Origin of the sequence: Aeromonas sp. S13(2024) (genome assembly GCF_041402405.1) — a bacterium.
Lineage (GTDB): Bacteria > Pseudomonadota > Gammaproteobacteria > Enterobacterales > Aeromonadaceae > Aeromonas > Aeromonas veronii.
Genome location: NZ_JBGLRA010000004.1, coordinates 286,389 through 328,785 on the forward strand (window position 1 = coordinate 286,389; position 42,397 = coordinate 328,785).

Sequence of the window (42,397 nt, forward strand, 5' to 3'; positions counted from 1 at the left end):
ACCTTCTCGCCGACCGGCTTGTGATCCCGCAATACATCGAGGTAGTTCAATACCTTGGGATGCTCGATCCCCGGGATATTGGGGGTGCGCGGACGGATACCGGTGGCGAGGATCACCTCGTCAAAACCGCCGCTGAGCAGGCTCTCGGCGCTCTGGCGCTGGCCGAGATAGAGCTCGACGCCACACTTCTCCAGCCGTTTGGCGAAATAGCGCAGGGTTTCGTAAAACTCCTCCTTGCCCGGGATCTGCTTGGCGAAGTTGAACTGGCCGCCGATTTCGCTGGCTTGATCGAACAGGCTCACCTGATGACCGCGCTCGGCAGCGTAGCAGGCAAACGCCAGCCCGGCCGGGCCCGCCCCCACCACCGCCAGCTTCTTGGGCTGGGGCACGCGGCCAAACGTCAATTCGGTCTCGAAACAGGCGCGAGGATTGACCAGACAGGAGGCCCGCTTCTGCTTGAACACATGGTCAAGGCAAGCTTGATTGCAGGCGATGCAGGTGTTGATCTCGTCCGCCCGATTTTCGGCCGCCTTGATGACAAATTCGGGATCAGCCAGGAAGGGGCGCGCCATGGAGACCATATCCGCCTCCCCCCCCGCCAGAATCCGCTCTGCCACCTCTGGGGTGTTAATCCGGTTGGTAGTGATAAGCGGCACCTTGAGATGCTTTTTCAGCTCGGCGGTCACCCAGCTGAAGGCGCCGCGCGGCACGCTGGTGGCGATGGTGGGAATACGCGCTTCGTGCCAACCGATACCGGTGTTGATCAGGGTCACCCCCACCGCTTCCAGCGCTTTGCCAAGGGCAATCACCTCTTCCAGGGTCGAGCCCTGCTCCACCAGATCCAGCATGGAGAGGCGGAAGATAATGATGAAGTCGGTGCCGACCCGCTCGCGGATGGCGCGGACAATCTCCACCGGGAAGCGCATCCGGTTTTCGCTGCTGCCACCCCAGCCGTCCGTGCGTTTGTTGGTGCGCTCGCAGATGAACTGGTTGATGAGATAACCTTCCGAGCCCATCACCTCGACGCCGTCATAACCGGCCGCCTTGGCCAACGCTGCTGTCGCCGCGAAGTCGCGAATAGTGCCGCGGATCTGCCGCTCGCTCATGGCGCGTGGCTTGAACGGGGAGATGGGGGCCTTGAGGGCGCTCGGCGCCAGACTCAACGGATGATAGGCATAACGACCGGCATGGAGGATCTGCAGCGCAATCTTGCCCCCCTCCTGATGCACGGCGCTGGTCACCTTCTTGTGCTTGCTCACCTGCCAGGGGAAGCTCAGCTGCGAGCCGTGAGGTACCAGCCGACCGCGCAGGTTGGGGGCAATGCCGCCGGTGACGATAAGGCCAACACCACCACGGGCGCGCTCGGCATAAAAGGCGGCCAGCTTGTCAAAACCGCCCTTCTCCTCTTCGAGGCCGGTATGCATGGAGCCCATCAACACGCGGTTGCGCAGCTGGGTAAAACCGAGGTCAAGGGACGTCAGCAGATGGGGATAGCGACTCATGATGCCTTCCTCTTTAAGGCCATGGTGCATGGAACAACGCCCAACACCCGGTTGCACAGCTGGGTAAAACCAAGGTCGAGCGGGGTCAGCAGGGTCGGATAGCGGCTCACGATGCCTCCAGTTAATTTTTTGTTATCAAACTGAGGCTAGAGTAAAGAATCGAAAATTCTTTTTCAAACAAATGTTTGGACAATTTTTCAGCGAACAGCCGTGCCCTGAACGAAGATAGGCGGGATCCGCCAGTCGGAAATGGCAATTTCGCCCGCAACTGGTTAATAATGGCTCTTCTCTACCCATTAACAGGGCGATAACGCGACTATGTCTATTTTCAAAGGTCTGGGTTGGTTGTTCCGCAGCCTGTGGCGCCTGCTCAATTTCACCCGGCTGATGCTGGTCAATCTGCTGTTTCTCATCGTAGTGCTGGTCATCGTCTTCAGCGTCAGCCAGAAAGAGGCTCCCAAGGCGCCCATCGAAGGGGCGCTGACCCTCAATCTCAAGGGCGTGCTGGTGGAGCAACGTTCCCAGACAGATCCCACCGTACAACTGCTGCGCCAGATGGACAGCAGCGACGAGCAGCCGAGCGAGATCGTTCTCTCCGACCTGCTGTGGGCCATCAAGAGTGCCAAGGATGACGAGCGCATCAAGGCGCTGGTGATCAAGCCGCAAGGGCTGCAGGGTGCCAACTTCACCAAACTGCAGGAGGTGGCGAGCGCCATCGACTCCTTCCGGGAGAGCGGCAAACCGGTGATCGCCATGGCCGACTTCTACACTCAAGGCCAGTACCTGCTGGCGGCCCACGCCGATCACGTGCTGCTCAACCAGAGTGGCGCCGTGGTGATCGAGGGGCTTGGGGTCTACCAGACCTACTTCAAGTCGGCGTTGGAGAAGCTCAACATCACCCCGCACGTGTTCAAGGTCGGCACCTACAAATCCTTCGTCGAACCCTATACCCGCGACGAGATGTCCCCCGAGAGCAAGGAGGCGAACCAGCGCTGGCTGGATCAGCTGTGGCAATCCTATGTGGCTGACGTAGCCGAGCAACGGGAGATCGAACCCGATGCGGTCGCGCCGGGCAAGGATCGCTTCCTCGAGCTGTTGCGCAAGGCCGGTGGCAATGCCGCCAACTACGCCCTCGACAACGGGCTGGTGGATCAGCTGGCCACCCGTGACGAGATGACCCAGGCGGTCATTAAAGAGGTGGGTGAAGCGGACGATCACGGCTGGAAAGGGGTCGGCCTGAAAGAGTATCTGGCTGCCATTCCGGAACAATATCCCCAGAGCGGCAAGGATGAGGTGGGTCTGGTGGTCGCCAGCGGCGCCATCATGGATGGCGTGCAGCCTGCCGGCACCATCGGCGGTGATAGCCTCTCCGACCTGCTGGCCGATGCCCGCCGCGATGACAAGGTCAAAGCCGTGGTCCTGCGGGTCGACAGCCCGGGCGGCAGCGCCTTCGCCGCCGAGCAGATCCGCGCCGAGCTGCTGGCCCTGAAACAGGCTGGCAAGCCGGTAGTGGTCTCCATGGGCAGCTATGCCGCCTCCGGTGGCTACTGGATCTCCGCCGATGCGGACAAGATCTTCGCCTCCCCCACCACCCTCACCGGCTCCATCGGGGTATTCGGCATGTTCGCCACCATCGACAAGGCGTTGGCTCAGTTCGGTGTGCATACCGACGGGGTCGGCACCACAGATTACGTTGGCGTCGGCCCGACCCGCGCCCTGCCGGATCACGTCGGTCAGGCCATCCAGCTGAGCGTGGAAGATACCTACCAGCGCTTCATCGGTCTGGTCAGCAAGGGCCGTGGTCTGAGCCCGGAAGAGGCCGAGAAAGCGGCCGAAGGTCGGGTCTGGACCGGCGAAGATGCCAAGGCCCTGGGGCTGGTGGACGAGTTCGGCAATCTGGATGACGCCATCAAGGCCGCCGCCGAACTGGCCAACCTCAAGGAGTGGCAGGTGACCCCCATCGAGCAGGAGGAGTCCACCAAGGACAAGTTCCTGCGCCAGCTGTTTGACAGCAGTGCCCAAGTGCTGGCCCCTCAGTTGCAAAGCTGGCTGCCAGCCGGCTTTGGCAAGGCTCTGGTGGAAGTGAACCGCAGTCTCGACCCGCTCACCCGCTTCAACGATCCGCAAGGCACCTACGCCTTCTGCCCGGTCTGCGTGCTGTAGCGGATAACTGAAAATCACAATGTAAGAAGGTTGAACAGAAAAATCTGAGCCCACGACAGGTTCAGATCTTTTCAACTAATTTGAACGACTCACCCCCCAGTGCACGGCACCGGGGGTTTTGTTTTCCTGGGCCCATATTGCGGACTATTTATCAAAAAAACTCGGCGTTAAGTGCTTAATACAGCAAGAGTTATTGGCCAGTATGAAAACTAGAGAGACATTAAAAAAATCGACTCCAACAATACCCGGCACTTTTCCAGATATCACATGACAAAAAGCCCGCACCATATGGTGCGGGCCTTGGGTAGGCCGAGATGCTTCCAGCCCGGCTGCGTGTGTTGTCTTTTTAGAATACGTATTTGACCCGTGCACTCAGGTTGCGGCCAGGTTCGGTCATCATGCTGTTATCGGAGCCCTCGGCACGACCGGCGATGCGCTCGTAGCTGGTGTACTCCTTGTCAAACAGGTTGAAGACCCCGACGTTGAGCTGCAGGTCGGTCATCGGGTTGAACTGGGCGTACATATCCACCACACCCCAACCGGCGCTCTTCACGTAATCGTTGCCTTTGCTGTCTTTACGGACTTTGTCCATGTTGTCAGCAAAGCGCAGCGCGGTGTTGAAGTTCCACTGGGACTGTTCCAGACGCACACCGACGGAGCCGTTCAGCGGGCTCAGGCTGTTGATGTAGTTGCCATCCCCATCCTTGCCTTCGATGTAGGCGAGGTTGCCCCAGACATTAACGATATCGTTGAGCCAGTAATCCGCCTTGGCTTCGACCCCTTTGGTGGTCGCCTTGCTCAGGTTCTGGTACTGGTAGACGGCGGTGCGCCCCTCTTTGCCCACTTCCACCATCTCGATGAAGTCTTCGAACTTGTTGTAGAAGCTGGCTACTTCATAGCTGAAGCCGTTGCTGCTGCCACGTACGCCAAGATCGATGCCGTCGCTGCTCTCCGGATTGAGGTTCGGGTTGGGCTCGATGCGATAGCCGTACGCCTGATGGTTCAGGGTGGAGAAGGCGCTGTCATACATGGGGGCCTTGAAACCGTGGCTGTACTGGGCGAACAGGTTAGCCGCCTCGTGGGCCTTGAACACCAGACCCAGCTTGGGTGACAACTCCCCTTCCGAGAACTTGTGCAGCTTGTCGCCTGTGTAGGCCGGATCGTTGTCCGGGGTCATCCGGTAGTAGTCATAACGGGCCCCTGGGGTCAGCACCCAGCGCTCGCCAAACTTGATCTCGTCAAAGGCCCACAGGGCGCTGCGCTCACTGGTGGTAGCCGGGAAACTCAGCTCGTTGTAGCCGACAAAATCACCGGGGGTCGTCGGCCCCTTGTAACGGGTACGTTCGTTGTCGGTGTGCTCGTATTCAGCCCCCCAGGCCAGACGGTGGTTGGCGACCGCCTTGTGGAACTGCAGCTGGGCGCCGATGTTCTTCTGATCGAACACGTTGTGATCCAGCGAGTTTTTGGTCACATAGGGGTTGCCGGGGCTGACCGGATACTTGGATGAGGCGTACTGATCCAGTGTCTGCTTGGTGCGAGCGAAGTAGACCTTGCTATCCATCCGATCGGCCCAGCCTTGGTTCAGCGCGATGCCGTGATCCAGCACCACAGAGAGGTTGTCGGTCTGCTTGTCGGTGATGGGCTGATCAAAGACACGGGCAGTGCCGGTACCGACCTTGTTGAGCTTGACCGCATCCGGCTCCTCGCCATCGGTCAGGTAGTCGACGGTCAGCTTGAGGAACTGCTCATCGGAGAGGTTCCACTTGCTCTTGAGCAGCAAGGCGTGGGTACCGATATCGAAGTCGTTCTTGGTGGAGTCGAAATTCTGGGTCACACCGCCATCGCGCCAGGTGTAGCGCAGCAGGTTCTCCACTTCACCAGTGCGCAGGGCGCCGGTAAAGCCCGCCATCTTCTGGTGGCTGCTGGAGGCGTAACCGCTGGTCACGTCCAGATAACTATCCTTGCCCTTGAGGAAATCGCTGGCATCCTTGGTGGTGATGGCAATCACGCCACCCAGCGCATCGGAGCCGTAGGCGGCAGACGCCGGCCCCTTTGCCACTTCTACCTGCTTGATCATGTCGGTATCAAAGTAGCTCTGGCCAACACCGCCCTTGCTGTAGGCATCGTTCTGGCGCACACCGTCGCGCACCACCTTGACTCGGTTTTCCCCCATGCCGCGGATGATAAAGGTCTGCGCATCCCCCTGACCGCCCAGAACGGTCACACCGGGTTCGTAGCGGAACAGGTCGGCGACGTTGGTGACGACCTGCTCTTCAATCTGCTTGGCGGTGATCACCGAGATGGGGCCGGAGACATCTTCCAGTTTTTGCTCCATCCGTGAGCCGCTGACGACCACGACTTCATCCGCCTTCTGGGTGGCAGCAAAGACCTGGGAGGAGAGACCGGCCGCCACGGCGAGGGCAACCAGAGAGAGTGCGTTATGATGGGTCACAGCGAATCCTTATTGAGAACTGTTATCAAACAGGCCGCATATTACCCGGCTCTCGACAAAGATCAACAAGAAACGAAATCATTCTCATTTGTTTTGAACCAAATTGGTTTTACACTGTCGCCCTGTGTTGCCCTTATTCTCTATTAGCCCCCCGAGATGCACCGGCATCCGGGCATATCAGCCGTGAGATCCCATGATTAGACGACTTCCCCTGCTCGCCCTGCCGCTGCTGCTAGCAGCCTGTGCCACCCCCACCCAACCGACCCTGTCATCACAGTTGCAGACGCTCTATGACTACCGGCTAAGCAGCGAGGGAGACGCAGACCTGACGCTGGAGCAAGCAATCGCGCGCATTGCCGACGCCGACATCATTCTGGTGGGTGAGCTGCACAGCCATCCCGCCGTGCATCTGTTGCAATCGAGCCTGCTGAGCGGGCTCTACACCGCTGGCCAGCAGCACGGGCGGCCATTGGCCCTCTCCATGGAGCAGTTCAGCCGCGCCGATCAGAAGACGCTGGATGCCTATCTGGCGAACCAGATTGGTGAAGCGGCCTTGATCCGCGAAGGCAACGCCTGGCCCAACTACCCGAGCGACTATCGCCCGCTGGTGGAGTTTGCCAAAGCGCACCAGATGCCGGTGATCGCCGCCAACGCCCCCAAGCCCCTGGTGAGCTGTGTCGGTCAGGAGGGGGCTGAGTGGCTCGACAAACTGCCAGCCACACGTCGCAGCCAGCTGGCCCGCCAACTGACGCTGGGGGATGATCCCTATCGCCAGAAATTTATGGCCTCCATGCACCACGGCGATGCCGACAGCAACGCCCGCCGCTTCGCCGCCCAGACCAGTTGGGATGACACCATGGCCGAGAGCATGGTGGATTATCTCGCCAAGCACCCGGGCCAGCAGATCATGCATATCGCCGGCAATTTCCACGTCGAGGGGGGGCTTGGGCTCGCCAGTCGCATCGCCAGCCGCAATCCGGCCCTCAAGGTAACGCTGGTAGTCCCCCGTACAGATGAGACCTCTGTTGCAGATCCCGCAGCCGATGTGCAGGTAACCATCATGCCGCTGCCTAAGCGCTGGCAAAACAGTGACGAGATGAAGCAAGATATGGGCGCGCTGCATCAATCCCGCAGTCGTGACTGCAGCCAGTGGCTGCAACCCTAATCTTCCAGGAAACGGCGGGTAAAATATGGATGTGTTACTGATCATCGATGTGCAGCAAGGCTTGTTCAACGAGCCCCGTTACCGCCAGGAGCAGGTGCTGGCCAATATCAATCGGGCTGCGGCCCATGTCAGACAGCAACAGGGACGGGTCATCTATATCCAGCATGACTCGCCCCCCGGTACCGAACTGGAACCGGGCACCCCGGGTTGGCAGTTGCACAGTGCGCTGCAACCGGCCAAAGGAGATAGCCGGGTACGCAAGACAGCATGTGACAGCTTTCTCGATACCGAACTTGCCTTCCTGCTGGCCGAGCAGCCGGTCGATCGACTCATTCTCTGTGGCTGCGCCACCGATTTTTGCGTCGATACCACGGTGCGCAGTGCCGCCTCCCATGGGTACGAGGTGCTGGTGTTGAGCGATGGTCACACCACCGCCGATCGCCCCCATCTGAGCGCGGCCCAGATCACCGAGCACCATCACTGGATGTGGCGCCACCTTAGCCTGCCGGAGGGGCGCAGTGTCACCCTGCTCACCACCGACGAACTGCTGGCAGTAACACCCGCCCTGCAGCCGTGCTAATCTGCGAGCCTCGCTTCGTTTCTCACTGGAGTCTGTCGTGCGCCTGTTGTCTGCCACCCTGTTGTTGATTGTTCCCCTGCTGTCGGCCTGCTCCAGCTTGCCCGGACAGAAGTATGACGGGCCGGAACCTCTGTTTCTGACCCACATCAACGAGGAGGGGAGCAAGCGCTTCACCTTTGAAGCCGCGCCCAACGACACCTTGCCGCGCGGCCTCTCGGCGGCCCAGAGCCAGCGCCTGCTGGAGCAGCGGGAGGCGTTGCAGGAGAACCTGCTGACCGAGACCCTGGCGACCAAGCAGTATTGCCGCCAGGGCTACATCGTGCTGAGCCAGACCTCCTGGAAGGTGCGGGGGGAGTGCAACGAAACGGCCACCGATGCCGATCGTCGCGCTTTTCCCAACAAGGCCAGCTGGCAGGATTGAACTGGCGGATGAGATAACGCAATAAAAACGGGCAGCCAATTGGCTGCCCGTTTTGTTATGACGGCTGTCGTAGTTGGCAGGGATCGTCAGACCGGCGCATCGGCCGGGCTGGTGAGCTCGGCACCGTTGTCGATGCGCTTGTGCCCTTCCACCAGATGGACGAAATCCACCAGCTCGTCACCGGATACCGCGAACGCCTGGCCGAAGCCCTTGACGAACAGCCCCTGCTCCGGCTTGAGGCGGAACAGTTTGAAATCCTTGAGGTTGGAGAGACCCTTGATGATCTCGCCAAAACGCCCCTCCAGCGCCGCCACCGCCTTGCTCCAGCGAGCGTCGTCACGGGCCACCACTTCAGCCACCGCATCGAAGGTCAAACGCTTGCGGGCAAACAGCTCGCGGGCACCGCTCTCATCCTCGATCAGCATCAGGGATACCCGCGGCACCTGTTGCAGGTTGCGGGCGTGGCGGGCGATCTCGGAGATCAGCACATAGTAGCCATCTTCCTGTAGCACGAACGGGGCATAGCTGGCGTTGGGATTGCCTTCACCATCGACGGTGGCGAGCTGCAGGGTACGGCAGCTGTCACGAAACTCGCGGATCTCCGGTTGCAGGCGGTTCTGCAGACGCTCCTGACGTTCACTCATGCTTTGACTTCCTCTTGAGAGTTGTGGCGCAGCGCCATAAAACGGGTGACCTGATCGGCCAGCAACTGGCGTTTCTCGTCGCGACCCAGATAGACCTTGAAAATGCAGCGGCCGGAGTGACCGAAGAACTGGAAGGAGTGCCCCTCCTTGCCCATGAACAGCTTGCTGACCAGCGCAATCCCCGCCACGTTGTCGAGCTTGAGGTGACCATGCAGCTCACCGTCGCGGCCCATCAGGTTGTAGTAACCGCGTGCGTCCTTGCCTTTCGGGAAGGGGGCTTTTACCTCGAAGATGGAGCCTTCAGATTCGACGATGGTGGTCACCGGGCCCCAGTCGGCCAGATCTTCCAGCAGACCTTGTGCGCGATCGGCGGGTAGCAGGGTCACCAGCTCGGCGGGCAGATGGCGAACCACCTCCCATTCACTGATAGCAAGCTGGGCCGCCAGGGTGGACGGATGAGCGCCGGGATCCTGCTCCAGCAGCGCGTGAATGCGTTGTGCAATGCTCATGTTTTCTCCCTCTGCGGGACCAGATCGTCCCGCTGTTTATCATGGCGGCTACTCTAATAAAGCACCGAAACCAATGCAATTGATAATTGCTATCATTATCAGTGCATTTTTTCCAAAGCCTTGATATTCTCGGCGGCACACCCGTTTCATTCACCCCTTCGGAGGTTAGCATGGGCCGTCGTCTTGCCCTCGCCATCACCCTGCTCTGCAGTTCACTCTCTCCCTTCTCTGCCGTTGCCGCCGACGGACAGAAAGAGCGTATCGTCAGTATCGGCCCCGCCACCACAGAACTCATTCTGGCCCTTGGCGGTGAATCGAGCCTGATCGCCACCGATGTCAGCAGTCCCTTGCCAAAAGGGCTGCCCAAGGTGGGTTATCACCGGGCGCTGGCCGCCGAAGGGATCCTGAGCCTCTCCCCCACCCGACTGGTGGGCAGCGACGAGATGGGCCCGGCCCCGACCCTGGATCAGCTGCGTCGTGCCGGGGTCAAGGTGGAGGTGCTGGATACCGCGCCGACTCTCGCCAACCTCAACCAGCGCATCGACACCCTCTCCAGCCTGCTGGGCGATAAAGCAGCTGGCGATCGCCTGAAGGCAGAGATCCAGGCTCAGACCGATCAGCTGGCGGCGCAAGCCAAACAGAACAAACCGCTCAAGGTCGCCTTCCTGCTGCTGCACAAGGGGCAACCCACCAGCATCGCCGGGGGGGACACCACCGCCAGCGCGCTGATTTCGCTGGCAGGCGGCATCAATCCGGTCGCCGAGTTGCGCAACTACAAGCCGGTATCCGCCGAAGCCCTCATCGAGATGCAGCCCGATCTGGTGCTGGTCAGCGGTCGTGACTGGCAGCAATATGCCGATCCGGCCAAGGTGCTGGCGGAAGTGCCCGCCCTGGCCGCCACCCCGGCTGGCAAGCGTAACGCCATTCACGCCATCGACGGCCACGCCCTGCAAGGGGGCCTGAGCCTCAACTCCCTGCAACAGGCGAACCAGATCGCCCAGTGGATCAAGCAGGGGTCATGATGCGGTTACCCCTCTCCTGGCTGCTGGCCTTTACCACGGCCGCACTGGCGCTGTTGCTGCTCGGTTCGCTGGCAACCGGCCCCATGACCCTCACCCTGGGCGAGAGTCTGCGGGCGCTGTTTGCCGGGCAGGAGAGCGGGATAGAGTCACACAAGCTGCTGATCGTGCAGGAAATTCGCCTGCCGAGAACCCTGCTCTGCATCGCCGTGGGGGGGATCCTCGGGCTCTGTGGCGCCGTGATGCAGGGGCTGTTTCGCAACCCCCTGGCTGACCCCGGCATCATAGGTGTCTCCGGCGGTGCGGCGCTCGGCGCGGCGCTCGCCATCGTGCTGCTGGCCCCCCTCGGCCAGCAGCTGCAAGCCACCATAGGGGTTGGTCTGCTGCCGCTGCTCGCCTTTCTCGGCGGCGCGCTCACCACCACTCTGGTCTATCTGCTCGGCACCCGTGAGGGGGGCACCTCGGTCACCGTCATGCTACTGGCCGGGGTCGCCATCACGGCGCTCTCCGGTGCAGTGATCGGCCTGCTCACCTATCTGGCGGACGATCAGATGCTCCGCAATCTGAGCCTGTGGCAGATGGGCACGCTGGCGGCAGGCAAACCGGCCGATGTGGCGCTGGCCCTGCTCACCCTGGCGGCCCTGCTGTGGCTCTTTATGCGCGATGCCAATCCCCTCAACGCCCTGCTGCTGGGTGAAGGAGAGGCTCGTCATCTGGGAGTCAATGTGCAATCCCTCAAGCGCCGCCTGATTCTGCTCACCGCCGCAGGCGTCGGGGTGGCGGTAGCGGTATCGGGGATGATCGGCTTCGTCGGGCTGGTAGTGCCCCATCTGGTGCGCCTGCTGGCAGGCCCCAACCACGTCAGGTTGCTGCCGCTCTCGGCCCTGCTTGGCGCCGCCCTGCTGCTGGCTGCCGATATGCTGGCACGCACCCTGCTGGCCCCGGCCGAGCTGCCGGTGGGCATCATCACCGCCCTGCTCGGCGCCCCCTTCTTCATCTGGCTGCTGGTAAAAGGCCGCCGCGCCCTGTGATACGGACTGTTATGCAACCACTCTCATCCTCACTCTCCGCCCCCCTGTTGAGCTGCACCCGACTCAGCCTGCGCCGTGGCCAGCGCCAGATCCTGGATGGGCTCAATCTCGACCTCGAGAGCGGCACCCTCACCGCGCTGCTCGGCCCCAACGGGGCGGGCAAAAGCTCGTTGCTCAAGTGTCTGACCGGCGAGCTGGAATATGAGGGTTCCATCACCCTGTTTGGCGCAGATCGCCGGCAGTGGGACAGCAGCCAGCTGGCCCACCGGCTCGGGGTATTGCCGCAAAGCTCCTCCCTCAACTTCCCCTTTCTCTGCGAGGAAGTGGTCGCCATGGGGCGCTTGCCCCACAGTGAACCGGCGGCACGGCGTGACGAGATTGTGGCAGCGGCCATGACCCATGCCGGGGTCGAGCATCTGGCCAAGCGGCTCTATCCCGGGCTCTCCGGCGGCGAGCGACAGCGGGTGCAGTTTGCCCGGGTGCTGGCGCAGATCTGGCAGGCCCCCTCCCCGACCGAGCAAGCCGAGCAACCCCGCCTGCTGCTGCTCGACGAACCCACCTCGGCGCTGGACCTGAAATACCAGCATCAGCTGCTCACCATGGCGCGCGCCCTGGCCAGCCGCAATACTGCGGTACTGGTGGTGCTGCACGACCTCAATCTGGCGGCACGCTATGCCGATCGGCTGGTGATGCTGGAGCGGGGCAAGCTGATGGCCGATGGCACACCTGCCGAGGTGCTGACCCCCGAGCTGATTGCCCGTCTCTATGACTATCCAGCACAGGTGATCCACCACCCCGAAAGCGGCCTGCCGATGGTGGTGTGACAAATTCAGAGTGCGGTAACGGCTGGAAGCGCGCCATTCATCCCGGAAACTGCAGCTTATAAACCGGTTTTTCACACCCCATATCGCCCTGCTAACATTCATCATCGCCAGATATGTGGTGTGAATATCCTCACACTTTGCTCAGGCAAAATCCCCGCAGCATCACCGTCTCCTTATAATGGCGCCGCCTCACAGAAGGCATAACTCATTGATGCTACGGAATAATTAAAATGAAGAATATCAACAAGACCCTACTGGCTGCCGCCATCTCCCTCGGGATGCTGGCTGGCTGCAACAGTGACAACGACTCAAAGGCAGCTGATCCCATGGTTCGTTTTGCCACCTTCAACCTCTCTTTTGACCGCACGGCCGCCGGTATGCTGACCGGTGAGCTGGCGCTGACCCGCAACGAGCAGGATGCCCTGCTGGCCCGCCTCGCCGAAGGGAGCCTGAGCGGTGCCACGGAAACCAAAGCCAAGAACGTGCAGCAGATCCGCAACGTGGCGGAGATCATCCAGCGCACCCGCCCGGATGTGTTCCTGCTCAACGAGTTCGACAACGACGGCAAAGGCGAGAGCACCGCCGATCTGAAAGCCTTCAACGACAACTATCTGGCCCACGCCCAGCACGCCGAAGTTACGGCTATCAGCTATCCGGTGATGCAGAACTTCGCCACCAACACCGGCCTGATGAGCGGTTATGACCTCAATCTGGATGGCAAGGTCAACAGCGGCCCCGACGATGCCTGGGGCTTTGGCAACTACCACGGCCAGTACGCCTTTGCGGTGATGTCCAAATACCCCATCGACACCAAGCAGATCCGCACCTTCCAGCACTTCAAGTGGAAGGATATGCCGGGCGAGCAGAATCCCATCATCGATGACTGCAACAATCCCAAGGTCAAGATCCCGGCCAGCCGCCAGTGTGGCGATGCCTGGTATGAAGACGCGGCCTGGCAGCAGTACCCGCTCTCCTCCAAGAACCACGCCGATGTGCCGGTACGGATCAAGACCGAGAAAGGGGAAGAGGTGATCCACTTCCTGATCTCCCACCCGACCCCGCCGATCTTTGCCAACGCGGCGCGTCACACCGTCAAGCACAACCGCGCCGAGATCGCCTTCTGGAATGATTACGTCAAGGGTCTCAACTACATGACCGATGACAAGGGCACCAAGGGTGGGCTGGCCAAAAACGCCAAGTTCGTTATCGCGGGTGATCTCAACGCCGATCCGCTCACCGGTGACGGTGACCTGACCGCCATTCAGGATCTGCTAAACAACCCGCTGATGAATCAGGCCATCACCAATGGCACCCTGATCCCGGTCAGCGAAGGGGGCCCGGAGTGTGTCAGCAAGGGGGCCGACTGCAAACGCAACCTCACTCGCCCCAACCCGGAACGCATCACCAACTCCAGCGTGCTGCAGCTGGATCACGTCATCCCCTCCGCCAACCTCAACGCGGTCAAGAGCGGCGTCTTCTGGCCTGCCAGCTTCGAGGCCGGTTATCACCTGGTCTATGATGCGAAACTCGGCATCGCCAAGGGAGTCAGCTCGGATCACCGCATGGTGTGGGTCGATCTCAAACTCGACTAACTCTGCCATGACCCCGCTGCGGCGGGGTCTTTTATTGGCGATGGGCGGCGAGCTGACCACTGCTCGTTAATCCACCACTTGGTATTGGGTTATCAATTCATAACTCATCCATAGCCGTTGAATGGGCCTCGCGATCACAGAACCACCTCGCCAATGGTGGTAGCATGCCTCCTCTTGCCATCCGGCCGCGCGGCGGATCCGGTGGCCCTCCCTCCTCCGCTTTCACTTTTTGAGGAACGATTTGATGGAACTGCTTCTGCTTAGCAACGGTAAAGCCAACGAATTTCCGGGTCTGCTCGGCTGGGCCCGCGACCGGGTTCAAAGTCTGCTGGCTCGCAAACAGGTCAAGCGCATCCTGCTCATCCCCTACGCGGTGATCCGCAGCGACTGGGATGCCCGCGCCAACGAACTTACCGAGAGCCTCGGGATCGAGACCATCAGCATTCATCACTTCGATGATCCGGTCGATGCCGTCAATCAGGCCGACGCCATCTTTATCAGCGGCGGCAACACCTGGCGCCTGAATCAGCTGCTGCATGAAAATGGCCTGATCGTGCCGATCCAGCGTGCCGTGCGCGAGCGGGGCGTCCCCTATGTAGGCTGGAGCGCCGGTTGCAACGTGGCGACCCCGAGCATTCGCACCACCAACGACATGCCGGTCTGCAACGCCGCCGTGCTGCCCGCGCTGGGCCTGTTCCCGCTGCAGATCAACCCGCACTATCTGGATGCCAGCATCAGCGGCCACATGGGCGAAACTCGCGACGAGCGTCTGGCCGAGTTCTGCGCCATCAACCCGAGCGAATATGTGGTGGCTCTGCGCGAAGCGAGCCTGCTGCAAATCACCGGAGAAAACGGCAGCGAGCGTCTGGAGTACTGGAGCGCCCGCGATCAGGACTTCAAGATCTTCAAACACGGCCAGGAGCTGCAAGCCTTTATGGACGCCGCCCCGCTGGCCGAGCTGACCCCCTTCAAGGTCGGCTAAGCCACGAAGAGCGCCGAACCACTGGCAGGCAGATGGCTCACAGCAACGTAGAAAAAAAAGAGGGATGGCTAAGCGCCATCCCTCTTTTTTATCCTTTTATTTCAGCTGGTTGCAGTCTGATTACTCACCCTGCAGGGTTACCAGCACCTTGCGGGCGCCACCATCAATGCGATGTTCGCCAAGCCAGATCCCCTGCCAGGTGCCGAGCGCCAGCTGACCGTTGCGAACTGGCAGCAGCAGGCTCACCCCGAGCAGGGAGGATTTAATATGGGCGGGCATGTCATCCGCCCCCTCATAGGTGTGGCGATAGTAGGGGGCATCTTCCGGCGCCAGCCGGTGCAGATGGGCCTCCATATCGCTGCGCACACTGGGGTCGCAATTCTCGTTGAGGGTGAGCGAGGCGGAGGTGTGTTGCAGCAGCAGGTGCGCCATGCCAATCCGGTAATCCGCCAGCATTGGCAGCTTGGCCACCAGCTCGTCCGTCACCAGATGAAAGCCCCGCGAACGGGGCTTCAACGTCAGCAGGCACTGCTGCCACATCAGACGTACTCCATAAAGACGCGGGAGGTGAGCTTGGTGATGAGCTCGTAGGGGATGGTGCCAATCTCGTCGGCCACCCGCTCCACCGGCAGCCCCTCGCCCCATAGCACTGCCTCGTCACCGGCCTTGTCGGTGGCGCCGGGCCCAAGATCCACCGTGCTCATATCCATGGAGACACGCCCCACCAGCGGCACGATGCGGCCGTTGATCAGCACGGATGTGCCGTTGGGCGCCATGCGCGGATAACCGTCACCGTAGCCGATGGCGATCACCCCGAGCCGAGTATCGCGCTCTGACACCCAGTTGGCGCCATAGCCCACCGGCTCGCCCGCCTTGTGATCCCGCACTGCAATCAGCTGGGTCTTCAAGGTCATCACCGGCTGCAGGTCGTAATCAGCCGCCACCGTGTTGGGGAAGGGCGACACGCCATAGAGGATGACGCCGGGGCGAACCCAGTCGCAGTGGGAGTCCGGCCAGGCAAGAATGCCCGCCGAGTTGGCCATGGCCCGCTCGCCCGCCAACGGTGCGGTCAACTTGCTGAACAAGTCGATCTGCTCGCGGGTAGTGGGCTGCTCCAGCTCATCGGAACGGCTGAAGTGGGTCATGATGTTGAACGGCTGCACCACGTTCTTGCACTTGCCGAGTCGTTCGATAAAAGCGGGCATCTCGTCGGCACGCACCCCGAGGCGGTGCATGCCAGTGTCGAGCTTGAGCCAGGCCACCACGGGGGCTGGCAGCTCGACCTGCTCCAGCGCTTCGAGCTGCTCCCAGGTGTGAACCGCCGTCTGCAGATTGTTGGCCGCCAGCACCGGCAGGTCGTCGGCGGAGAAGAAGCCCTCCAGCAGCACGATGGGTTTGACCACGGCGCAGGAGCGCAGCATCAGCGCCTCTTCGATGCGGGCCACCGCGTAGGCATCCGCATCCACCAGGGTGCGGGCGACCGGCAGCAGTCCGTGGCCATAGGCGTTGGCCTTGACCACAGCGATGATCTTGCAAGCGGGAGCGTGGCGCTTGACCACAGCGAGGTTGTGGCGCAAGGCCGCAGTGTTGATTTGGGCAGTAGCCGCTTTCATGGTTTTCCCTTACGAGGGCACAAATGGTCTCCCCCTCATCGGGCCGAAGACCGCCACTCACTTATCGTCGTCGAAGGCCGGACCGGCATAATTGTCGAACCGGGAAAACAGGCTCTGACGGGCTGCCTTGCAGTGAATGGCAAGCGGGTCAGAGCGGTGGTGGCAATCCTGACCACAGGATTGCCATGATTGTTACTTATCAATAATCGTCGTCAAACGCCGGACCAGCGTAGTTGTCGAACCGGGAGAACTGACCCTGGAAGGTGAGGCGCACTCTTCCGATAGGGCCGTTACGCTGCTTGCCGATAATGATCTCGGCAATCCCCTTGTCCGGGCTGTCATCGTGATAAACCTCATCACGATAGATAAACATGATCAAATCCGCATCCTGCTCGATGGAGCCCGATTCACGAAGATCCGAGTTGACCGGGCGCTTGTCGGCCCGCTGTTCCAGACTTCGGTTCAGCTGGGAGAGCGCCACCACCGGGCACTGCAGCTCTTTCGCCAAGGCCTTGAGGGAGCGGGAGATCTCGCCGATCTCCAGGGTACGGTTGTCAGAGAGCGCCGGGACCCGCATCAGCTGTAGGTAGTCCACCATGATCATCGAGAGGCCGCCGTGCTCGCGCGCCACCCGACGGGCACGGGAGCGCACATCGGTCGGGGTGAGGCCGGAGGCGTCATCGATATACATCTTGCCCTTCTCCAGCAGCAATCCCATGGTGGAGGAGAGGCGCGCCCAATCCTCGTCGTCGAGCTGACCGGTACGCACCTTGGTCTGATCGATGCGACCGACCGAGGCGAGCATACGCATGATGATCTGCTCGGAGGGCATCTCCAGCGAGAAGATAAGCACCGGCTTGTCGGCAGTGAGGGCCGCATGCTCGCAGAGGTTCATGGCAAAGGTGGTCTTGCCCATTGAGGGACGGGCCGCCACGATGATCAAGTCCGAACGCTGCAAACCGGCGGTCATCTTGTCGAGATCGTTGTAACCGCTCGATACCCCGGTCACCCCGTTGTGCGGGGTCTTGAACAGCTCTTCAATCTTGTCGACGGTCTGCTCGAGGATGAGCTTCAGGGGCTGGGGCCCCTCGTTGGCGCTGGTGCGCTGCTCGGCAATCTTGAATACCTTGCTCTCGGCAAGATCCAGCAGATCGCCGGAGGTACGGCCTTGCGGCTCGTAGCCCGCTTCGACTATCTCGTTGGCGACCGAGATCATCTCCCGTACCACCGCCCGCTCGCGCACGATTTCGGCGTAGGCGTTGATGTTGGCGGCACTCGGGGTGTTCTTGGCGATCTCCACCAGATAGGCGAAGCCGCCCGCCTCTTCCAGCTGTTCGGAGCGTTCCAGCTCCTCCTGCAGGGTGATGAGGTCAATGGGGTTGCCCGCGTTGGAGAGACGGGTCATGGCCTGGAAGATCAACCGGTGCGGACGGCTGTAGAAATCCTGATCGATCACCCGTTCGGCAACCCGATCCCAGGCATCGTTATCCAGCATCAGGCCGCCCAGTACGGACTGTTCGGCCTCAAAAGAGTGGGGAGGAACTTTCAGCTGTTGTGTCTTGGCGTCTTTTTTCGCCGTCACTTGCTCTGCCATACACATAAAAACCGCAGCGGGAAGGGGACGGGAATTTTACAAAAGAAAGCCAACTACGGCGAGCCCTATCTGGCGGCTCATACCATCATAAAGGGCCAAACCAGAGTCTGCTCTACCTTGACCATTTTGATTTTGCTTCGCATTTTGCGCTCCTTGCGACTCAATCTTCTGCTTTTCATCCGGTTTACTCCTCTTGTTTGACGCCGCATCGCGGCAACCTCGTTCATGAATAATTCATGCCAGAGGTGATATTGATGAATACAAGCTGCGACACAATTAGGGACAGGCAGCCTGCCATGCGCCTTGCTGAGCTTGCCAAAGCGGAGCATGCCCCACCCACAGACGAGAGTGAAAAGAGTCAAAATGAAAAAGATGCTGACCCTGTTTGCCGTGATCCTGGCCATTGGCCTGGGGGCACCTCACGCCGAAGCCAAGAAGTTTGGCGGCGGCAAATCCTTTGGTAAAAGTTACAAAACTGCGCCGGCCCAGCCTGCGGCCAAACCGGTCGACAACAAGAATCCGACACTGAATGCCCAGACTCCGCCGAAAAAGAGCGGCATGATGGGTGGCCTGCTGGGCGGCCTGCTGGCTGGCGGCCTGTTTGCCTACCTGCTGGGCAGCGGTGCCTTTGAAGGTCTGCAAGGAATGGACTTCCTGCTGATCGCCCTGCTGGCGCTGGGGGCAGTCTTCCTGATCCGTACCCTGCGCAAGGGCAAGGTCGCGACGCCACAGCCACAACAGGCGGCCTATGCGGGCTATCAGCCGCCGCAATCTGCTGCCCCGCAGCAGTTTGAGCAGAGCAACAGCGCCCCGCAAGCCACTGGCTTTGCCGACAGCGACGTGCCGTTCCGCCTGCCGCCAGGCTTTGACATGAACAGCTTCCTGGCCGGTGCCCGCGATCACTATCGCACCCTGCAAGAGGCGTGGAACAAGAACGATCTGGAAAAAGTGCGCGAATACGTCAGCCCCGAGCTGTTTGAACAGCTCAAAGCCGAGCGCGCCGAACTGACTGGCGACCAGCATACCGAAGTGATGTACGTCGATACCCAGCTGGTACGCGCCGACTACGGCAGTGACTGGGCTCAGGTGAGCGTGCGCTTCAGCGGCCGCTACATGGACCGTCAGGAGCAGGTCGAAGAAGACATCAAAGAGGTGTGGCACCTCGAGCGCGATCTGGCCAAGAACAATGCCCCCTGGCATATCGTCGGTATCGAGCAGCTGTAAGGTTCAGATTATCACTACGCAAGAGGCGGCCCACGGGCCGCCTCTTTTCATTTCATCCCCTCACCTGACCTCATACAGGCGATGGCTATCGTCATTGATGATTGAAGAGTTGTAACCGCTACCCAACCAACGACAAAGGGCAGCCACTGGCTGCCCTTGGGGATCACATCTGGAGCTAAACGCACCGCTGACGAATCAGTTACACCCTTCGGTAGACGTTGAGTTTAGATAGCTCACCTCATTACCTGGCTGATAATCGGCCACGTTGATGGTCTTCTTGATCTCGATATACTCCTTCAGCACGGCAGCATCCACCAAACCGGCGTTGATGGTATCGATCTTCGGATAGCCATCACCACCGGAGGCGCTGAAGCTCGGGATCGCGAAGCTGTAAGTTGCTGCCGGATCAAACGCCTTGCCACCGATACTGGTGATATTGACGCTCTTGGCCTGACAATCCACCGCCATGTTGATACCGCCAAACTGGGCATAACCACCGGTATTGCGGGTCTTGCTTGCTACCTGGCCCAGATAGGTCGCCAGATCGCTTCCCTTCATGACAGCCTTGTTGACCGTGTTGCCAAACGGGTGCACCAGCAGCACGCTGCGGTAGGTGATATCACCGGCCGGGATGCTGTCACGGACGCCGCCAGAGTTGACGATACCAAAGTCGACACCCAGCTTGCTGCTGGTCGCCGTGGTGATGAGGCGACCCAGGTTGGTCTGCTTGTTGCGAACCGAGTTGCGATCACCAACCAGCAAGCCATCTGCCGAGCCAATGACGACATTCAGCTCTTGCTGACCTTTCTCCTGGTAACCCAGCAGGGTGTTATACAGCTCGGGATCCTTGGTGATCTCATCCTGTACGAACTGCATCTTGGCCGGGTCCTTGGTTACGGCGCCGTTGGCATCGATCGCTTCGCCCTTGGCGTTGCGCTTGATCAGGTTGACCGGGATCAGGTCATAGCTGGTCAGGGTCAATTTGCCATTCTGGTACTCAAACTGGGCACGGCCCACATACTTGCCCCACTCGTGGGCCTGCATGATCCAGGTGCCATTTTGCTGATCCGGCTGGCAGTTATCACCCGGCTTGAAATTGGCGTACTTGTTGGTGGTACCCGGTTCCATACAGACCGGATTCTGGGAGTGGCCACCAATGATGGCATCCAGAGTCCCTGCCGGCAGTGCACGAGCCATCTCTACATCGCCCGGCGCATTGCTGCCGTGCTGACCATTCTCGTAATGGCCCATGTGAGTGATGGCGAAGACCAGATTGGCCTCCTTGTTGCTGCGGATCTGCTGGCCCAGTTTGGCCGCCTCGCTGGTCGGATCGCGGAACTCCAGGGTCTGCACGTTGTTGGGGTCAACCAGCTGGGCAGTATCCTCGGTGGTCAGGCCCAGTACGGCAACCTTGAGACCGCTCTCAAGCTTGAACACCTTGTAGGGGTCAAAGTAGTGTTTGCCGCTCGCCTTGTCATAGATGTTGGCCGAGAGCATGGGGAACTGGGCCCACTTGCGCTGCTTCTCCAGCACGCTGAGGGGGTTGTCGAATTCATGGTTGCCCACCGCCATGGCATCGTAGCGAATGTTGTTCATCGCCATGAAGTCAGGCTCGGCATCCTGCAGATCGGACTCCGGCACGCCGGTATTCACATCACCACCGGAAAGAACCAGCACGTCACTGCCAGCAGCCTTGGCATCGGCACGCAGCTGCTCGACCAGAGTCTTCTGGGCAGCCATACCATACTCATTTTCGGCGTTGTGCCAGAAACGGCCGTGGGTATCGTTGGTGTGCAGGATGGTCAGTTTGCAGACATTTTCGGTGCAGGGTGCAACGGTGTCATTGGTCGAGGTATTACAGCCAGTCAGTGCAGCAAGCACGGCCAGTGCCACGCCGCCTTTGATAAAGTTATTATTCATTTCCATATCACCTTGATTGTTTTGTTATTTATCAACCCTGTCCAGCGGGTCGGGCGCCAATATAACAAACAACAGATGACCGTTTTTCATCGATGACTCACAAATTCTGCTAATTGTGATCTTCGGCCCAACATCCGGCTTCCTGCTGATTTATCAGATTTTTTGTTGAGTGGTCACTCACTTGTCCCTCTCCCGCACCAAGGAGGCGCCACCCGACGCGCCTTTATGGCATACTCCCCAGCCAGCCATGCCCGAGGAGATGATTTGATGGCCAAGTACGACAAGATTTCCCCCGAGACCCAGCAGGAGGCGATGAAAATTGCCCGTGCCAACCAGAAGCCGGGGCAGACCAAGGAACAGACCCAGCTTATCGCGCAAGGGATCCAGAAAGGCATCGACGAGTACAAGAAGCAGATGAAGGCGCGGGCCCGTGAAGCGAGCCGCCAGAAAAAATTGCAGGCCAAAGCCAGGCAGCCACAGGGCGCGCCCCAAACCGAAGAACAAGACGATCAGCTGGAGCTGGTTGAAGTAAGCCATCAGCATCCCCTGCCCTGGATATTGCTGGTGCTGAGCTGGCTGGGATTTGCTGCAGCCTGGTTCTGGTTGCACTAAGACACGCTAGCAAACCTTTATCCGGGATCCTCTTCACAGCCCGGGCCCGGGCTGCTGGTGATTACCTGCGAAGAGTGATTAAATCCTGCGCCTCTTGCACCGGACTCCCTGTTTTTTGACGATCAGTTTTCAGGAAAGATGTTATGAACCCCGCTCCGCTCTATCTGCTGGCCCCTTTTGTTCTGTTCCTTGTGACCATGCTGCTCTATCGCATTTCGCCGCTGCGGGCGTTCGCCGCCGGCGGGGTACGCTGGTTTATCCTCCCCGCCTTCACCCTGTTTATTTTGCTGATCATCATCAACGGTGCCGCCGATCCCGCCCTGCGTGATCCGGCATTCCACTGGTTGATGCCGGGCCTTGGCTTTGCCCTGAGCCTGTTTCCGGCCCTGCCCAAGGCGCTGGTGCCAAGGCTCGCCATCAAGGAGGGGGCCTTTGCCGCCCTCGGTCTGATGCTGATGAGCCTGGCCATGGTCTACTGATCGGCTGGCACAACCGTTAGCATGGCTCAAGGGGCGCTCTGTGACGGGCGCCCCTTGTACAAACAATGGCCTGCAGGCATCTTGGTGACAGGATAACCAGCAAGGAGGCCAAATGGACAATCCGCCCGATTTCATGGCGTTGTGGGATTATCAGGATCCCGCCGCCAGCGCCCTGCGTTTTCACACCCTTCTTCCCGAAGCGCGTGCTGCAGCCGACCTGCAACTCGAACTGGAGTTGCTGACCCAAATTGCCCGCACCCACTCGCTGCAGCGCCAGTTTGCCGAAGCCCATCAGCTGCTCGACGAGATAGAGCCTCGCCTCACCGACACAACCCCCAGAGCGCGGATCCGGGCCCTGCTGGAACGAGGCCGCACCTTTAACTCGGCGGGCGACAAAGCCAGCGCCAAACCGCTGTTTGAACAAGCCTGGCAATGGGGACTCAAGGAGAAGGAGACCTATCTCGCCATCGACGCCGCTCACATGATCACCATCGCCGCACCACTGGAAGAGCAGAGCCGCTGGCATCAACTGGCGATGGAGCTGGCGGAACGCAGCAGTGACGAGAAGGTGCGCGGCTGGCTGGCCCCCCTTTACAACAATCAGGGCTGGACCCTGTTCGAATTGGGCCGCTTTGAGGAGGCGAAAATCCAGCAGCAGAAGTGTCTGACCTGGCATCTGCAACATAACCAGCCGGCCAAGGCGTTTATCGCTCGCTGGAGTCTGGCTCGCCTGACCCGGGCCCAGGGTCAGCACCAGCAGGCGCTGGCAGAGCTGCACCAGCTCAAGGCCGATATGGCCGAGGCTGGCGAACCTGAGGATGGTTATCTGTTCGAGGAGCTGGGGGAGAATGCCTTGGTGCTGGACGATCCGCTGGCCGCGGAATACTTCTCCCGCGCCTGGTTTCTGCTGTCGCAGGACCGCTGGTTCAGCGCCAACGAGGGGGAGCGACTGGCCCGCCTCAAACGCCTCGCCAAACTCTGATCCCCCAAAATAGCAAGGGCGGCACGCTAGCCGCCCTTTCTGCTGGCAAGATGGTTCAGGCCCGATTGGACTCCTCCCACCCCTGTTTTTTACGGTAAATGGTGGAGGGGCTGATCTCGAGCAGGGCAGCTGCCTTGGGAATATTGCCGTCACAGCTGGCGATGGCCTGTTCGATCACCTCTTTTTCCACCAGCCAGAGCGGACGAATTGGCCCGTTGGCCACGCCGGTGGCGGCCGGAGCCGATGCCACCGCTGCCGCAATCGCAGCCGGCAGCTGGGGACGAACCCCATTGAGCGGTGGCGGCAGAATATCCGGGCTCACCAACTCCTTGTCGTTGAGTACCACGATATTGCGCACCACGTTTTGCAACTCGCGTACGTTGCCGGGCCAGGGGTAGTCGAGCAGCACTCGCGCAGCCTCGACATCAAAATCCTTGAAGCGTTTGTTCTCCTCCTTGGCGTAGCTCTGCAACAGGGTGCGCGCCAGCAGCAGGATATCCTCACCCCGCTCCCGCAGTGGCGGCAGGGTAAGCGGAATGACGTGGAGCCGATAGTAGAGATCCTCGCGAAAACGGCCCGCTTTAACCTCCACCAGCGGATCCCGGTTAGTGGCACAGATAAAGCGCACATCCACCGTCTCGAGCTTGCCGCTGCCGACCCGCTGCACTGTGCCGGTCTGGATAAAGCGCAGCAACTTGCTCTGCAGATCCAGGTCCATCTCGCAGATCTCGTCGAGAAACAGGGTACCGCCATCGGCCAGACTGGCCGCCCCCTTGCGATCCCCCTGCGCACCGGTAAAAGAGCCCTTCACATGACCGAAGATCTCGCTCTCCATCAAATCGTGGGGAATGGCGGCGCAGTTGAGGGCAATAAAGGGCTGTTCGCTGCGGGGACTGCACTGGTGAATCGCCTCGGCACACACCTCTTTGCCGGTGCCGCTCTCGCCAGTGATAAAGACGGTCGCCTTGCTGGGCGCCGCGCTCTCGATGATGCGATAGACCGCCTGCATCGACATGGAGGCGCCGATAAAACCGAAGAAGGAGCTACGCTCGAAGTTTTCTCGATAGTGGGCAACCAGCGAGCTCAACTGCTGGTGTTTCAAGGCATTGCGAACGGTGGCGCAGAGCCGCTTGCTGTCAAACGGCTTGGTCAGAAAATCGAAGGCACCGAGGCGCATCGCCTCCACCGCCACATCCACCGAACCGTGGGCGGTGATCACTACCACAGAGCAAGGCAACTGCTGTTCGGTGATCATCTGCAGAATATCCATACCGGACATATCCGGCAGCTCCAGATCCAGCAGCACCACGGGGGGAGGACTTGCCAGCAACTGCGCCAACGCCTGCTGACCACAGTCGGCCAGCACCACCTCATACCCCTCCTGGCGCAGGTACTGTTCATAGACCACCGCCAGACTACGGGTATCTTCCACCAGCAGGACACGCGATTTATTTTCAGCCACTGGACTCATCCTTGTATTTGATTCTGCGATCTATTTTGCCTTATTTTCGCGCGCAAACCCAACGCCAAGACAGCTCTGTTATCCCGCGATTGCAGGGAATACACAAGTAAAAACGGCTCCTTAAGGAGCCGTTTTTCACTACAAGAAAAGATTACTTCTTGGCATCGTCGGCAGTCGGCTTCTCGATAGCCAGCAGCTCAACGTCAAACACCAACACGGCGTTCGCCGGAATGGAGCCTGCACCGTGCTCGCCATAGGCCAGCTTGGACGGCAGGAAGAACTTGAACTTGGAGCCAACCGGCATCAGCTGAACGCCTTCGGTCCAACCCGGGATAACCTGGTTGAGCGGGAAGGTAGCCGGCTCGCCGCGATCGACGGAGCTGTCGAACTTGGTGCCGTCGGTCAGGGTACCGGTGTAGTGAACCTTGACGATGTCGGTAGATTTCGGCTTGGCGCCAGTGCCCATCTTCTCGACCACGTACTGCAGGCCGGATTCAGTGCTCTTCACACCCTCTTTCTTGGCGTTGGCAGCCAGGAACTCTTCGCCCTTCTTCAGATTCTCAACGGCGTCTTTCTCGGCCTTGGCCTTGGTCAGCTCGTTGATCTTGGCGTCGTAATCCTGCAGTACCTTCTGGATCTCTTCATCAGTCATCTTGGCTTCTTTGCCCAGACCGTCAGTCACCCCTTTCAGGATCACGGCGTTGTCCAGTTTGATGCCCAGTTCCTGCTGACGCTCCAGGGTATTGGCGATGTAACGACCCATGGAGAGGCCAATTGCGTAGCCAGATTGCTCTTCAAAGCTCTTGGCTTCGGCCTTGGTCGCCTCTGCCGGCTTGCTGGCTTCTGCCTTCACTTCGGCGGTATTGGCCGCAGCAGGCTTCTCGTCTTTTTGGCAAGCAGTCAGACCGACGGCAACGGCCGCCGCCAACAGGGACACCTTCAGAAATTTGTTCATCAGTTTCTCCAAACTCCAAATACCGCTCTCGGTTCCATCGTGAAATGAGAGGTTTATCGTGATAAGCGCCTTATACTAACGCCGTGATCGCAGGTAACAAAAGCGTGAGACCGCAAAAATGATAAAAAGTGCCATTTATCTGGTGAGCCTCTGTTTAATGCTCACCGGTTGCGAGCAGAGCTCCCAACCCAACCAGCAAATGCCCCTCGCCAGCACGGGTCTGCTGACCGCAGATCTATCCAGTGATGGCAAGCAGGCCATCGTCTCCAGCATCAGCCAGGGCATCATCGTCTGGGATCTGGAACAGAACCGTCAACGCTGGCGCTGGAAGCAATCCGACTCGGCGGATGATCTGGTATTCATTACCCGTTTTTCCGAAGGCAACAGCCATGCCGTCACCGCTACCCCCGATACCTTTGCAACCTGGCGGCTGAACGACGGGCAATCACAAGGCTACTACTCACTTCCTGAATCCAGGCTGAGGGACATCGCGCTCTCTGCCGACGGTCGTTATGTGCTGATCGGGCGGGAAGATGGCAAAGCTGAGTGGCTCGACACCCGAAGCGGCCGTCGCCTGCAGTTTCTGGGGCACACCGAACAGGTCAATACGGTGGATCTCTCCGCCAACGGTCGCTACGCCCTGACCGGCGGCAACGACTACAGCGCCTATCTGTGGGATACCCGTAGCGGGCAGGTGATCTGGCGCTTCAACCATGGTGGCCGGGTGATCATGGCCAGACTGGAGCCGAGCGGCCGCTACGCCTTCACCGCCGACAGCAGCCGGGCCAGCATCTGGGATCTGAAAACCGGCAAGGAGGTGAGTCAGCTGCAATATGATCACCGCTTCGAGGTCTACACCAGCGCCCGCTTTGCCAACGATGGCAAGTGGCTCATCACCGGCGCCCCTTCCCGTCAGCTCTCCCTGTGGCAAGTGAGCGATGGTGCCCTGCTGCAGAGCTGGCGCGTCTCGCCGCAACCCAAGGTGAAACCGCCCAGCGCAGTGGTCTACGGCGTCGCTTTGCGCGACAATAGCCACCTTGTCAGTGCCAGCTCCAGTGGTCTGGCCGAAATCTGGACAATCAAGTAAGGACCCGAAGGCACATGAGTCAGCAACTTAACGATCGCATCGAAACCCTGGAAACCCGTCTCGCCTATGCGGAGTACACCATAGAGCAGCTCAACGACGAGGTAACCACTCAGGGCCGTGAACTCGATCGGCTCAAATACCAGATCCAGCTGCTGATCGACAAACTGCAAAGCGTACAGCCCAGCCAGATTGCCAGCATGGCCGAAGAGACCCCGCCGCCGCACTACTAAACACAGCGCAAGATCGAGAAGCTAGCTGATCCCCGGGTGAGGCAGCAGAGATTCATAGCCGGGATGACATGACGCGGATGAGGGTCACCTTTTTATATCGCTGTATGGCTGCTACCGCTGAGGTTTATCAAAAACTATATGTTACTTACCTGTACGCATGAGGTGTGCCAACGCTTCATGCAAACAGACGTTGATATTCCCCCTGCTGTCAGACCCGCCCTACATATTTGTGGTTAACCATCTTATTAGCAACAACCAATTGGCCACTATTGACCCTCTCATTAATGAGAACGATTCGAAGGTAAATAACTCTCAACCCTGTAGCAAAATGGAGATACTGGATGTTTTCTCCGCCCGACGCGATCAATGGCATGGTATAAATCAGGTGATAAATGCTCTCCTCACCCCTGCGAGGATAATGCTGACCATGCTGCGCATCGGTTGTTTGCTGCTTTGCTCTCTGTGTGCGATCGCCCACGCTCGCACAGCCGATATTCACGTCTATTGCGATGGCTGGCCCGGTTTCTGCCAACCGGATGGCCGCGGTATCTATCTCGATCTGGTGCGAACCATCTACCAACCCCACGGCTATCAGATCGTGCCCCATATCGTGCCCTACAAACGTGCCGTCGCCATGGTAGCCAGGCAAGAGGGGGATATGGCGATGAGTGTCTATCTGGACGAGCTCAAGGGGGTCAGGCAGCCCCATCAGCCAGCCTCCGCCGATGATGTGACCGTCTTCATGCTCAAGCAGTGGCAGCCGCAATGGCGGGGAGAGCGCAGTCTGGAAGGCGAGACCGTCCTCTGGCGGCGAGGATGGGTGCTGGATAAATATCTTCCGGTCACCATGCGATGGCATGAGATCGACAACCATGAGATGGCCCTGCAGCTGATTGGCAAGGGGCGCTATCGCTATTACCTGACCGCTGGCGTGCTCCATTCTACCGATGAGACCCCGGCCAATATGTACCGCACCATTTTGCGCTGGATCCCGACTTACCCCATTTTTGCCGATACCGAACGGGGCGAGCGGCTACTGCTGCTGTGGGATCAGGAGATGGTGAATCTGATCCGTCGCGGCACGCTGGCCGAGATATATCGCCATTATCACCTCTATGAATACTACCGCGACTTTCTCGAGGAGCAGGCGGTCAAGGCCAGCGAAAAATGATCCCACCATAGGGGAAAGAGAAGGATGCCGCAGCACCGTCAACAGCGGCCACCGCCAGCAACCTGTCCATGAGCAACACCTTTCCATTGCGGTTTGAGTCACCGTAGCAACGCCACAACTCAGGGTTGCCGGAACCCCTTCGCCAATCGGTCATAGAGGATCACATTGACCGAGGCAGCCAGATTCATGCAGCCCTGAGTCGGCACATAAACCACATCTTTCACCGCGCCATAGAGGGCAGGATCGAGCGTGCCATCCTCCGGCCCGAAGATATAAAAAGCGCGTTCCGGATGGACATAGTCGGGGAGCGGTGTAGCGCCATCGATCAGATCGACCACCACGGGCACGCATCCCTGCGGGACAAACGCCATCAGATCATCCACCCCGAGCAGCGGGATCTTCTCCACCATCTGCTTGGTATCGGTGGCAAAGCGGCGCGCCAGCTCGAAGCGGTTGCCGGTGTAGTAGACCTCGTCTACCCCGTAACAGCCCGCAGCCCGCATCACTGAGCCGACATTTTCCGGGGACTTGGGATTGACCAGCCCCACGCAGCAGAATGCACTCTTTTCCATCATCTCTCCTCATCTTGCGGCGGCCATTATAAGCCGTTGCAGGGCCACCGGCCCGTTAAAAGTCCCCTCCCCGGCTAAACCGCTTGCCAACCCAGCTTTGAATGTCGATTTTTTGTGCGCAAGCCGACAAATTTTGTACAAGCTGATGGCCAGCAAACGTTTCCCAGCAATAATAGACAAACGTTTGTAAATGGATGTTTGTCTATGACTGAGCGTGAACAAGAGATCCTAGCCCTGCTGCGTCAGGATCCCATGATTGCCCAGCAGGAGCTGGCCGATCGCCTCGGCATCAGCCGCTCTGCGCTGGCCAGCCACATCTCCAGCCTGATCCGGCAGGGATATGTGCAAGGCAGAGGTTATGTACTGCGAGAGGGCCCCTACGTGGTGGTGATCGGCGGTGCCAATATGGATATTTGCGGCACCAGCCACGACAACCTGTTGCTCGGCGACTCCAACCCGGGCAAGGTGCGCACCTCGGCCGGTGGTGTTGGCCGCAATATCGCCGAGAATCTGGCGCGGCTCGGCAGCGATACCCGGCTGCTAACCGCAGTCGGCAACGACCAGTATGGCCACCATCTATTGGAAGTGAGCCAGCGGGCCGGCGTCGATGTGCGCCAGACTCTGGTGCTCGATGGTCACGCCACCTCCTGTTATCTCAGCCTGCATGATGGTAGCGGCGAAATGAGCTGCGCCATCAACGACATGGCCATCATAGAGCAGCTCACCCCAGCCCGCCTGACCCCCCTCGCAGGCTTTCTCGGTGGTGCCCGGCTTTGGGTGCTCGACACCAATCTGGCTATCCATACCCTCGACTGGTTGTTTGAACGGCAAGGTGAGCACGCCATCTTTGTCGATACCGTTTCGGTGGCCAAAGTGGAGAAGATCCGCCCCTGGCTCGGCAAGATCCACACCCTCAAACCCAATCGAAGCGAAGCCGAGCAGCTGTGCGGCATGACCATCGCCGGGCCCGAAACCTGGCCCATGGTGGCCGCCTGGTTCCACCGCACCGGGGTCAAGCGACTGTTCCTCAGTCTGGGTGAACAGGGGATCTTCTACAGCGATGGCGAGCAGCAGGGCCACCTGTCGGTGCTGGGCAGTCCGGTACTCAACGTCACCGGCGGCGGGGATGCCTTTATGGCTGGTCTCGCCCACGCCTGGCTGCAACAGCTCGACATTGCCCAAACCACTCGCTTTGCCCTGGGCTGCGCCGCCCTCACCGTCAATTGTTCCGATACCGTTTTTTCCGGTCTGAGCAAGACCGCCGTTGACCGCATACTGGAGGAGTACTCATGCTGAACGCTTACCTCGATATCCAACCGGAAGTTGCTGCCGCGCTGGCTGCCGGCAAACCGGTCGTCGCCCTCGAATCCACTATCATCTCCCATGGCATGCCCTATCCACAGAACGTGGAGACGGCCCGTCAGGTGGAGCAGGTAGTGCGCGATAACGGCGCCATTCCGGCGACCATCGCCATCCTCGACGGCCGCCTCAAAGTGGGTCTCGATGCCGGTGCGCTGGAAGCGCTGGGCCGGGCTGGCCATGCGGTTACCAAGTGCAGCCGCCGCGACATTCCGTTCGTGCTGGCGCGCAAGGGGATGGGGGCCACCACGGTCGCCTCCACCATGATCATCGCCGCCATGGCGGGGCTCCGGGTCTTTGCCACCGGTGGTATCGGCGGGGTACATCGCGGCGCGCAGGAGACCTTCGATATCTCGGCCGACCTGCAGGAGCTGGCCCAAACGCCGGTGGCCGTAGTCTGTGCCGGAGCCAAGTCGATCCTCGATATCGGGCTGACCTTGGAGTATCTGGAGACCCAGGGCGTGCCGGTGATCGGCTATCAAACCGAGGAGCTGCCCGCCTTCTACACCCGCGAGAGCGGCTTCAAGGTCGACTACCGACTGGATAGTCCAGCAGCCATCGCCGAGGCGCTTCGCCTCAAGTGGGAGCTGGGACTGGCGGGCGGCGCCGTGGTGGCCAACCCCATCCCGAGCGCACACGCCATGCCAAAAGCCGATATCGACGCAGCCATTGCCCAAGCGCTCCATGAAGCCGATGAGCAGGGGATCAAGGGCAAAGCGTCTACCCCCTTCCTGCTGGCCCGCGTCTGCGAGCTGACTGGCGGCAACTCGCTGGCGGCCAACATCCAGCTGGTACTGAACAACGCGGCCCTCGGTGCCCGGATCGCTGCCAGCCTCTGATCGCACGCCGATACCTCGCCATGTAAAAGAGGGCCTCGCGGCCCTCTTGTTGTTTTTGCTATCTGCAGCGCTATTACAACACTGTGTTATTGCAGTACCACGCGCCCATTGAGGGGCTGCACCGGCCGGTTGTTGGGGTGGTGCATCACCGCCTTGAAGGCGTCGATCTGGGCCTGACTGACCTCAACCGGCTGCTTCATCACCAGCCAGCGCACTCCTTCCGAGCAGGGAGGCGTAGTAAGGGAACCGCTGAAGCGATAGTAGTCACGGCTCTCGGGCAACAGTTGCTCAGCAGAGAGCGGCGCCTTGAGGGCCTGGGTCTCCCCCACCTTGGCCGGTAATGCACTCCAGGCAGCCGCCAGCACCGGATTGGCCTTGCCAGCCTCGAACATCACCGCCACCACGGCGATCTCTCCCTTGTCACTGACGTGTACCAGATGCCCTTCCAGCGGATAGGATTTGCCCTCGATGAGGTTCTCACTCGGGGCGTGGAAGTGGAACTGCTTGAGTTCAAACCTGGTGCCATCGAGTTGCAAGGTGCTACCCGGGGCATAACCGACCTGCACGGTATGACCGTTGTTGACCACTGTATTGCCACCCGCCTTATAGTGGAGTACCAGCGGTGCCAGTTTGGCCTCGACCAATCCGCTCAGGTTAACCGGCGACTGATTGCTGCCCGCACACTGACCAAACTCAGGGGTCAGCTTGGCCCAGTGGGCAGGCCCCGCCTCACCGCTATATTCCCAATGGGGGGTGGCAGCAAACACGACAGGGCACAGCAACAGGGAGCAGGCCAACAGAGACTTTCTCATCATACATCCTTATCTTGATTGAAAAGCACGACCATCCCCTCCCCCGGATAGCGGGGCATGCAGAGATGGCATATCTGATACGCGGGATACAGAGCATCGGAGCGACTTTCTAATGGTAACGAGCACGGGTTGGTCAATCGGTTTGACCGCTGCTCAATACAGAGTCGTTTGGCAAGTATATGGTGAGGGATCGACAGAGACAGTGAAAGAGGGGGAAATTAATCAGCCGGCTATCCACTCATCGTCTGGCAGGCGCGGGGCAAGGTTCAGGGTGTCACGCTTTCATAACAACCATCCATCACAACCATTACGGGAGTCCGGGCTCCCGCGATGGTTGCCGATAACGGCAATTAACGGTCGCGATTCAACGCGATCAGACGATCAAGAATCGTCTCACCATCGGCACGCAAACCGTTATGCTCATATTCATTGGTGATCCAGGCGCGACTGTTGCCAAGCCCACGCAGAGTTTCGCGACTGTAGTCAAACTCCACATACATATCCTCGGCATAAACGGCGCATGCTACCGGCACCTTGTTGCGGGCCAGTTGGGCCGGATTATAGAGCGCCCCCCAGTCCGCCTTGTTGGCCAGCAGATGAGCCGCCTCTTTCAGGAGCTGCAACTCGCGGAACTGCTCGAACATCCAGGGGTAAACCATCTCGCCGGTGAAGGCGAAATCCTTGCCTGGCGCCCAGTTCACCGCAGGAAACTCCCCTCTGACCCGATCTGCCGCCCAGCGAGTCGCCTCCCCTTCGGCGTAGATAGCCTCGTGCAGAATGGCAAACAGCGGGTTGGTATTGAATGGCTGCATGCTCTGCACCTGATAGAGAAAGGCCGGGCTCAGCTTGTCGCCGATAAAGGCCTCTTCCAGCAGGTAATAAAGCTCCTCAAAGGCACCCGTAGCACCGAGATCCAGCCCTTGCTGCTGGAACTGCTCCACCGTCAGGCGCTGGCCGTTGGGCAGTCGCACATCATGCTGGTGCAGATGGTTGGCCAGCCGGTTGGCAATCCCCTGAGCATGGGGGAAGCGGGCGAAGAAGGCTCGGTTCTTGTCAGCCACCCTCTGGTAGGTGGCGCGGTAAACCTCCTCGGCGCTGCGGCCAATCGGCGCGATGCCGCCGGTGATATAGACCTCCCGCAGGCTATCGGGGAAGAGCGAGAGATAGGTCAGGCAGCAAAAACCGCCAAAGCTCTGACCAAGCAGGCTCCAGCGATGCTTGGGGCTGAGCTCCTGCCGGATGAACTCGGCATCTTGCACTATGCTGTCGGCGCGAAAATGGCCGAGATACTCCGCCTGCTCAGCCGGGGTCATTTTGGCCAGACTATGCCCGTGGATGGGGCTCGACATCCCGGTGCCACGCTGATCCAGCAGCAGCACTCTGAACTCCTGCAACGCCCGTTTGAGCCAACCACTGTTGGCCGTCGGGCGTGGCGCCCCGAATCCCGGCCCCCCTTGCAGAAAAAGCAGCCAGGGCAACTTCTCATCGAGCTTGTCTTTACGGCAGAGGGTACGGGCAAACAGAGTAATGCTGTCACCATCCGGCTCATCATGATCGAGGGGAACAGTAAAAAAGTGCGGCTCGCAATGAATGCCGTCCAGTACATAGCTCAAGGGGCTGCTCATCTGGGATCTCTCCGTCAGGATGGGAACATCATTGATCCCATCATATCCCCGCTCGGCCACAGGGTCACTCCGGTTTTCCAAAATGTTAACAATGGCTTAAAGGTCGAAATATCACCCGACAAGCCGCTCTTCAACGCTGCTGAATTAATTGTTTTGCGGGGGAGATTGACGCCATGGCGCCATTCAACAAAGATGGCTCGCCTGCACAGGAGTGCAGCCATTCAGGCCGACAAAATGGATAAGGGAATGTGATGAAACCGAAGTGGATCAGGGCCAGAAAAAAAGAGAAAAAGCCATGCCCTGGCAGCATGTTGCAAACCGGAATGCTGCTATTCAGTGCCACCTGTGGCGCGACGCTCTTTTTGGCCGCATGCAACAGCAACTAGAAATGAAAAAGCCCGCTCGATTGAGCGGGCTTTTCGAATTTGGCTCCTCCTACTGGACTTGAACCAGTGACATACGGATTAACAGTCCGCCGTTCTACCGACTGAACTAAGGAGGAATTATGGTGCCCAGAGACGGAATCGAACCGCCGACACGGGGATTTTCAATCCCCTGCTCTACCGACTGAGCTATCTGGGCAACGGCGCGCATTAAACCCTTTCCAGCGCAGAGTGTCAACCATGATGGCACGATAAAAAGCGCGTTCGCTCAACAACCGAACGAAGCGGCCATTTATTATCCATTTCAGCCCTGTTTGCCATACTCGCTGTCCTCTGAACACCCTGCAGGCTGCGCCAATATGATGGAAATTCGAGGTTCAGTGGGTCCGCCGCATTGAGCCGAATCCACTCTGCGAGTATGCTTTGCCGCAATGATACCGCCTGGAGGCAACATGAGTCTGAATATGCAAGAGTGGCGTGATGAGACCACCGAGATCGTCAACGAACTGCTGGCCGATGGCAGCAATCCCGATGCGGATTACGACATCGAGCACCACTTCGCCTGCCAGGATTTCGACCGTCTGGAAAAAGCAGCGGTTGACCTGTTCAAGGCCGGTTTTGAAGTGACCGATGCCGAAGAGATGGAGCTGGATGACGGCGCCACCATCTTCTGCTTCGATGCCACCATCGAGTGCAAGCTGAATGTCGAAGCGATCGTCGCCGATATCGCCAAGATGCTGCCCATCCTGGAAAAATACGGGGTGGATTACGATGGCTGGGGCACCTACTTCCAGGATTGATCCTGCCTCCATCGTAAAACAACAAGGCCACCTTGCGGTGGCCTTGTTGTTTCTGACGATCTCTCACACCAGATAGCTGGCAGCAAACTCCGCCGGCGGCAGGGGGCGACTGAACAGATAGCCCTGTAGCCGATCACACCCCGCCTCGGTCAGCCACTGCTGCTGCTCGGGCGTTTCCACCCCTTCGGCGGTGATCCGGATCCCGAGTTCATGGCCCAACCCGATGACTGAGCGCACGATAGCGGTGGTCGCACTATTGCTGGCCAGCCCCTGAGTGAAGCTGCGATCCAGCTTGAGGGTCGCCACCTGCAAACGCGGCAGATAGGCCAGCGAACAGTAACCAGTACCAAAGTCGTCGATGGCCAACTGAAAACCAGCGGCGATCAGGTTGTCGAGGTTGGTCTCAATCTCGTCGGCGTTCTCCATCAGTACCCCTTCGGTGATCTCCAGCTCCAGTTGACTGGCCTTGAGACCATGGCGAGCGATGCAGGCTGAGACCCGCTCACAGAGCGCCGGATCACGGAACTGCAGCGGCGAGAGGTTGATGGAGAGCACCATATCCGGCTGCGCAGTTTGCCACTGCGCCAGCTGGGCACAGCCCTGCTCCAGCATCAGCTGACCCAGTTGACCGATGATCCCCATCTCTTCCGCCAACGGAATGAATTCGTCGGGGGAGATCATCCCAAGCTCGGGATGGGGCCAGCGACAGAGCAGCTCGGCGCCATGCAGCCGGTGAGTGCGGGTACAGATGATGGGCTGATAGACGGCAACCAGCTGGGCGGACTTGATAGCGAGCGGCAACTGGGCGGCGATCAGCTGACGCCGCTTGAGCCGGGCATGCAGCTCAGGATCAAACAGGGTGCAGTACTGCTGCTGCCGTTTGCCCTGCGCCAGCGCAGCCTCGGCATGACTGAGCAACCGCTCGGCATCGCTTGCCCGCCCCTGGGCCAGCCCGAGAAACACCGGGATCTGGATGCGGTGATCTTCCACCTGATAATGCTCCATCAACTGCTGCTGCAGATGCTGGCTCCACCCCTGCAATGGCTCATTGAAGTCCGGCAACAGCAGGCTGAAGTCATCGGCAGCGACCCGACAGAGCAGGGAACGCGGCGGCACCAGCTGCTGCAACCGCTTGGCTACCTGGCTCAGCAAGCGGTCGGCAATCCGGATCCCGAAGCGATCGTTGATTTCACGAAAATGGTGCAAGTCGACGAGTACCAGCGTGGCACTGCGCCCCCCAAGATGGCGGCTGGTCTGCAAGAACCGGGAGAGTTTGAGCAGTCCGGTCAGACTGTCGTAGTGCTGCTCCTGCTGCAACTGCGCCTGAGTGGTGCGCAGGCCGGTGATGTCACGCCCCAGCGTCAGGATCCCGAGGGAGTGGCCGTCACCATCGGGCACATCGACCCGGGTGATCTCCATGTGTCGCCCCTGCCCGCTGGCATCCAGCAGACAGCACTCGCCATGCCCCATCCCCTGCGGCGCCGCCAACCGGAACGGCAGTTGCTGACCCAGCACCTCATCCGCCCCTTGGCCGATAAAGTCGAGAAACGCCTGATTGCACTCCAGCAACACCCCGTTGTGATCATCAAAACGGATCAGGTCAGGAATGGCATCGAGCAGAAAACGCTGCAACAACTGCTGCTGTTTGACCGTTTGTTCCAGGCTCTTGCGCTGGGCAATCTCGTTAACCACGCCGAACACTGCGCAAGCTTCCCCCTGCGGAGTGTAAAGAGGCACCTTGTGCACCTCCATCCAGCAGGTATTCCCGCCCCGGTTGCAATGAAGCTGCTGATACAGCATCGGCACGCCTCCGGCAAGCAGCTGCTCATCCTCACTGCGAAAGAGATCGCCCCATGGCATCTCTGCATCTGTCTTGCCGACTACCTCGGCAGGCGACTCCAGCTTGGCTTCACGGGCGAACTCACGATTGGCGAACAGGTAACGCCCATGACTATCTCGACAGAAGATACTCATTGGCAATTGGTCGATGATCTGCTGCAGCAGATCCGGGGTGAGCATGTTGGTCACAGGGGTGCTTATGGAGGAATTTCGAGCAAATCTATGATAGCAAACCAATTTTGTAAAGCACCCCGATCACCTCCCCATAACATCGAACGTTGGATGGTTGCTGACAGAGATTGTCGCTCCGGCGATAATAGGTGCCGGTTGGCCAATGGCCTGGTGATATGGACGAGAGAAACAAGATGAAAAAGATTATGGGGAGCGCATTGGCGCTGCTGCTGGTTGGTTGTGCTGGTGACAATAACGGCGGTGAGGAGTATCGCTACAACCCGCCAATTGCCAAGGCAACCAACAACACTCAGGAAATGGCAATCCCGGTGGATCTGGTGTGGGCTCGCGCCGAGAAGTGGTTCACCGATCACGGCCTCACCATCGAAAACAGCCAGCGTGGCTCCGGCCTGATGACCGCCAACGTCAACCAGTCAGCCGACGGGCTGGAGTGGCTGGACTGCGGCACCATGGGTTCCAAAGTTGCACTGGGCAACCCGAACCTGCAGATCAACCTGATCATCACCCAGAGCGGCAACAGCAGCGTGGCCACCGTCAATGTCAAGGGCAACACAGAACTGTTCTTCGTTGAATCCTCAGGCGAGCGCGTACCGGCCCCGTCCATCAAGCCGGTCTGTGTCTCCCGCGGTACCCTGGAGCAGAGCCTGTTCGCCACCCTCGGCAACTGATTTCGCTTCCCTGCAAAGATAAAAAAAGCGGCAGATTGCTCTGCCGCTTTTTTATTGCCCCGAGTTGGGCTTACTTGTCGATATCGAGCATGTTGTTGGTCAACATGTAATCGATCACCTGGTTGGCCGTGGTGCCAGAACCGCCCGTCAGACTGTCGAAGGTATGGTTCATCAACACAATCTCCTGAGTCACCGGCGCAGTACTGCTCTCCTTGACCTGCAGGTGCACCCCTTCATTGTCCTGGAACACCGAGAGCAGACTCTTCAGATCGGTCGTACTGTGAGAACCATCGTGATCCAGCAAATCGCTCAGATCCAGCTTGTCACCTTCCAAACGGTTGATGGAGCCTGACCCCTTGTTGAAGTCCATGATGTAATCCTTGGTCAGGGAGCCGGATACTGTATCTCCCTGATTCCAGACGAAAGTATCTGAACCGCCGTCACCACGCATTACATCGTTGCCGAGCCCGCCGATCAGGATATCGTTACCCAGACCGCCGCGCAGCGCATCGTTATGACTACCGCCATCGATGTAGTCGTCACCGGTACCGCCAAACAGGATATCGGAACCTGACTGCCCGTAGATCTTGTCATTGCCGCTGCCACCATTGACCACATCCGCTTTGCTACTGCTGACATCAACACTCAGCAACAGACCGTCGCCATCGAGCATGGCATCTGTGCCAGACAAGCTGCCTGTCATGATGTGATGAGCCTTGAGCTGATTTACCGTCAGTTGCAACGAATCGTCGCTACCGAATCCATCAGCCCCGGTTTTGCCTGCATAAATCACATCATTACCGCTGCCGGTTTCGATATGGTCATTGCCTGCACCGCTGCTGACGGTCTGGGCGGCATTTCCCTTGTTGTAGCTGGTACCGGCATGTATGTGGTCGGTACCGCCGTTACTGGTAGTGACTTCGCCCAGCAGATTACCGCCGAAGGAAACATCAAGACGGTCAGGATTAGCCGCTCTCTCGCCATTGCGTACCACGATAGAGTCGTTGAGGTCAGTACCATCTACCGTCAGCGGCAGATGAACCGGAACCCCGTTGCTGTCCACCGGATTGACGCTGATGGTCAAGGTGCTGTTGGTGGTATCGCCATCACCATCGCGCACGCTGTAGCTGAACACCTCGCGTGCATCAGCCGGGATCTGGCTGCCATTCTTGGTGACCTGATAGGTATAGGCACCGTTGGCCAGAATGGTCAGTACCCCGTACAGGCCAACTACCTGGGTACCCGCACCATTGGTATAGGTGGTCGAGCTGCTGCCGACTCCGTAGCCAATGACACTCAGACCACCATCAGCACCGGCAAGATCGTTGGCCAGCACATTACCTGTGGTCTGTGGCAGCTGATAACCAGACCCTTCAACCAACTTGACGATCAGATCGAAGCTATTCGTTGCATTTTCTTTGGTATAGACAGTCTTCACCACGTTGCCACCCGCATCGCGGAAACCCAGTACCTCCAGCGTGTATGCCTTACCTTCAAAGTTGAAGGTAGCAGTCGTATTACCGATTGAGATGATGTCATCACCATTCCCCCATCTGTCATTGGGGGTTTCGTTATGATTGAAATTCACAACAAGTTTTATTGGCGTGACCCGTCCCAATGCATCAGTTACGGAGAAAGTAACCTCCATCGTTGCAGCACTGATAGCATCGTTATAAATCGGGTTGTTGTAATGAGTGAATGTGCCCAGTTTGATCTCTTCATTGATCGGAATTGCACCGTTCAACGCGGCATCATTGTCCATGAAACCGTAACCAGAGGGATTGTTACCGCCTCCCCAGCGAATTTGATCCAACCCAGAATCATTGTCATTAGAGTCCCCTCTGGTCACGGAGGATCCACCTCTCCAATCAGTCCAGTTTGCCTCGATACCACTCACATCAAACGAATCAACCAGAACGCTAACTCGGGCATCATCGACCACTGCAACCGGCACATCGTCACGCACAGCCAAGTCAAACGAGCCAGTGGCAGTCTCAGCTCCAGATTTGCTTACCTCATAGTTGACGGTAAAGCGCAGTTCGTCCTGGCTGGTCAACGCTGTGCTCTGACCATCCACTGTGTGGCTAAGCGGCTTGAGCAGAGTAAAGGTGTAGCTCGGTGGATTGGCACTGTTATCCACCGTCACAGTAAAGGCTACATTGGCGGGGTTGTTACCAAAGTACCCTTTGAGCCCGACGCCATCCTGAACAACATTGACCGGCTGACCATCAATACCCGTCACCCCGCTCAGACCCGTGATGCCAACAAGTTTGAGTTGTACGCCAGAGACATTGCCACCACTGCCATCAGTCACCTGCAGCGACTGAGTCACAGAACGCGGGCCGCTAGCAGGCATACCCACAGGCTCAGGCAAGTGTGCATTTCCGCCAGACAAACCATCCTCATCAACCAGACCATTGCCCAGTCGCACAGAGAGATCGTTGTCAGTAATGGTTCCGGCTCCGGTCACACCACCTACTGTCAGAGTCAAGGTTTCAGTCTGTTCTACCAACTTGTCATTCACTGTCGGCACTGACACGGTAAAGCTCGTCACACCAGCTGGTACTGAGATTTTGCCTGTGCTGCTGTTATAGGTAACACCGTGACTGAACTGCAGAGTTCCCCAGTCAGAGTTAGAGGCAGCATGAGTACCACTGCCCGCGATTGAGAGGCTGTACTCAGTCGCTACATTAGTCGCACCACTCAAGGTCACAACATGCTGCAAGGTAGCCCCTTCAACCACAGTGGCACTCAATACACCGGTTACATCAGGGCGCGCCAGCGGGTTGACAGCAAAGCTGCCTTGCGAGCCGTCACCGTCCCGATCATAGGCCTTGAAGGTGAAGTCGATGTCGCCATCACCAACCGGGCGCTGCATCTCTGCATACTGGAAGAATTCCCACTTGCCCGTTGCAGGCGTGAATTGCATCTTGAAGATCAAGCTGCCATCACTGGCCTTGCCAACCATGCTGTTGGCACCTTCCGCGGTAATGGTAATTGCCAGACCAGCTGCCGTTTTCAGACCCGTTTCAACGGTGCCGGTAACCAGCTCCAGACGCCCTTTACCATCAGCTCCCCATTGCGGTGCCAATGTCCCCGAGCCATAGGCAATTGCCTGCGGAGTAGAGGAGCCAAGGAACTCGATAGACTTGACTGTAAAGTCGCTGTTGTCCTTGACGTTGAACGAATTGCCGTTATCGGTTGCTTTGATCACCATGGTGTCAAAACCACCCTGCTGCACTTGGAAGTTCTGGTTGTACTCTCCACCCGCCGCATCCGACCTAAAGGGAAGTGTTGAGATCAGAACTCCATCACGGTAGAACTCGACCACACCACTCTCCAGCTCACCACCGAACATCTTGCTGAACTCGATCTTGGCACCGTAAGCCACAGTGCCAGCATCCAGTTTGATCACCAGCTCTTCAGATACCCCTGAGCCGTCGGCCAGTTTGCGGAAATCGACCTCGTTCTCAATATTGTGGTAAGGGGCTGTCGAGCTCTTGACACCAATACCTTCGCTCGAGCCATTAACCAGCGCATCAGTCAGAGCAGTAGATGTTGAAGAGAGGAAACCTTTAGCCGTGATGGTGAACTTGCCACCATCAATGCTGGTGCTATTCCCGCTATAGCCGATCATGCTGAACTTGCCGGTCAATACATCAGGAATACTGGTTTTCACCAGCGAAACCGCGGCAGCATCGCCAGCGATGGGGGCATCGTCCTCAACTGTGATAGGCAGACTACCGGTAGTGGTTGTTTTGCCATCCGATACGGACACACCCACCTGGAAGCTAATCGAGTCTTCACTTCCCTTAACCGGATGGTCAAGCGGCGCCTTGAGGGTAACATCGTAGCTCCAGTCGCCCTTGGTGCTACCGGTAGGCGCGGTCAACTTGACATCAATGACCGCCTTGTAGTCCGCTCCGCCCTGAGTGCCGGTATAACCGCTCAACACTTTGGTAGTTGCATTCCAAGCCCACTGAATTACAGCACCACCGGAAGTCAAAGCGGTGGAAGGTGCACTCAGAGTAACGTTTAGTGTGTCCTGACTATCTACATCCCCAACAGTGATCTTACCGCTGGCAGTCACGCTGTCGGTGGTATCGCTGCTGCCCGCAGTATCCTTAATACCACCGGAAAGCCCCTCTTCTGAGAGGACAGCCCCGCTGGAGATGGACTGCGTCGGCAGATCGTTGACCGCATCCACCTTGATGGTCACGGTTGCGGGACTCGCATCCACGGCGCCGTCGTTGTCTACTGCCGCATAGTTGAAGCTGGTGTTGCCGTTCCAGTTCGCATTCGGAGTGAAGGTGAGCTTGCCGGCGTCCGCCACCGCAATGCTCTGATCCACCGTCACCGCCACCCCGTTCAGATAGAGGATACCGTTGGCAGGCAGGCTCTTGATGGTGAAACTCACCACGTTGCCATCAATGTCGCTGCCACTGAGGGTCGGAATGGCGATGCTGGCAGCATCTTCCTGGCCGTTTGCCTGCTTGTTCGCCGTCTCCGGCGCTTCATTCAGGATCTGCGCGTTGTCGCTGCCCGGCAGTGAGACGTTGCCCGCCTTGTCGGTCTGGGTCGCCGTCACCGTCAGCGACTTGCCGTTGGCCGGGGTCATCTCGGTCCAGCTGATAGTGCCGTTGTTGTAAGCAAAACCGGTCGCCGACTGGCCATTGGCCAGTTGCAGCACCCCGTTCACCAGCTTCAGCTCGACCGTGCTGGTTGCATCACCATTGGTGATGGTCAGGGTCACTTTGCCGCCCGCAGTCAACTCGGTATGGTTGACCTCGGCCTTCACCTGCACCTGGTTATCACCGATCTCACCTTTGCTCAGCAGCTGATCGTTGTTGACGTCATCCATGATGGTGACTTTCGGGGCATTAGTCTCTGTGCTGTCCACCACCACGTTCTGGCTGACGGTTTTGCTGTTGCCCGCCACGTCGGTCACGGTGGCCACCACCGGGTAGGTGCCATCCGCCAGCTCGGTGCCGGTCAGATCCACGCTCCAGTTGCCATTGGGGTCAATCACCAGCCCTTTGCCACTGGTGTAATCCTTGCCATTGATGGTCACCACCAGGGTGCTGTTGTCACCCAA

Annotated in this window: 35 protein-coding genes and 2 tRNA genes (1 of these 37 running past the window's edge); 20 read left to right on the top strand and 17 right to left on the bottom strand. The window is 59.0% G+C overall.

Annotated elements, in window-relative coordinates; translation table 11 throughout:
* Window positions 1-1,502, bottom strand: partial view of an FAD-dependent oxidoreductase gene (locus tag ACB042_RS08910; protein ID WP_371178255.1) — the 5' portion only. Its footprint begins 538 nt before the window's first position; the window shows 1,502 of its 2,040 coding nt (coding positions 1-1,502); its start codon is at window positions 1,500-1,502; the stop codon falls past the left edge of the window.
* A gap of 318 nt (window positions 1,503-1,820) precedes the next feature.
* Here ACB042_RS08910 and sppA point away from each other — a divergent pair, with 318 nt between their 5' ends.
* Window positions 1,821-3,665, top strand: coding sequence for a signal peptide peptidase SppA (gene sppA, locus ACB042_RS08915; RefSeq protein WP_371178256.1), 1,845 nt, complete (start codon window positions 1,821-1,823; stop codon window positions 3,663-3,665).
* A gap of 346 nt (window positions 3,666-4,011) precedes the next feature.
* Here the strand turns inward: sppA and ACB042_RS08920 are convergent, their stop codons facing one another.
* Entirely contained in the window at window positions 4,012-6,117 is a 2,106-nt protein-coding gene (locus tag ACB042_RS08920) for a TonB-dependent hemoglobin/transferrin/lactoferrin family receptor (protein WP_064340770.1), read from the bottom strand.
* Between the two features lie 193 nt (window positions 6,118-6,310).
* Here ACB042_RS08920 and ACB042_RS08925 point away from each other — a divergent pair, with 193 nt between their 5' ends.
* Genes ACB042_RS08925 through ACB042_RS08935 form a run of 3 tightly spaced genes read left to right on the top strand, consistent with a single transcriptional unit; the run spans window position 6,311 to window position 8,283 of the window.
* Window positions 6,311-7,282, top strand: a complete 972-nt coding sequence (locus ACB042_RS08925; RefSeq protein ID WP_371178257.1) for a ChaN family lipoprotein — start codon at window positions 6,311-6,313, stop codon at window positions 7,280-7,282.
* 25 nt (window positions 7,283-7,307) lie between these two features.
* Window positions 7,308-7,862: a cysteine hydrolase family protein gene (locus tag ACB042_RS08930; protein WP_005335255.1), complete on the top strand. Its 555-nt coding sequence runs from the start codon at window positions 7,308-7,310 to the stop codon at window positions 7,860-7,862.
* A 37-nt stretch (window positions 7,863-7,899) separates the two neighbouring features.
* Window positions 7,900-8,283 (top strand): hypothetical protein, encoded by a 384-nt coding sequence (locus ACB042_RS08935; protein ID WP_005335256.1) that lies wholly within the window; start codon window positions 7,900-7,902, stop codon window positions 8,281-8,283.
* Between the two features lie 86 nt (window positions 8,284-8,369).
* On the opposite strand, the gene hutZ is transcribed toward ACB042_RS08935, so the two are convergent.
* Complete coding sequence (hutZ, locus tag ACB042_RS08940) at window positions 8,370-8,927, bottom strand: heme utilization protein HutZ (RefSeq protein ID WP_005335257.1); 558 nt, start codon at window positions 8,925-8,927, stop codon at window positions 8,370-8,372.
* Window positions 8,924-9,436, bottom strand: coding sequence for a heme utilization cystosolic carrier protein HutX (hutX, locus tag ACB042_RS08945; RefSeq protein ID WP_005362516.1), 513 nt, complete (start codon window positions 9,434-9,436; stop codon window positions 8,924-8,926). Before hutX ends, hutZ begins: the two co-directional genes overlap by 4 nt.
* A gap of 170 nt (window positions 9,437-9,606) precedes the next feature.
* Here hutX and ACB042_RS08950 point away from each other — a divergent pair, with 170 nt between their 5' ends.
* From ACB042_RS08950 to pepE, 5 genes are all read left to right on the top strand, one after another.
* Window positions 9,607-10,458 (top strand): hemin ABC transporter substrate-binding protein, encoded by an 852-nt coding sequence (locus ACB042_RS08950; RefSeq protein WP_058058227.1) that lies wholly within the window; start codon window positions 9,607-9,609, stop codon window positions 10,456-10,458.
* Window positions 10,455-11,486 carry an iron ABC transporter permease gene (locus tag ACB042_RS08955; protein ID WP_005335261.1) on the top strand — a complete coding sequence of 344 codons (1,032 nt, stop codon included), beginning with the start codon at window positions 10,455-10,457 and terminating at the stop codon, window positions 11,484-11,486. The genes ACB042_RS08950 and ACB042_RS08955 overlap by 4 nt, the downstream gene beginning before the upstream one ends.
* 11 nt (window positions 11,487-11,497) lie before the next feature.
* Window positions 11,498-12,310: a heme ABC transporter ATP-binding protein gene (locus tag ACB042_RS08960; RefSeq protein ID WP_160881130.1), complete on the top strand. Its 813-nt coding sequence runs from the start codon at window positions 11,498-11,500 to the stop codon at window positions 12,308-12,310.
* 230 nt (window positions 12,311-12,540) lie between these two features.
* Complete coding sequence (locus ACB042_RS08965; protein ID WP_160881131.1) at window positions 12,541-13,902, top strand: endonuclease/exonuclease/phosphatase family protein; 1,362 nt, start codon at window positions 12,541-12,543, stop codon at window positions 13,900-13,902.
* A gap of 244 nt (window positions 13,903-14,146) precedes the next feature.
* A complete protein-coding gene (gene pepE / locus ACB042_RS08970) occupies window positions 14,147-14,884 on the top strand; it encodes a dipeptidase PepE (RefSeq protein WP_371178258.1) in 738 nt (245 codons plus the stop codon).
* Between the two features lie 120 nt (window positions 14,885-15,004).
* Here pepE and ACB042_RS08975 read toward each other — a convergent pair whose 3' ends face one another.
* From ACB042_RS08975 to dnaB, 3 genes are all read right to left on the bottom strand, one after another.
* Window positions 15,005-15,424: a secondary thiamine-phosphate synthase enzyme YjbQ gene (locus ACB042_RS08975; RefSeq protein WP_371178259.1), complete on the bottom strand. Its 420-nt coding sequence runs from the start codon at window positions 15,422-15,424 to the stop codon at window positions 15,005-15,007.
* Window positions 15,424-16,497, bottom strand: coding sequence for an alanine racemase (gene alr / locus ACB042_RS08980; RefSeq protein WP_033114623.1), 1,074 nt, complete (start codon window positions 16,495-16,497; stop codon window positions 15,424-15,426). Before alr ends, ACB042_RS08975 begins: the two co-directional genes overlap by 1 nt.
* 199 nt (window positions 16,498-16,696) lie before the next feature.
* The gene (gene dnaB, locus ACB042_RS08985) at window positions 16,697-18,091 is read right to left on the bottom strand and encodes a replicative DNA helicase (RefSeq protein WP_026035132.1); all 1,395 of its coding nucleotides are present in this window, start codon (window positions 18,089-18,091) and stop codon (window positions 16,697-16,699) included.
* Window positions 18,092-18,454: 363 nt separating this feature from the next.
* Here dnaB and ACB042_RS08990 point away from each other — a divergent pair, with 363 nt between their 5' ends.
* A complete protein-coding gene (locus tag ACB042_RS08990; RefSeq protein WP_005335275.1) occupies window positions 18,455-19,315 on the top strand; it encodes a Tim44 domain-containing protein in 861 nt (286 codons plus the stop codon).
* A 195-nt stretch (window positions 19,316-19,510) separates the two neighbouring features.
* Here ACB042_RS08990 and ushA read toward each other — a convergent pair whose 3' ends face one another.
* Window positions 19,511-21,235: a bifunctional UDP-sugar hydrolase/5'-nucleotidase UshA gene (gene ushA / locus ACB042_RS08995; RefSeq protein ID WP_236341001.1), complete on the bottom strand. Its 1,725-nt coding sequence runs from the start codon at window positions 21,233-21,235 to the stop codon at window positions 19,511-19,513.
* Between the two features lie 267 nt (window positions 21,236-21,502).
* Between ushA and ACB042_RS09000 the strand changes: the two genes are divergently transcribed.
* From ACB042_RS09000 to ACB042_RS09010, 3 genes are all read left to right on the top strand, one after another.
* Window positions 21,503-21,847 carry a DUF2956 domain-containing protein gene (locus ACB042_RS09000; protein WP_005349520.1) on the top strand — a complete coding sequence of 115 codons (345 nt, stop codon included), beginning with the start codon at window positions 21,503-21,505 and terminating at the stop codon, window positions 21,845-21,847.
* Window positions 21,848-21,990: 143 nt separating this feature from the next.
* A complete protein-coding gene (locus ACB042_RS09005) occupies window positions 21,991-22,326 on the top strand; it encodes a hypothetical protein (protein WP_204480047.1) in 336 nt (111 codons plus the stop codon).
* Between the two features lie 112 nt (window positions 22,327-22,438).
* Window positions 22,439-23,308: a hypothetical protein gene (locus ACB042_RS09010; protein ID WP_371178260.1), complete on the top strand. Its 870-nt coding sequence runs from the start codon at window positions 22,439-22,441 to the stop codon at window positions 23,306-23,308.
* Window positions 23,309-23,363: 55 nt separating this feature from the next.
* Here the strand turns inward: ACB042_RS09010 and ACB042_RS09015 are convergent, their stop codons facing one another.
* Together ACB042_RS09015 and fkpA are read right to left on the bottom strand one after the other, a co-directional pair.
* Window positions 23,364-24,770 carry a sigma-54 dependent transcriptional regulator gene (locus tag ACB042_RS09015; protein WP_005348258.1) on the bottom strand — a complete coding sequence of 469 codons (1,407 nt, stop codon included), beginning with the start codon at window positions 24,768-24,770 and terminating at the stop codon, window positions 23,364-23,366.
* Between the two features lie 151 nt (window positions 24,771-24,921).
* Window positions 24,922-25,725 (bottom strand): FKBP-type peptidyl-prolyl cis-trans isomerase, encoded by an 804-nt coding sequence (gene fkpA, locus ACB042_RS09020; RefSeq protein WP_005335283.1) that lies wholly within the window; start codon window positions 25,723-25,725, stop codon window positions 24,922-24,924.
* Between the two features lie 118 nt (window positions 25,726-25,843).
* Between fkpA and ACB042_RS09025 the strand changes: the two genes are divergently transcribed.
* From ACB042_RS09025 to ACB042_RS09035, 3 genes are all read left to right on the top strand, one after another.
* A complete protein-coding gene (locus ACB042_RS09025; RefSeq protein ID WP_157161313.1) occupies window positions 25,844-26,812 on the top strand; it encodes a hypothetical protein in 969 nt (322 codons plus the stop codon).
* A gap of 14 nt (window positions 26,813-26,826) precedes the next feature.
* The gene (locus ACB042_RS09030; RefSeq protein WP_005335285.1) at window positions 26,827-27,042 is read left to right on the top strand and encodes a SlyX family protein; all 216 of its coding nucleotides are present in this window, start codon (window positions 26,827-26,829) and stop codon (window positions 27,040-27,042) included.
* A gap of 427 nt (window positions 27,043-27,469) precedes the next feature.
* Window positions 27,470-28,213, top strand: coding sequence for a hypothetical protein (locus ACB042_RS09035; RefSeq protein ID WP_371178265.1), 744 nt, complete (start codon window positions 27,470-27,472; stop codon window positions 28,211-28,213).
* Window positions 28,214-28,332: 119 nt separating this feature from the next.
* Here ACB042_RS09035 and ACB042_RS09040 read toward each other — a convergent pair whose 3' ends face one another.
* Window positions 28,333-28,785 carry an RNA methyltransferase gene (locus ACB042_RS09040; RefSeq protein WP_069529917.1) on the bottom strand — a complete coding sequence of 151 codons (453 nt, stop codon included), beginning with the start codon at window positions 28,783-28,785 and terminating at the stop codon, window positions 28,333-28,335.
* A 204-nt stretch (window positions 28,786-28,989) separates the two neighbouring features.
* Here ACB042_RS09040 and ACB042_RS09045 point away from each other — a divergent pair, with 204 nt between their 5' ends.
* Window positions 28,990-30,081, top strand: a complete 1,092-nt coding sequence (locus tag ACB042_RS09045) for a PfkB family carbohydrate kinase (RefSeq protein WP_371178261.1) — start codon at window positions 28,990-28,992, stop codon at window positions 30,079-30,081.
* Window positions 30,075-30,983, top strand: a complete 909-nt coding sequence (locus tag ACB042_RS09050) for a pseudouridine-5'-phosphate glycosidase (protein WP_371178262.1) — start codon at window positions 30,075-30,077, stop codon at window positions 30,981-30,983. The genes ACB042_RS09045 and ACB042_RS09050 overlap by 7 nt, the downstream gene beginning before the upstream one ends.
* Window positions 30,984-31,069: 86 nt before the next feature.
* Here the strand turns inward: ACB042_RS09050 and ACB042_RS09055 are convergent, their stop codons facing one another.
* The 4 genes from ACB042_RS09055 to ACB042_RS09070 form a co-directional block, all read right to left on the bottom strand.
* The gene (locus tag ACB042_RS09055; protein WP_371178266.1) at window positions 31,070-31,795 is read right to left on the bottom strand and encodes a carbonic anhydrase; all 726 of its coding nucleotides are present in this window, start codon (window positions 31,793-31,795) and stop codon (window positions 31,070-31,072) included.
* A 350-nt stretch (window positions 31,796-32,145) separates the two neighbouring features.
* A complete protein-coding gene (locus ACB042_RS09060; RefSeq protein WP_371178263.1) occupies window positions 32,146-33,420 on the bottom strand; it encodes an alpha/beta fold hydrolase in 1,275 nt (424 codons plus the stop codon).
* 426 nt (window positions 33,421-33,846) lie between these two features.
* Window positions 33,847-33,922, bottom strand: a tRNA-Asn gene (locus ACB042_RS09065).
* A gap of 4 nt (window positions 33,923-33,926) precedes the next feature.
* A tRNA-Phe gene (locus ACB042_RS09070) sits at window positions 33,927-34,002 on the bottom strand.
* 265 nt (window positions 34,003-34,267) lie between these two features.
* Here ACB042_RS09070 and rraB point away from each other — a divergent pair.
* The gene (gene rraB / locus ACB042_RS09075; protein WP_026034893.1) at window positions 34,268-34,603 is read left to right on the top strand and encodes a ribonuclease E inhibitor RraB; all 336 of its coding nucleotides are present in this window, start codon (window positions 34,268-34,270) and stop codon (window positions 34,601-34,603) included.
* A gap of 63 nt (window positions 34,604-34,666) precedes the next feature.
* On the opposite strand, the gene ACB042_RS09080 is transcribed toward rraB, so the two are convergent.
* Window positions 34,667-36,622, bottom strand: a complete 1,956-nt coding sequence (locus tag ACB042_RS09080) for an EAL domain-containing protein (protein ID WP_371178267.1) — start codon at window positions 36,620-36,622, stop codon at window positions 34,667-34,669.
* A gap of 185 nt (window positions 36,623-36,807) precedes the next feature.
* On the opposite strand from ACB042_RS09080, the gene ACB042_RS09085 reads away from it, so the two are divergent.
* Window positions 36,808-37,302 (top strand): hypothetical protein, encoded by a 495-nt coding sequence (locus ACB042_RS09085; protein ID WP_005335330.1) that lies wholly within the window; start codon window positions 36,808-36,810, stop codon window positions 37,300-37,302.
* A gap of 70 nt (window positions 37,303-37,372) precedes the next feature.
* On the opposite strand, the gene ACB042_RS09090 is transcribed toward ACB042_RS09085, so the two are convergent.
* Window positions 37,373-42,397, bottom strand: coding sequence for a choice-of-anchor K domain-containing protein (locus ACB042_RS09090; protein WP_371178264.1), 5,025 nt, complete (start codon window positions 42,395-42,397; stop codon window positions 37,373-37,375).

Bases quoted from the DNA above. Each gene is read 5' to 3' on its own strand.
- sppA (WP_371178256.1), top strand. From the start codon at position 1,821: ATGTCTATTTTCAAAGGTCTGGGTTGGTTGTTCCGCAGCCTGTGGCGC.
- ACB042_RS08925 (WP_371178257.1), top strand. From the start codon at position 6,311: ATGATTAGACGACTTCCCCTGCTCGCCCTGCCGCTGCTGCTAGCAGCC.
- ACB042_RS08930 (WP_005335255.1), top strand. From the start codon at position 7,308: ATGGATGTGTTACTGATCATCGATGTGCAGCAAGGCTTGTTCAACGAG.
- hutZ (WP_005335257.1), bottom strand. From the start codon at position 8,927: ATGAGTGAACGTCAGGAGCGTCTGCAGAACCGCCTGCAACCGGAGATC.
- hutX (WP_005362516.1), bottom strand. From the start codon at position 9,436: ATGAGCATTGCACAACGCATTCACGCGCTGCTGGAGCAGGATCCCGGC.
- ACB042_RS08950 (WP_058058227.1), top strand. From the start codon at position 9,607: ATGGGCCGTCGTCTTGCCCTCGCCATCACCCTGCTCTGCAGTTCACTC.
- ACB042_RS08955 (WP_005335261.1), top strand. From the start codon at position 10,455: ATGATGCGGTTACCCCTCTCCTGGCTGCTGGCCTTTACCACGGCCGCA.
- ACB042_RS08960 (WP_160881130.1), top strand. From the start codon at position 11,498: ATGCAACCACTCTCATCCTCACTCTCCGCCCCCCTGTTGAGCTGCACC.
- ACB042_RS08965 (WP_160881131.1), top strand. From the start codon at position 12,541: ATGAAGAATATCAACAAGACCCTACTGGCTGCCGCCATCTCCCTCGGG.
- pepE (WP_371178258.1), top strand. From the start codon at position 14,147: ATGGAACTGCTTCTGCTTAGCAACGGTAAAGCCAACGAATTTCCGGGT.
- ACB042_RS08975 (WP_371178259.1), bottom strand. From the start codon at position 15,424: ATGTGGCAGCAGTGCCTGCTGACGTTGAAGCCCCGTTCGCGGGGCTTT.
- alr (WP_033114623.1), bottom strand. From the start codon at position 16,497: ATGAAAGCGGCTACTGCCCAAATCAACACTGCGGCCTTGCGCCACAAC.
- dnaB (WP_026035132.1), bottom strand. From the start codon at position 18,091: ATGGCAGAGCAAGTGACGGCGAAAAAAGACGCCAAGACACAACAGCTG.
- ACB042_RS08990 (WP_005335275.1), top strand. From the start codon at position 18,455: ATGAAAAAGATGCTGACCCTGTTTGCCGTGATCCTGGCCATTGGCCTG.
- ushA (WP_236341001.1), bottom strand. From the start codon at position 21,235: ATGAATAATAACTTTATCAAAGGCGGCGTGGCACTGGCCGTGCTTGCT.
- ACB042_RS09000 (WP_005349520.1), top strand. From the start codon at position 21,503: ATGGCCAAGTACGACAAGATTTCCCCCGAGACCCAGCAGGAGGCGATG.
- ACB042_RS09005 (WP_204480047.1), top strand. From the start codon at position 21,991: ATGAACCCCGCTCCGCTCTATCTGCTGGCCCCTTTTGTTCTGTTCCTT.
- ACB042_RS09010 (WP_371178260.1), top strand. From the start codon at position 22,439: ATGGACAATCCGCCCGATTTCATGGCGTTGTGGGATTATCAGGATCCC.
- fkpA (WP_005335283.1), bottom strand. From the start codon at position 25,725: ATGAACAAATTTCTGAAGGTGTCCCTGTTGGCGGCGGCCGTTGCCGTC.
- ACB042_RS09025 (WP_157161313.1), top strand. From the start codon at position 25,844: ATGATAAAAAGTGCCATTTATCTGGTGAGCCTCTGTTTAATGCTCACC.
- ACB042_RS09030 (WP_005335285.1), top strand. From the start codon at position 26,827: ATGAGTCAGCAACTTAACGATCGCATCGAAACCCTGGAAACCCGTCTC.
- ACB042_RS09035 (WP_371178265.1), top strand. From the start codon at position 27,470: ATGCTGCGCATCGGTTGTTTGCTGCTTTGCTCTCTGTGTGCGATCGCC.
- ACB042_RS09040 (WP_069529917.1), bottom strand. From the start codon at position 28,785: ATGGAAAAGAGTGCATTCTGCTGCGTGGGGCTGGTCAATCCCAAGTCC.
- ACB042_RS09045 (WP_371178261.1), top strand. From the start codon at position 28,990: ATGACTGAGCGTGAACAAGAGATCCTAGCCCTGCTGCGTCAGGATCCC.
- ACB042_RS09050 (WP_371178262.1), top strand. From the start codon at position 30,075: ATGCTGAACGCTTACCTCGATATCCAACCGGAAGTTGCTGCCGCGCTG.
- ACB042_RS09055 (WP_371178266.1), bottom strand. From the start codon at position 31,795: ATGAGAAAGTCTCTGTTGGCCTGCTCCCTGTTGCTGTGCCCTGTCGTG.
- ACB042_RS09060 (WP_371178263.1), bottom strand. From the start codon at position 33,420: ATGAGCAGCCCCTTGAGCTATGTACTGGACGGCATTCATTGCGAGCCG.
- rraB (WP_026034893.1), top strand. From the start codon at position 34,268: ATGCAAGAGTGGCGTGATGAGACCACCGAGATCGTCAACGAACTGCTG.
- ACB042_RS09080 (WP_371178267.1), bottom strand. From the start codon at position 36,622: ATGCTCACCCCGGATCTGCTGCAGCAGATCATCGACCAATTGCCAATG.
- ACB042_RS09085 (WP_005335330.1), top strand. From the start codon at position 36,808: ATGAAAAAGATTATGGGGAGCGCATTGGCGCTGCTGCTGGTTGGTTGT.